The organism is Sphingobium sp. FG125 (assembly GCF_057809795.1).
This window is the reverse complement of sequence record NZ_JBMDKQ010000023.1, coordinates 1-56333: the sequence shown is the minus strand read 5'-3', so window position 1 is coordinate 56333 and position 56333 is coordinate 1. Positions and strand designations below refer to the sequence as shown.

The following is a 56333-nucleotide window of genomic DNA, read 5'->3' as shown; positions in this document are numbered from 1 at the left end:
CCTTGCGCCCATTTGGAGATATAGTCCTGCTCCATGGCGCACAGCGTCAACAAAGCAATCTCCGTTCCGGCCAGCTTTTCGGCCAGACGATCCCGCGACGGCGATGGCGGCACATCGGACAGCATCGCCTTGATATTCTTCATCAGGCGCAATTTGGGTCCGGTGTCGGCAATCGCGACGCGCTCATGCGACAGCAGGAACTTGGCGATGGTCCACCCCTGCCCTTCTTCGCCCACGAGATTGTCGACCGGAACCCGGACATTATCGAGGAAAAGCTGGTTCGTATGATGCTGACCGTCGATGGTGACGATCGGCCTGACCTCAATGCCCGGACTGTTCATGTCGATCAACAGCATGGAAATCCCGCGCTGGGCCTTGACTTCACGATCCGTGCGCACAAGGCAGTGCATCATGTCGGCCCAGTGCGCCTCGGTCGTCCACATCTTCGTGCCATTGACGATATAATGATCCCCATCGCGCACCGCGCTGGTTTTCAAGGAGGCAAGGTCGGACCCGGAATTGGGTTCCGAATAGCCCTGGCACCACCAGGTATCGCTCGACAAGATGCCGGGCAGATATTTTTCGCACTGTTCTTGCGTGCCAAATTCCTGCAACACCGGACCGATCATGTTAACCCCATAGGGAATGATCATCGGTGCATTGTTAAGAGAAGATTCCTGAAGAAAGATCAGCTGCTGGTCGATCGTCCAGCCTGCGCCGCCATGTTCGACTGGCCAACCGGCAGCGAACCAGCCCTTATCATGCAGGATTTTCTGCCAACGGACATAATCCTCCTTGTGGATTTCAAGACCGAGTGCGCCCTTGTTGGCGATATCCGCAGGAAGATGGGCGCGAACGAACGCGCCAACTTCGGCGCGGAACGGGGTTTCCTGGACGACATTGACGCCCAGACCGGCATAGCGCGCACGGTGCAGGTCCACGCTTCCCAGTTCGGCCCGGATGGCGGCCAGACGGCGCATATAATGGCTGACGTCCAGTTCATCGCTAACACCCATGCCGCCATGCATCTGCACGGCTTCGTGTCCGATCTTGCGCCCGGCCTCATCGACCAGGGCCTTTGCCGCAGATGCCAGCGCAGACCTGTCTGATCGCCCGGCGTCGAATGCGTCAATCGCCAGTTCGGTCAGGACCCGTGCTTCCTCGGCGGTTGCATGCATGTCCGCCGCACGATGCTGCAATGCCTGAAAGGTGCCGAGGGGAACCCCGAATTGCTTGCGCGTCCCCAGATAGGTGTAGGTCGCAGCGTTGAGCGCGACAATGATCCCCGTCGCTTCGGCGGCAAGCGCGATCACGCCCCGCTCGACCGCTTCGACAATCCCGTCAGGACCGCACAGGCGGCGGGCGGCGACATTCGTGAATTCGATGGTACCCGCCGATGCGCCGTCGATCATGCGGAAGCTGTCGATGACCATCCCCTCCGCCTTGGCATCGACGAGGAAAGCACCCGCTTCACCGTCCAGCGTCGCGGTGACGACGAACTGATGGGCCAGATCGGCATGGCGGACGGCCAGCTTGCGTCCGGTCAGGCGAATGCCATCAGCGACCGCCACGGCCTTGCTGCCGGGAAGCGCGAAGGGGTCATACCCTTCCTCATGCGCGAAGGCCGTGATCGCTTCACCCGCGATCAGCCCGGACAAATCCTCGCCCGCGCCGTGCAGGATCGCGCCGCACAGCGCGCTGGCCAGCACCGGCTCGACGACCAGCTTGCGTCCGACTTCTTCCATGACCACGGCAATGTCGCGCATACTGCCGCCAAAGCCGCCCGCCTCTTCGGCAACGGTCGCACCAAGAATACCCTGCTCGGCAAGGTGCGGCCAGAGTGCCAGCCGATCCGGCTCCTCTGCCGAAAGCCGCCGCCGCCGCTCCTCGAAATCATTTTCGACATCGAGAAGCTTGCCCAGCATGTCGCCGAACATCTGCTGCGTTTCTGTTCTAGCGAACGTCATCTCAATCCTTTTCGTCAGGCTTTGTACGCCCGCGCCTCACCCGTCACTCGAACAGCGTTCCATCGGCGAATATGCCGCCGATCGCCCGGACAAACCGCGCAGCATCCGCGCCGTTGATGACGCGATGATCGTAACTCAGCGAAAGCGGCAGGCATTTCCGCCAGATAATAGCGCCGTCATCGCCAGGGGCTGGCCGAAGCTGAATAGCGGTCGCACCCAGGATCGCGACGTCGGGCGCATTGATGATGGGGGTGAACGCCGTACCTCCGATATGTCCGAGCGAGGTCAGCGACATCGAACTGCCCGACATCTCCGCCATCGACAGGCCCTTGGTCCGCGCCTTTTCCGCGATCGCCGCTATGGCGGCGGCGATATCAGCGAGGGTCATCGTGTCGACGCCCCTCAACACCGGCACGAACAAACCGCCCGGCGTATCGACCGCCACGCCGATGTTCACATATTTCTTGAGAATGATCGACTGGCCATCATCGCTCAACGATGCGTTGAACTGCGGGAAATCAGCCAGCACCCGGCCAAGCGCCCTGACCAGCAGGGCAACCGGGCTGACTTTTGCGCCCGGATTTGCCCTGTTCCAGTCTGCACGCCTGGTTTCGGCCTCGGTCACATCCACTTCATCATGATGCGTGACATGCGGTATAGCCAACCAGTTACGGCCAAGGAACTTCCCCGTCAGTTTCTGAACGGGAGTGAGTTTCTTGACCTCCACTTCCCCGAATTCGGAGAAATCGGCAACCGGCCAGGCCGGGAGCGACGTGATCAGGCTTTCAAGGCTCATGGCTATTCGATTATACCCAGCACTGTCCCAACGTCATAGGTCTCGCCGGGCTGCATGATGATGCGCAAAGTCCCCGACGCGGGGGCCTCGACCTCATTGGTCGACTTGTCGCTCTCCAACGAAAAGAGCGGCTCACCCTCGACGGCCTGGCCGCCATCGGGCACCAGCCATTCGGACAATTGGCCCTCGCTCATCGAAAAGCCCAGTTTGGGAAGCAGAATCTCGGTAGCCATTTAACTATCCTTTCCAGTCACGAGTGCGCGAACCGCAGCTTCGATGCCCGCTGCGGAAGGAACGAAGGCGGTTTCGAGCGGCTTTGAATAGGGCACCGGAGCAAATGCGCCGCCAAGACGCCGGACCGGTGCTTTCAACGTGCCGAAGAAACGATCGCTCAGATCCGCAGCGATCTCGGCACCAACGCCAAACTCCTTCACGGCCTCATGGACGATCAGCGCGCGACCGGTCTTTTCCACCGAAGCGTAAACCGTTTCCTTGTCCCATGGCGCGATCGTCCGCAAATCGACGACCTCGACCGAGACGCCGCTTTCAGCGAGTGCCGCGGCGGCGGCCATCGCCGGTGCAACCATGGTCGCATAGGTGACGATCGTCAGATCGCTGCCCTCCTGCACGACCTTAGCCTTCCCCAGCGGGATGACTTCCTTGGTGAAAGGGCTGCTGTTCCAGTAGGTCGGCAGATTTTCGATGAAGATGACCGGATCCTCATCCTCGATCGCACTACGCAACAAGCCGTATGCGTCGGTCGGATTGGATGGCGCCACCACCTTGATGCCGGGCGTATGGGCGAACCAGGCTTCCAAATAATCGCTGTGCTGACCGCCGTTAGACATGCCAGCGCCCGTCATCGTGCGGATGACGATGGGAACATGGGTCTGTCCGCCTGACATGAAGCGCAGTTTGGCAGCATGATTGATGATCATGTCCATTGCAATGGTGGTGAAGTTCATCAGCATGATTTCGGCGACGACGCGATGTCCCCGCAGGGATGCGCCGATTGCCGTGCCGATGATCGCCTGCTCCGAAATCGGGGTGGATTTGACACGATCGTCGCCGAACGCGGTCGACAGGCCCTTGGTCGCACCGGCCACGCCGCCTTCTTCCCGATCGGCGACATCCTCGCCAAGCACTAGCAGTGTCGGATCGGCGGCGAGCGCATCGTAGAGCGCCAGATTGACGGCCGAAATATTGTTCATGGTCTGCGTTGTCATTATCTTGATCCCTCAGGCCAGTTCGTGGGCGAAGACATCGCGCTTCAATTCAGAAACGTCGGGCCATTCGGCCTCGAATGCCGCCTTTACCGCCTCTTCGATGCGGGCCTTGATATCCGCATCGATGGCGTCGAGTGCTTCCTCACTCGCCGCCTCGTCAGTCAGAACTCGCTTGCGCAAGGTGACGAACGGATCATTCTGCTTCGCCGTTGCTATTTCCTCTTTGGGAATATAGCCCGCAGCGTCGCCGATCAGATGGCCGTTGAAGCGGAAGGTCAGCGCCTCGATCAGCGTGGGCCCCTCGCCCGCCCGCGCGCGATCGACCGCGATCTTCGCCGCGCCATACATCTCGTCCACATCGTTGCCGTTGACCGTCACGCCCGCCATGCCATAGCCAGCGGCGCGCTTCGACAATTGATCGACAGCCGTCGAATTGGCGAAGCTGGTATGTTCGGCATAGCGATTATTCTGGCAGATGAAGATGACCGGCAGCTTCCACAAGGCGGCCAGGTTCAGCGATTCATGGAACGCGCCGATATTGGCGGCACCATCGCCGAAATTGGCGACGGCCACATGGCCCTTACCCTCAAGCTTGGCGGACCAGCCAAGGCCGGTCGCGATCGGCATCGATGATCCAACGACGCCCGTTGTCACCATGCAGCCACTCTCCGGGTGGGTCAGATGCATAGTCCCGCCCTTGCCCTTGCAACTGCCGGTGATGCGGCCTGCAAGTTCCGCCCATAGCGGACCAAGCGGAAAGCCTTTGGCGAGCATGTCATGCGTGCCGCGATAGATTGTGCAAATCGTATCGCCGTCGTTGAGATTGACCGAAAGCGCCGAAGGAATGATTTCCTGCCCGGCGGGAGAATAATAGGGCGTCATCAGCAGGCCCGCTTTCATCGCCTTGATGACGCGCATGTCATTATAGCGGATGAGCGCGGCCTTCTTGTAGATTTCGAGGAGCGTGCCAGCGTCCAATATTGGTAGGTTTGACATCCTGTCCTCCTGGATTATCGTTTGTTCGCAAACAGATCACGGCCGATTATCTGCTTCATCACTTCAGCAGCACCGCCGGCGATCCGTGCGATCCGCGCATCGATGAATGCGCGCGCGATGGGATATTCGGTCATATAGCCATAGCCGCCAAAAAATTGCAGGCATTCATTGACCACCTTGTTGTGGAGATCGGTGACAAGCAATTTGGCCTTGGCCGCATCGACCGGGCTGAGTTCGCCCTTGAGATGCGTTTCGATGCACCAGTCGGTGAACACGCGCAAGGCAGTGGTTTCCGCCGACAATTGCGCGAGCACGAATTGGGTATTCTGGAAATCGGCGATCGTGTGCCCGAACGCCTTGCGTTCGGCGGTATAGTCGACCGTCCACTGGATCGCTGCCTCGCAGACGCAAATGCTGCGGATGGCCTGGGTCAGCCGCTCCTGCGACAATTTCGTCATCAGCATCGCAAAGCCGCGCCCCTCGTCGCCCAGGCGGTTGGCAACAGGCACGCGCATATCGGCGAAGAACAGCTCGGACGTGTCCTGCGCTTTCAGACCGATCTTCTCCAGATTGCGCCCGCGTTCAAAACCCGCATTGTCGGCCGGCGACAGGATGATGCTGACGCCTTTTGCGCCCGCTTCGGGATCGGTCTTGCACGCAACCAGCGCAAAATCGCAGTTCTGGCCGTTGGAAATATAGGTTTTCTGTCCATTGATCAGATAGTCATCGCCATCGCGAACGGCGCGGGTGCGGATGGCTTTCAGGTCGCTCCCGGCATTGGGTTCGGTCATGGCCACCGCACCGATCGCCTCGCCCGTCACCATCTTGGGCAACCAGGTCTGCTTCAGCTCTTCCGAGCCCCAGGCCAGAATATAGGGCGCGACCATTTCGGAATGGACCATGAAGCCTGGACCGGACATGCCAGCCTTTGCCAGTTCCTCAATCACGACGACATTATAGAGCCAGTCCGCGCCGATCCCGCCATAATTTTCGGGAATGTCGCAACAGAGCATGCCCGCCTCGCCAGCCTTGAGCCAGACGTCGCGCGGGACGCGCTGCTGCTTTTCCCACGCATCGTGGAAAGGCACCATTTCGGTTTCGACGAAGCTCCGCACGGTATCACGGAACATCTCATGGTCGGACGAAAATAATGTGCGCTTCATCAGGCGAGCCCCAAAATGGAAATACAGGCGATGCCCTGATAAGGTACACCGCCCAGATTATGCGTCAGGCCCATGGAGGGCGAGGACAGTTGCCTCTCCCCGGTGCGGCCAAGAAGCTGGCTGTAGACCTCATAGGTCATCCGCAGGCCGGTGGCGCCGATCGGATGGCCGAAACATTTGAGCCCGCCGTCGATCTGACACGGCACCTGGCCGGCGGCGTCGTAGAAGCCATCAAGGATGTCGTTGACCGCCTTGCCTTCCTCCGAAATGAACAGATCCTCCATTGTCACCAGTTCGGTGATCGAAAAACAGTCATGCACTTCGATCAGGTTCAACTGGGTGCGCGGATCGGTGATCCCCGCTTCCTTGTAGGCGCGGGTCGCGGCGCTGCGCGTGTTGCGCACATGGCTGCCGTCCCACGTGTTCATCTGGGATTCGACGCCGGAACTGATCGCCAGCTGGATCGCCTTGATCGTCACCAGATCCTTCTTGCCCAGCGCGCGTGCGATCTCCGGCGTCGTCACGATCGCACAGGCCGCGCCATCGGACACGCCGCAACAATCGAACAGCCCCAGCGGATCGGAAATCATCGGCGCGTTGATGATCGTTTCCATCGGCACCGCCTTGCGCAGATGCGCCTTGGGGCTGTGCACACCATTCTGGTGGCTCTTCCACGACACATGCGCCATACCGCGCTTCAAATCTTCTTTCGACATGCCATGTTTGGCGCGATAGCCCGCTGCCAACTGGGCGAACCCGGCCGGTGACGATCCCATCGGCATCCACATATCGTTGAAGGTACCCTTGAAGGGTATGGGCAGCCCGCCATAGCCCGTGTCCTTGAGCTTTTCCGCTCCAATGGCGACGGCGATGTCGACCGCACCCGATGCGACCGCGTAGGCCGCGCCACGCAAAGCCTCCGTCCCGGTCGCGCACATATTCTCAACGCGCGTGAAGGGAATGCCATCAAGGCGCAGCGCCGTGGAGGCGGGAATGGGCGAATTGCCGACATTCACATTGTCCAGTGCGCTACCATACCAGCCTGCCTCGATCTGCGACCGCTCGATCCCGGCGTCGGCCAGCGCCTCGTCGAACGCTTCGCGCATCAAGGCAGATGAATCGGTATCCCAACGCTCGCCGAATTGCGCACAACCCATGCCCAGGATCGCTACTTTGTCCTTGATGCCTGTCGCCATGATTATGCTCCCGCCGCGCCAGTGGGCGCAGCTTTCCAGAAATAGCGGTTGTAGCCGCGAGCGCGGTCGCGCTCCTTGATCCGATACGTCAGCTTGAGCGGCGTCCCGACTTCCAGCCCTTCCGGCCCGACATCGACCACCTCCATCAGGATGCGCGCGCCGTTGTTGAACTGCACGAAGCCGACATAGAGTGGCGGGGCAGGGTGGAAGGAAAGCCAGTCAGCAGTGTAGGTGAACACCTGCGACGGCTCATCGACCAGCGAATAATCCTCGAACTGGCTAGCAGGCGCATTACAGCCTGGATTGACGCAATATTCGAGTTGAGGAAACTGGATCGTGGCGCATTGCCCGCATTTGCCCGCCACCAGCGCGTCGATTTGCCCGCCCGAACGATATTGCTCCGTCAGCGCCGTCTTGGCCACCTTTTCCGACCGCATGCCCCATTCCAGATCGATGCCGTCGTAGAAGGAGAGCATACGCAAATAACTGTCTGTCGCGATGCCATTGGCGATTGCACCGCTCACGCCGGTACGCGGCTGCGCGTTGCCAATGGCCGCAGTTACCTCAAACACCAGCGCATCAGCACCCTGTCCAAAACCGACCAGGAGAATCCTGTCGCCCGTAGCCGCCGTTTCCAGCACATGGGCAAGCATCAGCAGAGCATGGGCCGCGCCCGCATATCCGACACCATCTGACAAGCCGTCCGCTGGCTTCCCCGCGAAACCGATCTTCTTGGCCACCGCATCGGCAGCACCGCGCTGTAGCGACGGCATGACGAAATGCGTCAGATCATTCGCAGCGATGCCGGCTTTCGACAATGCCTGAGCAATGGCCTGCGGCGCAAGCTTGGCATAGCCTTCGTCACGAACCCAGCGTTCTTCCCAGAAATAGTCATAGCGCTCACGCGCCGCGCGGAAGTGATCGACAAACGGGGCTGTCACGCTGGCCGCGCCCAGCAACCTTGCCACCACATCGTCGCCCGCGCCCAGCAGGAACGCTGCGGCACCCGCGCCATAGCTTAGTTCCTGCGTGCTGGCAGGCTTTGCAACCGGTGCGTCACTGGCGATAAACAGGGCCTCTTCGCCCACCTTCAACGCTTGCAGCAGCCCGGACGTGCCGGCACGCTGCGAATAGCCTGTATCACTGCTTGCGATGGCCGTCGGCAAGCCAAGCGCGCTCGCCACAAGCGCGCCATGCTGGAGATCCGCATAAGGCAGGCTGGTCGATGCCAGATACACTGCCTCGATCGCATCGGAGGGCCGGCCGTTGAAACAGTCGCGGGCCGCTTCCACCGCCATGGTGACGGCGTCCTCGTCCCAGCTGGTGAAGGCACGCGCGCCTTTGGCCTGACCGCGCAGATTGGGCGCCATCCACTTGTGCGCGTCCGCAATGAGCGACCGGTCGATCCGTAGACGCGGGACATAGCCGCCAAACCGTTTAATGCCAAAATCTGCCATCGGAACTCCACTCGCGTGTTTTGCGACCTGTCAATCTTGCGCGCCGGTCTGCACTGCACTCATGTACCCGACGCGGACGGAAATCTTGCTGGTCGCTTTTCGATGAAGGCACGGACGCCTTCTTCAAAGTCGGCGGTGCCGACCGCCTGCACGATCGCATCGCGTTCCGCCTTGAGCTGCGCGGAAACAGATTGCTGGCCGCCGGAACCGAGCAATGCCTTTGCCTGCCGAACCGCCCCAGCGGGTGCGCGTGCGAACCGTTTCGCCTGCGCCTCCCCTTCCGATGCCAGTTCGGCGGCGGCCACGATGCGCGACGCCAGGCCAATCCGGAACGCTTCCTCTGCACCGACGCGCGCGGCAGTCAGGATCAGTTCGGCAGCACGCCGCTCACCGACGACACGCGGCAGAAGCAGACTAACCCCACCGTCAGGCGGCAGGCCGACCCGTTGATGCGAGAACAGGAAAGTGACCGTTTCATCGGCGATCAGATAATCCGCGCCCAGCGCAAACATTAGACCCGCGCCCGCGACTGCACCCTGGCAGACGGCAACAATGGGAACCTCGATCGACAGATATGCCTCGACCATCCCCCGAACGGCATCAAGCCGCGAGGTGAAGTCAGCACGGCGTGCCTCCACCGGCTGCTCGATGGCGCGCGCGAAACTCCGCACGTCGCCACCGGCCGAAAAATGCGCGCCCTCCCCCCGCACTAGCAACACCCGAACGGACGGGTCGCCGGAAATCGAGGAAAAGAGTTCGGTCAGGCCCGGCACAGCTTCCTGCGGTATCGCATTGCCATGCGCAGGCCGGTTGAAGGACAGCGTCAGAACGCCGCCCGCCCGCTCGACCAGATAGGGTGCGCTCTCGCTCATTGAGATCAGAAGGGGTCCCAAGTGAAGACATGCGAGGAAATGTCGAGCGGGTAGAAGCTCGGCTTCATCGCAGGCAGCGCGTGGCTGACGATCGTTTCAGGCGTCCAGCCGTCGGACGTCTGCGCCGTGCGGATCGGGCGTGGCTGGCTGAACAGGATGGTCTCATTCATGCGCGAGGAGAATATCTGACCACTGACATCAGCCGCGCCGTCGCTGATCAGGCCGACCGCAAGCGGTGCGATCTTGTCCGGCGTCATCCGCTTGGCGATTTCGAGGCGCTTGCGATTGGCTTCGTCGTTGGCCGGAATCGTGCCGACCATGCGCGTGAAAGCGAACGGCGCGATGCAGTTGGACCGGACATTGAAACGCTGCATGTCGATAGCGATCGACTTGGACAGGCCTGCGACGCCCAGCTTGGCGGCCGAATAATTGGCCTGGCCCATGTTGCCGATGAGACCGCTGGTCGATGTCATATGGACGAACGCGCCGCTGCCCTGCTCCTTGAAATAAGGGGCCGCAGCGCGCGAGACGTAGAAATAGCCGTCGAGATTGACCGCGCGAACCAGATCCCAATCTTCCTTGGTCATCTTGTGGAAGATGACGTCGCGCAGGATGCCGGCATTGTTGACGACAGCGTCGATCTTGCCGAACGCCTTGATCGCGTCCTGGATGATCTCTTCGGCGGATTCCCATGTCGCAATTGAATGGAAGCTCGGCGCGGCGATACCGCCGGCGGCAGTGATTTCATCGACAGTGCGTTGGGCAGGGGTGGTATCCGCTCCGCCACCGGCAGCAGCGCCGCCAAGGTCGTTCACGAGCACGCTGGCACCGCAAGCGGCCGCAAGCTTGGCGATTTCAGCCCCAACGCCATTGCCGGCACCGGTTACGATGACAACCTTGCCTGCAAGAATTCCCGACTGACTCATGCTTCATCCCATCCTTCTAATTTATGGTATCGACTACAGCGTTAGCAATTAGTGTCAATATACTAATTCTATGCCGCGCCTCCAATCGTTGCGCTTCCGCGATCCAGCACCACCAGATCGCGTTCTACCGAACGGCATCGGAAGCGAACGGCGCCTCCTTCCAGGAAAAATTCAACGCGGATCGTTTCGCCCGGGAAAACCGGCTTGCTGAAACGCACCTCCATCGCCTTCAACCGCGCAGGATCGCCATCACACAAGCGGCTGATGATCGCGCGTGCGGCCAGCCCCATGGTGCAGAGGCCATGAAGGATCGGTCGATCGAAACCCGCCTTGCGGGCGACCGAAGGGCTGGCATGGATCGGGTTCAGGTCGCCGCTCAAGCGATAGATCAGCGCGATTTGCGGCAAAGTGGGAATGTCCAGCACATCGTCGGGATCGCCATCAGGGATCGCCGCCAGACCGGGGCCAATGTCGCCAAATCCACCCTGCCCACCGTCGCCGCGCAGAAATAATGTCTGCGTGACGGTCGCGCACAACAATTCGCTGTCCCTGTCATAAAGGCGCTTCTGCATCTTCATGATCGCGCCCTTGTCGGCACCTTTATCTTCGATGCTCAGGATCGAATAGTCACCGCGCATGCGGCCCTCGGCGGGAATGGTAGAGTGGATTTCGAACGCCTGTTCAGCGTGCAGCACCTTGACCCAATCGATGCCCAATTCCGGCCGATCTATCCAGAAGCCGGGATGCGCAATCGTATTGCACATGGCCGGCACGGCCTTGAGGCCTTTTTCATAGACGAACGCCAATTGCGTTTCATCTGTAGGGTCGCTTCCGTAACCCAGCCCCAATGCATAGAGGATGGTTTCCGGTGCCGAATAATCGTGATGCTTATCGTCGAGCTTGAAACGTTGTAATATGTCCAAATTCACGATGCCCGGCTCCCCTGAATCGAATAATGTTGACTCGCTTAGCCCATTTAGGATTTAGGTACAAGAAGGCTGGAAAGCTGCGATCTGTCGGGATGACGGAACGGCACCGACCTTATCATCACGGCCGGATAGGTAGGCGTTGGATATGAGCGATACGGCTTCATCGACTCGGACATAGCCCATAATGCTGGAAATGGATCACCCATGAGCGACGTTATCGACGATAGAAGGATCGAGGAGCGCGCTGCGCAGCATGGGCTGGCGTCGCGCGTGGAGTGCGCGCAGGCGATCCGGTCATTGCTCGATAATTTTTCTTGTTCGATGGCTGACGATGCGCAGCTGGATGAGGCGGCCGCACGCATTCGCATGGTATCGGAACTGCTGGCTGGACAACCCAGCCGACCGGCCCATGTGCGCTTCATCGAAGGCATGTTGACCGGCTTGGGCGAACTGAGCGAGCTTGGCCCATTCACTGGCAGGCTTCATCCTCTGCCTCCTCCTTTCAAACTAGTCCTCAATGGCGACCGGGCGGAAGCCTATGCCACTTACAGCCACCCGCACCAGGGGCCGCCCGGACTTCTCCAAGGGGGGTTCATTGCGGCCACGTTCGACGAATTGCTGGGCATCGTTCAGGCAGGCGTCCTGAGGATGACGGTCGACCTTCAGATCGCCTATCGAGCGCCAACGCCGCTTTATAAAGAGCTTCGCTATACGACATGGCTAGACCGGATCGACGGACGCAAAGCCTATGCGAAGGGGACATTGCATGATGGTGATCGGCTGTGCGCCGAGGCCAGCGGCGTGTTCGTGGAGCCACGGCAACGACCCTTTTGATAAAAAGAATAGAGATTCAGTCACCAACGCATGTGACGGTGAGAGGATAAGAGAATGTCGACGCACACAACCTATTGTCGCAACTGTGCCGCTGCTTGCGGCCTGAAGGTCACGCACGAGGACGGCGTCATTCAGGACATCAGGGGCGATCGCGATCATCCGGTCTCGCAGGGCTATTTCTGCATCAAAGGTGCAGCGACCAAGGACTTTCACAATGGCGAAGACCGGTTGCTGGGCAGTCGGCGACGCAATGCGGATGGAACGTTCGAAGACATCGACGCCGAAACGGCGATGGATGAGATTCACGAAAAGTTAAGCGCGATTATTGCCCAACACGGAATTGAGTCCGTCGCGCTTTACTACGGTACCGGGTCCAACTGCAATGTGCTCAGTGTGCCTGCGGCGAAGGCGTGGATGGACGCCATCGGTTCGCCCTATCTTTTCTCAAGCATGACCGTGGACCAGTCAGCCAAATGGGTTACCGCCGGTCGCATGGGGGTGTATCTGGCTGGCAAACATAAATTGCCTGAAGCCGATGTGCTGATGATCGTTGGCACCAATCCGGCAGCGTCGCACGCCTGCTACGGCATGCCTTCGCCTAACCCGATCAAGCACATGCGAGACGCGCGCAAGGCAGGGACGACGTTCATCGTGGTCGATCCCCGCAAGACCGAACTGGCGCGCTCCGCCGATCTCCATCTGCCCGTGCGACCGGGCCAAGACGCAGCGCTGTTTGCCGGATTGATCCGCATCGTTCTGGAAGAGGGCCTTGAGGACAAGGCCTTCTGCGCGCGTTTCACGACCTCGCTTGAGCGCCTGCGAGCAGCCGTTGCGCCGTTCACGCCTGATCATGTAGCCGCGCGTACCGGCATCGACGTCGACACGCTGTACAAGGCCGCGCGGATTTTCGCTGGCGCGCCCCGCAAGTCGGCGCTGACGGGCACGGGATCGGCCATGGGGCTCAACTCCAACCTGGCCGAACAAATGATAGAGGCGCTCACCGCGATCTGCGGCGGCTATCGTCGGGCGGGAGATATTATCCACAACACCGGCTATTATGGCGGAACGCCAGCGCAGGAAGCGGTGCTGCCGCCGAACCGGACCTGGGAAAATGGCCCCAAGCTGCGTACCGTTGATATCGGTCCGATCGGCGGCGAATATCCGACCTCACGTCTGCCCCAGGAGATAGTGGGCAATGAGAAAGGGCGAATTCGCGCGCTGATTCATTTGGGTGGCAATCTGGTCAAGGCGCTGCCTGAGCCGAATCGGACGATCCCGATGATCGAGCAGCTCGATTTGCTCGTCTCGATCGATGTGCGGGACAATGTGACGAGCCGCATGGCGGATTATCTGATCGCGACCAGCGGCCATTATGAACATCATGATTTCAACCTGGCGCTGGAATACATGCTGCCGACTACCTTTGCGCAAATTGCCGAGCCATTCCTGACGAAACCCGCAGGCGTGATCGAAGACTGGGAGTTTTTTCGGGGCATGGCCCATCGCATGGGCAAGACATTGCACATGCGTCGACCATTTTATGGAATGGCACATCGCGACATACCTGGGCCGGAACTGGAAATTACGGACCAGACCACGGGCGAGGACCTCATACGCTGGCTCGCCGACGGCGGTCGCAGCAATTATGATGAACTCAGGGCCAATCCGGGCGGTGTCCATTTCCCGGAGGCTGAGGCGGTTGTCCAAGTCGCGAACGACGACGATAGCGCCCGGCTCGACCTGTGCCCATCCGATGTAGAAGATGAGCTTCGGGGCGTGTATGAGGCGCAGGACGATCTGGCCGACTATCCGTTTCGGGTCATATCGCGGCGGCTTATCGAGGTGATGAACAGCGCCTACACGCAAGCGAGCCAGACCCGTCGCCGCTTCCCGACCAACCCGATCTACATGAATGTGGAGGACATGACCCGACTCGACGTGGCAGAAGGTGGCACAGTCAGGCTGACAGGCCGAACGGGCGGGGTCGTTATAGGTCGCGTTCGCAAGGATACGGGTCTACAACGGGGCGTTATCGCCATGTGTCATGGTTGGGGGAACCCGGAACTGCCTGGTGAGCAGGATCCTGACGTATTTTCCGGTCGGCTCGTGTCACTCGACCAGGACCTAGAATCCATCAATTTCATGCCCAGACAAAGTTCGGTGCCCGTGCAAGCGCAACGGCACGATGCCTAACAAGACCGCAGCAGACACTATTAAGGAGTATTTATGAAGATCGGAATTATCGGCGCCGGCAATATCGGCGCCACCCTTGCCCGCAAACTCGTCGATGCGGGCCATGACGTCAAGATCGCCAATTCCAAGGGGCCGGATACGTTGGCTGACATCGCCAAGGACACTGGCGCTGAGGCGGTGACGAAGGAAGATGCGGTCAAGAATGTCGACACGGTCATCCTGTCCATACCATTTCTCAGCTATCAGACGTTGACCAGCCTGCTCAGCGGCGTCCCGTCCGATGTCATCGTGATCGACACATCCAATTACTATCCCTTCCGCGATGGCATTCTCGACGGCCTCGATAATGGCACGCCCGAAAGCGTCTGGGTCGGCGAACAGATCGGTCGGCCGGTCGTCAAGGCGTGGAATGCCGTCTTGGCAGCGACACTTGCGGAACGCGGCAAGCCGAAAGGTGCTGAAGGTCGGATCGCTCTGCCGGTCGCCGGCGACGATGCTCATGGTAAGGCTGTGGCGATGGAATTGGTCGAGGCTACGGGTTTCGACGCCCTGGACGCTGGCTCCCTGGCCGATTCTTGGCGGCAGCAGCCTGGCACGCCTGCCTATTGCACCGAACTGGCGATCGACGAACTCAAGCCCGCGCTTCTCGCCGCCGACAGGCAGCGAGCGCCTGTAAATCGCGAAACGCTGATAAAGGGCTTTATGGAGAATTACGGTAAACTTTCGCACGATGATACGGTCGCAATGAATCGCGCCGGTACTGCCTGAGAAAAAGCTGCGGATCGGCTGGCAGGCCGATCCGCAGCAAATGTTCAGCGTGCGTTGCAGTTCCCGGAGATAGAGGATGAAGTTCGGAATTAGCTGCAGCCAGATTCTTGGCCACACTCCGACTGCCGGTGACATCCTGTCGATGGCCAGAGAAGCCGAAAAGATCGGATATCACTCGATCATGTTGGGCGATCATATCCTGACGCCGAACTGTTTCGATGACTCCAACTATCCGGCCGGCACATTCGACGCCGCAACACCCTGGTATGAACCGTTCGTCCTGCTCTCTGCGCTCGCGGGCGCGACGACAACGATCCGGCTGGGCACGGGCATCGCGGTGATACCTTATCGTCCCCCCATTCAACAGGCACAGGCGATCGCGACGCTCGACTTCATAAGCGAAGGGCGTTTTTACTATGGCGCCGGGATCGGATGGATGCGCGAGGAATTTGATGCGCTCGGGGTTTCCTTCGACGAACGCGGTCGGCGCAGCGACGAATATCTCGAACTCATCACGCTGCTGCTATCGGGACGACCCGAAGGATATAAGGGCCAGTTTGTCGATTTTCCCGGTGGGCGTCTCAATCCGCTTCCCCATCAAAAGCCCTACCCGCCCATCATCATCGGCGGAGAATCGCCGCCCGCTATCCGGCGTATCGCGGGATATGGCGACGGATTTTATATCAACTGGAAAAGCCTGCCCGAACTCGACTTGTTCATCACTGCTCTGACCGATCAAATGGAGCGCAACGGGCGCGCCGTTTCAAGCCTCTACAAACAGCTCGCGACCACCGATGTCGCCTTCATCCGTGCAGCAAAGGATATGCTGCCCGACTATGCGGCGCGGGGCGTGGACGAGATCATCTTCAGCCCCGTGTGCGATTCTCCCGCTGAAGGGATGGAGGCGATCAAGGCATTCGCCGACGAGTTTTTCTGACCCTAAGGCAAGACATCCACAAGCCTGTCACACACGCAGATGAACGCTCGATCAATATGTGGCGTTCGTGACGCCGCCATCGATCACCAAGCTCTGCCCGGTGATATAGTTCGACTGCTGGCTACAGAACATCGCCGCGATGGCGCCGAAGTCGATCTCCGACCCGAAGCGCCCGACCGGAATGCCGATCGTCTTGATCGCTTCCTGCAGTTCCGCTTCCAGGCTTATCCCCTTTTCCTCCGCGCGTTTGCCGTAGATTTCGCGGATCCCGTCCGTGTCGTGCATCGCAGGCAGAAGAGAATTGATCGTCACGCCATGCGGGGCGATCACCTTGGCGACCGCCACCGTATAGTTGACCAACGCGGCCCGCGGCGCGCCGGACAAGATGCGCCAGGGATGAGGAAATTTCACCGCAGCGGTGGCGATATTGAGAATGCGGCCCCATCCCCGATCGCACATGCCATCGACGATGGTGCGGATAAACTCGACGGGTGAGATGAAGGTCATGTCCAGGTTCGCACGCCAGTCCGCGTCCGAAATCTGTCGGAAATCCTCGATATAGGGCGGTGGCGAACAGGTGCCGACGAAAATGTCCGGCTCAGGGCAGAGCTCCAATATACGCTCGCGTCCTTCCACTGTCGCGTGATCCGCAACGATCGCCCGCACCTGCGCGCCGGTCGTGCTGCGAATTTTCTCGCAGGCTGTTTGCAGCCGTGCCTGATTACGCGCAGAAATGAAAAGGTTAACCCCCTCGCCACCCAAGGCCATGGCGGTGCCAAATCCGAGTCCCGCGCTACCGCCATTGATGATGGCGTTACGCCCCCTGATCCCAAGGTCCATCGTTCCTGATCCTTTCCGCCTGCTCGATTATCTCTGCATCTGCACCCGCTTCCAGTATGACGCCGGTTTGTTCGGTCAGGCCATTTGTAGATGCGTTAAAGTTGCAAGCCACCATCGACGGCCAGCGACTGCCCCGTGATATATTTCCCCTTCTCAGACAGCAGGAAGGTGACGGCGTCCGCGACATCCTGCGCAGTACCAAACGCCTTCATCGGCAGCATCCTGCGAATACCGTCCACCCATTCCTCGATCCCCGGCTTTGAAATCAACTCGCCACCCAGGCCCGCATTGATGAACCCCGGCGCGACACAGTTGGAGCGGATGCCGAAACGCCCTTCTTCCAAAGCGATGCCACGGAACAGCATTTCGATAGCCGCCTTGGGCGCTGCCGAACAGATGTCGCGCAGTGGCACTTTTTCAACGGCGGCCGTGATGACGGCCACCAGGGCACCGCCACCACCCGCCTTCAGATGTGGCAGCGTCGCCCAGACGAGGTTGAAGGCGGCCTGGACGTCATTGTCGAAAACCTGCTTCCATTCGGCTGGCGTGATCGTGTTCAGGAACTTCATCGGAATGTGCGGGCCGGCGGCGTAGACGACCGAATGAACCCGACCGAAGCGCGCCGCTGCCGCGTCCACGAACGCCTTCATGGCATCGGCATCGGTATGATCGACGGACATGGCCAGTGCGTCCCGACCAGCGGCCTCGACCTTAGCGACGACCGCATCGGCGGCTTCCTGGCGTGACCGATATGTGAAGGCGACATTCGCGCCGGCAATGGCCAGTCCTTCGCAGATCGCAGAGCCAATGCCCCCACTGCCGCCAGCGACGATCGCCACGCCGTCTGTAAACATCCTCTCCATCTACGTTCCTTCTTTTCCTCTTGTAGGCGCAACCCATATGGTGCACCCCTCCAAAATCAGAATTAGTTCGCGCATACTATACTGAGGAAATCAAATGCCCAACCCCGAAATTATCATCACCGAAAGCGAAAGTGTGATTCACGTCGCTTTCAACCGGCCGGAAAAATACAACGCCATCAGCATGGACATGCTCGACGGCCTGCGCGACGCGACGGCGCGGCTGCGCGATCGCGATGACCTGCGCGCGATGCTGTTAACGGCCAATGGCAAATATTTCTCCGCCGGCATCGACCTCAACGGCGGCCTCGCGCCCGATGCGTCGATCAAAAGCCCCAAGGCTTTCCGCAGCTGGTATCGCCAGGGCTCAGGCAGTCTGCATGGCCTCGGCGACGAATGGGAAGCGATTGAGAAGCCGATCGTCGTCGCCTTTCAGGGACCGTGCCTCGGCGGCGCGCTGGAATTGTCGCTCTGCGCCGATTTCCGCCTCGCCAGCACCGGTGCTCGCTTCGGCCTACCGGAAATCAGCTTTGGCGCATTGCCCGGATCGGGCGGCACAAGCCGCCTCGTCCGGCTGGCTGGGCCACATTGGGCGCGCTGGCTGGTACTCGCCAATCGGCAGGTCGATGCGGATCGGGCGCTGGCCATCGGTCTGGTTCACGATGTCGTCCCGCAGGAAGAACTGGCCGACAACGCCCTCGCCTTCTGCCGCTCGCTGGCGGCCCTCCCGCCCGAAGCATTCGGCGCGGGCAAGCTGGCGATCGAACTGGCGACCGATCTGGATCGCGCCCAGGCACGCAATGTCGAACGCCTGGCCGTCAGCGGACTGTTCCAAGGGGCCGAACTGCATGATCTGATGCGGGCCATGCAGGAAAAGCTGGCTTCCAAAAAGGGCTGAGGCAGGAACCTCAGAGCTTTTCGATAAAGCTTCGCCACTGCGCGGTCAGGTCAGCGCGGTGATCGGGCGCAGCAATGGCGATCAACGCGGCGGCACGCTCTGAATGGGTGCCGCCGCGCAGGTCTGCCAGGCCAAATTCGGTCACTACGATATCGACATCCATCCGGCCTAGCGACACCGGCCCCGCCCCTGCATTGGGCGCGACGATCCGGCTGATAGTGCCCTTGGCGGCGGTGGCTGCCAGCGCAACGATCCGCAGCCCGTCGGCCAGTTTAGCACCCCGCGCGAAATCGCTCGCGCCGCCCGGACCCGACATGAAACCCTTCGGCCCGACTTCGGCGTATACCTGGCCGAACAGGTCCACTTCAGTCGCCGAATTGATGGCAATGAAATCGCGAATGGCCCTGATGGCCAAGCCATCATGCGTGAGTGCTACAGGTGCGAACCGGTAAGCCGGACCGGTGATCGCCTGATAGAGCCGCTCTGAACCGATTGCGACGCCGGCCATCACCGCCGCGCCGGGCGCAAGCGCCCCCGCCTCCTCCAGATCGACCACGGCATCGCCGATCAAACCGGAATGCACGCGCAGATTGCGCCGCCCCGTCAAGGCGCGAAATACAGCGCCCGGCACCTTTCCCAACCCGGTCTGCAACGTCGCACCATCGGGAACCAGCGGCGCTATATACCCTGCAATCGCGTCGGAAACGGCATCGCTGCCGCTGTCGGGCATACCCAGAAGCGGCTGAGACGACTCGACTGTCGCCGTGATGCTCGTCAGCGGAATGCGCGCCTCGCCGCGCGTGCGCGGCATCAGTGGATTGATATGCGCGAGACGCACGGGGATCGATGGCCAGAGTTCCGCCAGGAAATCAACGGTCGAGCCGAAGCTGCACATCCCGTCCTCGTCAGGCGGCGAGAGCATCATCAAAGCCGCATCAGGGGGAGCATATCGCAACCGCTGCCGGATGTCGGCATAGCAAAGCGGGAGAAATGTTACCGCGTCCCCCGCCGCCTTGAGCTCCGGCGTGAGGAAAAACGTCTCCGTCTTACAGGACGGATTGGCCAGATAGGTTCGGCGATTGAGGGCGGGAACGAAGATACCGGTGAACGTCATGGCACCCAGCGCTTCGCCGGCGCGATCCAGCGCATCTGCGAACAGCAACGACTCGGCCGAGCAGCCTGACACAATCGTTCGTCCGCCGACGGGAAGGCGCGCTACGAGAGCATCGACATCTGCTTCGATCGACATAATTGGCAAGCCCTCCGCGCAGTCGCGACCGGAACTGCAATTGGAATATTTACAAGCGGGCCGGTTGCTGTCAATCAGCATCTAGTATGTAGAGCCTAGAGGATATCCGAGAGAATGGCGGGTTTGTATTTCGACCAGTTCACGGTCGGCCAGACATTTCAGCACGAGATACGTCGGACGGTGACGGACATGGACAATATGCTGTTCTCGTCACTGACCTATAATCCCGCGCCCATTCATATCGATCACGCCTATGCGGCGGGAACCGAGTTCGGCAAGCCTTTGATGAACTCCATATTCACGCTGGGCCTCGTGATCGGTCTGTCCATACAGGACACAACGCTCGGCACGACCGTCGGCAATCTGGGCATGAGCGAAACCAAATTTCCAAATCCCGTTTTCTCCGGCGATACCATCCGCGCGGAAACGCGCGTCGATGCCCTGCGACCGAGCGCATCCCGACCCGGCCAGGGCATCGTCACGTTCGAGCATGTCGGTTTCAACCAGCGCGACGAGATCGTCTGCTCGACCAAGCGCAACGCGCTCATGATGGGAAGCCCGGCATGAGGTTGCGTTCCATGCTTTTCGTACCCGGCGACAGTGAACGAAAGTTCGCCAAGGGATCGTCTGCGGGCGCCGATGCGCTGATCCTGGATCTGGAGGACGCAGTCGCTCCGTCGATGAAGGACGCTGCGCGCGCGCATGTGTCTTCCCTGCTGGATGATCGCGCCGAACGATCCTGGCGCTTTTTCGTGCGCGTCAATCCATTCGATACCGACATGACCTTTGATGACATGGCAGCAGTCGTTAAGCCTGGGCTGGACGGGTTGCTAATCCCCAAGGCGAATTCCGCGCAAGATCTCGTGCGGATCGGTACCGAGCTGGATCGGCTGGAAAGCCAGGCCGGCATGGCAGCAGGAACGGTCAAACTGGCCGTCGTCGCAACGGAAACCGCGCAGGCCATGTTCAATCTTGGCAGCTATGCGCCCGCTCATCCGCGCCTGGTCGCCATGACATGGGGGGCGGAAGATCTGGCGGCGGCCATCGGCGCGACCGACAATAAGGAAGAGGATGGCAGCTGGACCTTCCCCTACCAGGTTGCGCGCGCCCAATGCCTGTTCGCGGCCACCGCAGCGGAGGTGCTGCCCCTCGACACGCTCTATGCTGATTTTCGCGATCCGCAGGGGCTGGAAAAAGACTGTCGCCGCGCCCGCCGCGACGGTTTCGTCGGGCGTATAGCCATCCATCCTGATCAGGTGGACGTCATCAACCGGGCCTTTTCGCCATCGCCTGAACAGATCGCAGAAGCGCAGGCGATCGTCGATGCCTTTGCTGCGTCTCCGGACGCAGGCACATTAGGCATCAACGGAAAAATGTACGACATCCCTCATCTCAAGGCCGCACGCCGAACGCTGGCAGGAGTAAAATAATGTCCTCACCCCGCCCCCTCCCCACCCAGGAAGAACGCGATGTCATCCGCGAAGGCGTGCGCGCCGTCGTGACGCGGTTTGACGACGAATATTGGCTCGCCCGCGACGAGGACGGTGTCTTTCCGTTCGAGTTCCACAAGGCGATGGCCGATGGCGGATGGCTGGGCATAACCATGCCCGAAGAATTTGGCGGGGCGGGGCTGGGCGTTACCGAAGCAGCCGTGATGATGAACGAAGTGGCCAATCATGGCGGCGGGATGACCGCGGCATCGGCCATCCATGTCAATCTGTTCGGTCCCCATCCCATCGTCGTGAAGGGGACACCGGAACAGAAAGCCCGTTGGGTCCCGCGTTTGATTTCGGGTGAGGATCAGGTCGCGTTCGGCGTGACCGAGCCGGACGCGGGCCTTAACACGACGCGGATCAAGACGTTCGCCGAAAAGGTGCCCGGCGGCTATGTCGTGCACGGACAAAAGGTCTGGACATCGACCGCACAGGTGGCCAGCAAGATATTGTTGCTGACACGCACCACCAAGTTTGAGGATTGCGCACGACCGACAGACGGCATCACGATCTTCTACACCGATCTGGACAGGACCAAGATCGACGTTCACAAAATCCCGAAGATGGGCCGCAAGGCGGTGGATTCCAACGCGATCTTCATCGATGGCCTGTTCATTCCCGAGGAAGACAGGATCGGCGAGGAAGGCAAGGGCTTTTCCTATCTGCTCCACAGTCTGAACCCTGAACGAATCTTGCTGGCGGCAGAAGCGATTGGCCTGGGGCAGGACGCCCTGCGCCGCGCGTCGAAATATGCCCGTGAACGCATCGTGTTCGATCGCCCGATCGGGCAGAATCAGGGGATACAACATCCGCTGGCGGAGCGCTGGATGTACCTCGAAAGCGCATGGCAGATGACGATGAAGGGCGCTGAACTATATGACAGCGGCCTGCCATGTGGCGCAGAGGCCAATAGTGCCAAATTCCTGGGCGCACGCGCCGGCCATGACGCCTGTTGGCAAGCGGTGGCGACGCATGGCGGGTTCGGCTATGCGAAGGAATATCATGTCGAACGGCTCTATCGCGAAGTCGCCATTGCGCGCATTGCGCCAATCACCGAGCAGTTGATCATGTGCTTCATCGCGGAAAAGGTGCTGGATCTCCCGAAAAGCTACTGAATCCGCTATTGGATCGAGCTGCAAGCAAAAGAGCGCGCGTGGCACACGGCCCCGGCGCTCTTTTGTTTACCCCGCTACCGTCAGGATTATGAAATTATCTGGGGCGGGAACATGGGAAGAATGGTGCGCTTTTCAAACTGCCAGCCATCCGACGTCCTGACATAGCTGTCTTCATAGCGGATATAATGGCGGACATGGCCACTGCTGCGCGTATTGGCTTCGACCAGCGCGAACACGGCCCCAGTCGCCCGGCTTTCATCCCAATCGAGGATCACATGGTTCATCATCAGATGCACCACATGCAACACATCGGCCTTTAGTTCCGCGCCATAGACCGCAATCGCCTCGCGACCGGCGTAGATGCCCATGCCCGCGGGGCTTTCGTCGAGCACCCCATCGGGGGTGAACAGACCGGCCCATGCGTCGATCTGCCAGAGGTCGATATGATAGGCATATCGGTTGACCAGTTCCTGCAAGGCAAATCTGTCATCTGCATTCAGCATATTTGCTCCTCTCGGCATGACGGCATCGTCGATGATGATTCGCCCCCGATGCCTGACTACCCGCGCGTACACTTGACACCACGGAGGAGCATAATATGTAGTATGTCAGTACTAGACCTGTCAAATGGCCATTCCAATGCCGGGAGATATGCGCGATATAGCCAGGTGTTCCGCCAAGCGTTGCCCAGTGAACAGAGATATTCGTTCATGGCGAGCAAGCGGCAGCCGAACGGCCGGCAGGTCCGATCAACAGACCGGTTTCTAAGGAGCAGTAGATGCAGAAGTTTAAGAGAGGCCATGCGGAATATCGTGGGATCGTCGATGCGCCAATCGACGACGTCTGGGAACTGCTGACCGACTGGGCCAATTTTGAACGCTGGTGGATAAAGCCCGAAGATGGCGGTCGCCCCGGTCCAAATATCGCCAGCGTCGAACTGCTGGGCGCGCCTGATGAAGTACCCCGGACCCGCATCGTGCGCCACGTCACCGGCTCGGCTGTCGATGAAAAGCTCTGGATGCAGGACGATGCCACCAAGCGTATCGTTTATGACATGGTTTTTCGCCCGAACCCCGGCGGCGCAGAATTGCGCAACGAGTTCAGAAACTATCTGGCCACGACCATGCTCGACAGCCTGCCCACCGGCGAAACCTTGATGACGTTCAAGTCGGAATTCGACGTGATCGAGGAAGCCGACCTGAACCTTATGATCTCGCTGATAGAAAGAACCTATTCGGACGCAATCCTGAACGGGTTCAGGCAATATTTCGCGAGGCAAAAGGCACAGACCGTTCCGGCCTGATTGCGCCGAAACAACGCTATGACGCTGCTTGCTGGAAGGCGCGAAAGGCAACGTCCAATAGCGCGTGGCCTAACATGCAACGGCCCTGACTTTGTCGTCGAAAGCCTGCGCAGCTACTTGGCTCCGTTGGCTTTCGCCCCCCTCGCCTCAGCCGGACGGGAGGGCAAAGATGCACATTTTTTTCGGCATTTAGCCGTCAAACCTGTCGATGTGGTCTGCGTCATCGGGGAGGCCGGGTTTGAAACGATCATCAACGGATGTTTCGGCTCCTGCAAGCCGACGGCCGCGACGTTGGCCTGATAGACGTAAGGATTATTCGCATGTCGGTAGATTATGACATTGTCGTCGTTGGGGGAGGTGGCGCAGGCTTGTCGGCCGCCTACCACGCCGCCAGGAACGGCGCCTCTGTGATGCTGGTAGAGGCCGGCCCGACGCTAGGTGGCGCTACCGCACTTGCCGGCGGCGTCGTCTATGCGGCAGGAACGAGCGTCCAGCGGGCGGCTGGCATCGTCGATTCCGCTGAAGATATGTTCCAGTATATGATGACTCTCAACCAATGGTCGATCAAGCCCGCCTTGGCGAAGAGGCTCTGTGACAACGGTGCCCATATTATCGATTGGCTGATCGAACTGGGCAATGAATTTCCTCCTGATCTGGTGATTGAATCGGGTGTTGGTGGGCGCCCGCGGGGTCATCAGTCGGTCGATGCAGGTTTCGGCATCGCAAGATCGCTGATAAACGCGATCGGCGCGCAGGGGGTCGAGGTCGCTCTCGGCTCGCGTGTGTCCGACCTGTTGGTCGAGGATGGCAGGGTGGTGGGAATCCGGTCCGGCGATATCGACTTACGCGCCCATGCGGTCATCGTCACGACTGGTGGATTTGCCAATAATCCCGAGATGGTCAAGCGGCTCTGGCCGACGGCGGCAGCGCATGGCGGTCGGCTGACCTCCTTCTATGCCGAAGCGCCCTACAATGTTGGCGACGGCATCCTTCTTGCCGAGCGGGCGGGTGCCAACATAATGGGGATCGATAACGGACTGTTGGTCATGTCGCCCAATTTCAAGCCGGACATGTCCTATGCTCTTCCTGAGTGGGCGATGGTGGTCAACCGGGACGGCAAGCGTTTCGTTCCTGAAGATGCCTCATACGCCGTATGCGGCTATCTGGTAAACGAGCAGCCGGAAATGCGCTGCTTTGCCATTTTCGATGAAGAGGCCTTGCTGGACGCCTGTGCCGACGACAGCGTTTTCAAAGTCTATATCAACGATCCGGGTAACGACAGCTGGCGTGTCGACGTGATCCGCGATCAGGTTGCAAAAGGCCGGGTCAAGGTCGCGGACACGATCGCCGAACTGGCGAAGAGATCCGATATAGATCCGATCACTCTTGAACTGACCGTCAATCGCTACAACGATCTTATGGACCGGGGCGAAGACGTGGATTTCTTCAAGGAGACCGCCAAATATCTGCCTATCCGCACCGGCCCCTTCTATGCTGTTGAAATCCGTGCGACTGCCATGGTTTCGTGCCATGCGGGGATTGAAATAGACGCCGATGGGCATGTGCTGGACGGCCATGGCCGCGTGATTCAGGGGCTTTACGCGGGCGGAGAGGTGCTGGGCTGTACGCTGGGTCGTCGCTATATTGGCGGTGGCATCGGCATTGCGAACGCGCTGACTTTCGGTCGCATCGCGGGAGAGACAGCTGCCGCAGAATGCGCGCAGATGCACCAGAACATAAGCTGACGCCTATCTGTTTCAATGGAATGCCCGTCCATCGACCAACCCATGCCGCTTGCCCGTCAGGGCAAGCGGCATAAATATTACATGAAAAGCACACGGTTGAGGCTCACCAGGAATTCCGCGCTGGGATCGCGAGCGCCAGTTCCCGTCATGCGCTCGACGACGGCTTCGTAGCCAAGATCGCGGCGCTTGGGCAAACGTTCCTTTACCGCTGAGGCTAGTGCCGCTGGCATTTCCTGCCGCGTCAGATCCGTGCAATAGCAGGGCGACCCCGGCTGCTGCCGCCAGGAGTCGGCCAGTGTGCCAGCATATACCGCGTCAAAACCGCTATCCTCGACCAGCGCCATTCCCACCGTACGGCTGCGATCATCATCGGCAGACACGGGAATGGCAAGACGATCGGGATCGCCCGCGGGCTTGGCTTTGTTGGCGAATGAATCGGACCCTATCGCATTCCACGCCTTCGCGACGGGGCGGCCCAGCTGCTCGACGACCCACAAGCTCTCCACCTGGCCCGCCTCGATAGCATTCATGCCGCTGTCGCGAGCCGGATAATAGTTTGACGTGTCGATGACGACCGTTTCAGCGGGCAGCGCCGCGATCAGTGGCGCTACATCGGCAATACGCAGCAGCGGGATCGACAGGATCACGACATCGACATCCGCCACAGCCTCGGCGGCCTCGACCGCGCGCGCGCCATTGGCCAACATCTCGGCGTCGATCGACTTGGGACCACGTGAGTTCGCCACCTTCACCTCATGTCCCGCCGCGCTGAGTACCAGCACGAGGGTCTTGCCTATGTGGCCGGTGCCAAGAATGCCAATTTTCATGAATCATCTCCCAGTTTTGATAAGTGTCCCGGATGTTGACGGACCGGCTACTCTGCGGGAATTGCCAAAGCATCCAGAGTTTGTCGAAGCCCCTCCAAGGCGTCATCACTCAGGTCGCAAGCCGACCTGATCTTGTCGGTGACGCCAATGATTTCGCTATCAAGCGACCGGGCATAGGGCGTCAGGTCCACCAGAACGCGACGCTCATCCTCTGGATCACGCGTACGTGTAACAATGCCCGCCGCACCCAGCCGCTTGAGGATGGGCGTAATCGTCCCCGCATCCATGTCCAGCCGATCGCCTAGCGTTCCCACAGAAGCCGGCGAAGCCTCCAGCAAGGACAACACCACCAGATATTGGGGGAATGTGAGCCCAAGCGGCGTCAGAAAGGGCGTATGCATGCGCACCATTCTGTTGGCCGCCCGATAGAGCGAAAAAGACAATTGCGTACCAAGCGACATAAGATAAACCATTTCTCTTGCCCGCTATTATATAGTGCACTATGTAATATGAGTTTATATGTCAAGCCGTCGGCCTTGAGATTGTGGCGACGATGGCTCACCGGTTGTCGATCGAAAAAATATCGTATATGGGTCCTATAATCTATATGAGAGGAACATCATGCCTGCCATCGGTCTCACCCTTGATCGCACCACACATATGCTGTCCGCTGAAGAGCTTGCAGATTTGGCGTTGAAGATCGAACGGCTCGGCTTCGACAGCGTCTGGCTGCTCGATTCGTTCGGTCGTGATCCTTACATGGCGTGCGCCTATATGTTGTCGAAGACATCGACCCTAAAAGTGGCTACTGGCGTTGCGACCGCCTATAGTCGCGATGCAATGGGCGCCCAGCAGACGCGAGAAGCCTTATCCGAATTCTATCCTGGCCGATTTCTCATGGGTATCGGTGCATCCAACCCAATCGTGATTGCCAAACGCAAGGGCGAGTGGGTTGCCCCACTGCCGAAAATGACGTCCTATCTGGAAGATATGGCAGAAGTCCAGTTGATCAGCCCGAAGCCGGAACAGCTGGCCCCTGTCATTCTTGCAGCCCACGCGCCCGGCCTGCAAAAGCTGGCGGTCAAACATGCGCAAGGCATGGTAACGTGGATGATGCCTGCCGGCATCATCACTGAAGCGAGAGAGCGCGTAGGCCCCAACTTCAACATCACCGCGCAGATATTATGTGTGCTGACCACCGATGCTGAAAAGGCGCGCGCCGTCGCCCGCGCCTATCTGGCCATGTATATCGCCCTGCCCTATTACCAAGCGGCCTTCGCCAAATGCGGATTCGAGGAATCCGACTGGAGCAACGGCAACAGCGACCGGTTGATCGACGCCCTGACTGCCTGGGGTAGCAATGACCAAATCCTCGCCCGCGTTGAGGAATTTGCCGGCGCCGGTGCCGACCGTGTGGTGCTCAATGTGGTGCGTGAAGACGAAACCCAGCGCGCCGACGGAAAGCCACCGGTCATTATCGGGGACTGGGTTGGTATTGAAGACCTGGCCGCCATTCTTGCCACCAACTAGGGCTTTTGCAGCCTAGACGGAGGCCATGCTGGCAGCAGCGTAATGACCTGTGAGAAAGGAGGCGCAGCGAAGCCGCCGCTGCAGCCTTCGATTGGGAGAAATAATGCCGCATTCCCGTCTCTTCGACACGCTTCCTATGGCGCGCGGCCCGGCCCTGAAGAACCGCCTGATGCTGGCTCCGCTCACCAACCAGCAGAGCCACATCGACGGTAGTCTGTCCGAGGAAGAGGTCCGCTGGCTCGCGATGCGTGCAAAGGGCGGCTTCGCGCTGGTAATGACAGCTGCCGCCCCGGTTCAGCCTGTCGGACAGGGCTATCCCGGCCAGCTTGGCGTCTTCGCTGACGGACATATCGAAGGGCTGACCCGCTTCGCGGCCTCCGTCAGAGACAATGGAGCCGTTTCGGCCGTACAATTATACCATGGAGGCGAACGCGCTGATCCTGACTTGGTGGGAACGCCTGTTGCCGCGTCCGACAGCAAGCGCAACGGGGCCAGGGGTCTTAGCCTTGTCGAAGTCGAAGCCTTGCGGGACGACTTCATAAGTGCGGCCTTACGCGCCGACGCTGCCGGCTGTGACGGCGTACAGATACACGGAGCGCATGGTTATATTCTCGCGCAGTTCTTTTCACCTACGATCAATCAAAGGGACGATCGCTATGGTGGTAGCTTCGAAAACCGCGCCCGTCTCCTCCTGGAAGTCATAGACGGGATCCGCCGCCAGTGCCGTCCCGACTTCCAGATCGGACTTCGCCTTTCACCCGAACGTTTCGGGATGAGGCTCGCCGAAGTCCGTGAACTTGCAGCGAGCATCATGCAGGCGGGACAGATCGATTATCTCGACATGTCACTATGGGATGTTGCGAAGGAGCCTCATGAGGAGGAATTTCAGGGCCGCAGCCTGCTGAGCTATTTCACCGAGTTGCCGCGTGGAAATGTACGCCTCGGCGCGGCCGGCAAGATCATGGATGCAGCGACCGCTGTGAACCTGATCGATGCAGGTTGCGATTTCGTGACGATCGGTCGCGCGGGCATACTGCGCCACGACTTCCCCATGCGCGTACATCAGGATTCGGCATTTCTGTCACCGCCACAACCCGTCGACGTCGAGCATCTGCGAATGGAAGGGGCGACCGACCCGTTCATCGCCTATCTGCGCACGTTCCCGGGATTTGTTGCCGAACAGGAACAGGCGAGCAGCTGAACTGCGCTCGTGAACCGGTGCAGCGCCGTTTCGATCACGATAGTAGCCTCATCAAGCAGGAGAGTTAACATGACACAAGAATCGCCATTTACCCGTGACCGCAATCTGTTCGCGGTCCGCTGGTCGGTGGATCCGGCCCGCCGCGAGGAGTTTCTTCAGATTTTTGAAAATGTATGCGAACAGGCTAAGCCCTATTATTATCGTGGCTGTGTTTTCGCATTTCAGGGTTGGGCGCGCGATCCGAACGAATTCGTCGTGTTCGCATCGTGGGACGATGACGTCGCGGCGGAATTGCGCCTAGTTCCGGAGTTTCAGGAATTTAACCGCCAGCTTTTGGATTGCTGCAGCGGACCTGTGTTGATGGAACAGTTCAGCGGAATGGACATCGATCGTCATATCTTCGACGATTTCCCGGCCGGAAAATCAACGGCGCACAAATTCGGCGACAAGAACGCTTTCATCGTCCGTTAAATCGGCGCTCGGTGCCGCCCGCTTGCTGCGGCGGCACCGATATTATCTCCGTCCTGCGCGCGCCAGCAAAGAGTGCAACCACCAGCCTTGTTCAGCCCTGCGCGCCCCCATCGGGCGAAGCAAACAGGCTGATCAGTTCGAATTTTTGAATTTTTCCCGATGCCGTGCGTGGAAACTCGCTCACGATCTGCCACAGCTTGGGAACCTTGTGTCGCGCGATCCGATCGAGCAGGAACGCGCGAATATCCTCGATCTCGACTGTCACCCCCGGATCGCATCTGATCGCAACCGCGACCTCTTCACCCCAGCGCTCGTGCGGTACGCCGACGACCGCGCATTCGGCGATCCCCGGATAGTCGCCCAGCCGATCTTCGATTTCGCGGGGGTAGATGTTCTCGCCCCCGCGAATGATCATCTCCTTGAGCCGCCCGGTTACGCGAACATAGCCCAGATCGTCCAGCGTGCCGAGATCGCCCGTCCGCAGAAAGCCGTCATCGTCGAACGCAGCGGCGGTAGCGGCAGGATTGTCGAAATAGCCGCGCGTCATATAAGGGCTGCGTATCCGGATTTCGCCGATCTCGCCAAGTCCCAGCGTTGCGCCGGTGGCAACATCGGAAATTTTCAGTTCGGTGTAAGGATAAGGCTTTCCAACCGTGCCGGCGATGACTTCGACCGGATCTCCGCGCAACGATTTGCACATGACACCGCCCGCTTCGGTCTGGCCGAACATGATCTGGACATCGGCATTGAAGCGCGCGCCCAAACGGCGAACGAATTCGGGTGATATCGTTGTGGCACCCGTCTGGATGACTTCAAGGGATGACAGGTCGGTCTTGTCGAAATCCGGATGCTCCATGATAGCGAGTGCCATAGTTGGAACGCAAGGAAACCAGACAATCCGCTCCTGTTCGATCAGCCGCAACACGTCTCCGGCGTCGAAGGCGCGCAATATGATATGGGTGCTAAGCCGCGATATGCACCCCAGGACAGTGCTGACCGATCCCCCGATGTGGAAGAAAGGCATGACCCCCAACCACGGCAGGCCGTCGTCCAGCAGGTAGAGTTCCGATCCCAGCAACGCATTGTTCACGATACCGCGGTGATGCAACTTCACCGCCTTGGGTAGGCCGGTCGTACCCGACGTATAGAGGATAAGCGCTGTGTCATCAGGCGTGACCTCAACATCGACGCGGACTTCCGGCGCGTCCGCGATGTGGTCCTCCCAGTCGCGCGTTAGCAATATGGTACGCAAATGCGGCAGCGACGATCGAATCCCCTCGATGGCATCGACCAGGGAAAAGCCACGATATTCCGTATCCGCGATCAGACCGACAGCCTGACTCTGTCGAAGCAACGCCTCGACTTCGCCCAGACGCAACGCCGGATTGAGGGTGACGAGAACAAGGCCCGCCTGCGCCGCCGCCATCTGATACACTATCCATGGCCCGCTGTTGGAGCCCCAGATGGCGACATGCTCACGCGGCTTGAAATGGGTGAGGAGCGTTCGCGCTAGCCGCTCGGAATCGGCTTGCAGTTGCTGATAGGTCCATGCGCGGTCCCCATCCTTTATGGCAATTCGACCAGGCGCGCTGTCGGCCGCGCGCTTTAGAAGTTGCCCAACCGTCCAATCCTGGATCCTCGATCCCTCCTGGACCAGAGAATGTACGTCAGCCATCTGATTTCCTCATCTCACATTCGGCTATCATGCCAATATGTGCCCCTCTATGGATACTATATCCTATCACAATCGCCATTTCAGGCAACCATAAGCTGAAGCCCGCATCCCGCGATCTCTCGCCGAATTGCAATCAGGCGAACGGCTCGACACCAATTGACACGCCATCAGTAGGTCCTATAACCTATAGCCAGATTTGTGGGGAGGGCCAGAGGCTTTTACGTACGGCTGATCATGCATGGTTCAGCGGGCTGCGTACAGTGCGTTGATCGTCCTCTCGATCGGCCCCATAAGCTGGACGATGCGATTGGCCGTCGAGTTGATGCACCTTACTCCAAAGTCTGACACGAAAAAATGAGGCATCCGTTCTTGCGGTACGCCGAAACCCGCAACGGAGTTTGATGATGGATTTCGCTTTGAGTGAGCGCGGGCAGGAGTGGCTGCTCCGGGTCCAGAATTTTTTGGGGGAGCATGTCTATCCCAACGAGGCTGTCTACGAAGAACAGCTGGGTGACGACACCAATGATCCATGGCGCGTTCCGCCCCTGATGCTGGAATTGCAGCAAAAGGCCCGCGATGCCGGCCTTTGGAACATGCATATGCACGATACGCGCCACGGGCCGGGCCTGAGCAACCTCGACTATGCGCCGATCGCAGAGGCGCTGGGCCGGGTCCACTGGGCGTCGGAAGTGTTCAACTGCAACGCGCCAGACAGCGGCAATATGGACGTGCTCTCGCTCTATGGCAGTCCCGAGCAGCAGGAAAAATGGCTAAAGCCCATGCTGGCGGGCGAGATCAAGTCAAGTTTCGCGATGACCGAGCCGGCGGTTGCCTCTTCCGATGCGACGAATGTGGAGACCCGGATCGAGCGCGACGGTGACCATTATGTCATCAACGGTCGCAAATGGTGGATCACCAACGCCTATAATCCGCGCACCAAGATCTTCATCGTCATGGGCAAGACCGATCCCACTGCGCCCCGTCATCTGCAACAGACGCAAATACTTGTCGAGCCAACCACCCCCGGCGTGACGCTCGTCCGGTCGCTGCCCATCTTTGGCTATCACGACCGTCCGCACGGTCACGCCGAAATCCTTTTTGAAAATGTCCGTGTCCCGGCGGGAAATGTGATCTTGGGCGAGGGACGCGGGTTCGAGATCGCACAGGGACGGCTGGGGCCGGGTCGCATTCACCATGCCATGCGCATCATCGGCGTGTCCGAACGCCTGCTGGAAAAATTATGTTTGCGCCTTACCTCGCGCGTCGCCTTCGGCAAGCGCCTGTCGGACGAAAGCGTGTGGAAGGAGCGGATCGCCCGCGCCCGCATCAATATCGAAATGAGCCGCCTGCTCGTTTACAAGACCGCATGGCTGATGGACACGGTCGGCGTGCAGCAGGCCAGGAACGAGATTTCCCAGATCAAGGTGATCGTGCCTGAACTCGCGCAACATTTGTGCGACGTCGTCCAGCAGGCTCATGGCGCGGCGGGAATGTGCGACGATTTCGGCCTGGCTTATACCTTCGCGCGACTGCGCGTCATGCGTATCGGCGATGGCCCCGACGAGGTGCACAACCGCGTCATCGCGCGCAACGAACTGGCAAAATACAAGACCACCAAACCCAGCGAGGTAGCACATCATGGCTGACCGGCAGGAACTGCTCACCGGAACCGAAGCGCCGCCCGAACATCTGGCGCTCGATCGGCTGAAGCTTGCTGCGTACCTCGCGCCGCGCGTGGATGGGCTGGGTGGCGATTTTGCGATCGAGAAATTCAAGGGCGGTCAGTCGAATCCGACCTACAAGCTGGTGGGGCAGGACAAAAGCTATGTCCTGCGTCGCAAGCCGCCCGGCCAGTTATTGGCATCGGCGCACGCGATCGACCGTGAATATCAGGTCACAAAAGCGCTGGCCGACGCGGGCTTTCCCGTCCCCCGCCCTGCGCTCTATTGCGAGGATGAGTCCGTCATCGGTTCGGCCTTCTACATTACCGAATTTATCGACGGACGCGTATTCTGGAACGCTGATTTGCCAGGCGTGGCGAAAGCGGATCGCACCGCCATCTACGATTCGATGAACGCCTATATCGCCGACCTTCACGCGCTCGACTATAAGGCGCTCGGCCTGGAGACGTTCGGCAAGACAACCGGGTTTACCGCCCGCAACCTCAAACGCTGGTGCACAATCTACGAACAGTCCAAACTGGTCGAGGTGCCGGACATAGACTGGCTGATGCAGGCGTTGCACGATCGCCTTCCCGAGCAGGAGCCGACTACGATCCTGCATGGCGACTTCGGCCTGTATAACGCCATGGTGCACCCGACCGAACCGAAGATCTTGTCGGCGCTGGATTGGGAAATGTCGACGCTCGGCAATCCCTATATAGACTTGGCGCACAACAGCCGCGCCTGGTGGGAACCGCTCGGCTTTGCCGAAGGTAGCGCGACGTCGCTTGTGGGAAAAGATCTCGATGCTTTGGGCATCCCTACGCTGGACGCCTATATCGAAAGCTATTGTCGACGCGTCGGCATCGCCGCGATCCCGCATCTCAGCTTCTATCTGGCGTTCGTGCAATTCCGTTATGCCGTGATGATTCAGGGCATATTGAAACGCGCCAGCACGGGCACGAGCATAAATCAGCGGGTCAGCCACACGCAGGATCGTGTCGCCACGATTGCCGCACTCGCCCGCAAAACCCTCACTGAATCGCTATAGGTCCGGTCATGAAACAATATTTCGATTTCAGCGGCAAGGTCGCGCTGGTGACCGGCGGAAGCCGCGGTCTGGGGGCGGCGATATCGCGCGCCTTTGCCGAACAGGGTGCCGACGTGATCATCGCCAGCCGCAACGCAGAAAATTGCGAACAACTGGCAGCTGAAATTGCAGCCGAGTTCGGCGTCCGCGCCCTTGGCATAGGCGCGCATCTGGGCCGGTGGGACGATATCGACCGGCTGGCCGAGACCGCCTATGCCCATTTCGGCAAGATAGACATATTGGTCAACAATGCCGGCATGTCGCCGCTGTCCGATGGGTCGATCGGTACGCCCGAAGCCTTGTTCGACAAGGTCGTCGGCGTCAATTTCAAGGGACCATTTCGCATGACAGCGCTCGTCGCAAGCCGGATGGTGGAAGGCGATGGCGGCAGCATCATCAATATTTCCTCGATCGGGTCGATACGGCCTCAACCCGAATATGCGCCCTATTCCGGCGCCAAGGCCGCTTTGAACGCCATCACGACCGCGCACGCATTTGAATATGCGCCCAAAGTCCGGGTCAACGCGATCCTGCCGGGCAGCTTCCGCACCGACATTGCCAAGGCCTGGTCGCCCGACAAGGAAAAGAACATCAAGTCGGCGATCAAACGCTATGGCGAACCTGAGGAAATCATATCGACGGTACTCTACCTCGCGTCCGATCATTCAAGCTTCACGACCGGCGCGCTCATTCAGGTCGACGGGGGCCGCCCCTGAGCTGATCGGAGGCTGACCTGACCGAAGGCAGAGGCACATGGCCGCGCGTCATGATCCTCTGCCGGTCACCTATCGGTCTCTGGCCTGGATGTCCGCTTCCGCGCGCGCCTTTGCCGTCTCCAGATAGGCCATGACCTTTTCCCGCGGTACGGAAGGTCGGAATATCGACAGGCCTCCATCCACTGCCAGATGGGTGCCGGTCACAAAGGCGGATTCGTCGGACCCCAGATAGGTCGATGCGTAAGCGATATCGACCGGCTTGCCCGCCCTTGGCAGTGGCTGGGAGCCCGACGCCATTTCGTCCAGATAGGCTGGCATCAGATCCGCAACATCCTTGCTGGCACCGATCAACTGGCCCCACATAGGTGTGGCGTAAAATCCCGGAACGATGGCATTCACCCGTATATTGTCGGCGGCGAGTTCAAAAGCCGCCCAACGTGTCAGGTAGAGCACGGCCCCTTTGCACACGACATAAACCATGCTGGCGGCCGGCGAAAAATTTTCAGACGCCGCCGAAGCAAGCAGGACGATGGAGCCGCCGCCGCGCCTGTTCATGGGACCTATGGCATGTTTGATGCCCAAGACATGGCTGCGCAGCAACGTCGATTGACCGTCATCCCAGGCTTCGCTCGTCAGATCGACGATTTTCGCCTTATGATCCACCGACGCGGCTGCATGGACGAGGATGTCGAGACCGCCGAACCGCTCTTCGGCCATAGCCATCGTTGCGGCAATGGCATCCTCGCTGCGAATGTCGCACCGGCTGAACGCGACCGATTCGGGGAACTGCGCCTCCAGAACAGCCCCTTTATCCACCTGGATGTCCGCGACGACGACCTTTGCCCCCTCGGCAACATACAAGTCTACGATTCCGCGTGCGATGCCCGATACGCCGCCCGTGATGACAGCCACTTTCCCAGATAGACGTCCCATCCCACACCCCTTCCCTTCTCGCATACTCATCTTCAGGCGGTAGTCACTTGGACCGCCAGCCACCATCCACTCGCAGGGTGGTTCCCGTAATGAAGCTGGCCGCGTCTGACGCAAGGAAGAGGACCGGCCCGGCGATCTCCTCCGGCTCTGCAAACCGCCCCATCGGGGTTACGGACCGCACGAAATCGTCAACCTCCGAGGCACCACCCATCACATCGAAGATGTTGGTCCGAACACCGCCCGGTGCCACCGCATTGACGCGAATGCCGCGCTGTGCGACTTCGCAGGCGAGCTGGTTGACCAGTCCGGCCACCCCATATTTCGATGCGGTATAGGCAACGCCCCCCGCCAGGCCGCCCATGCTGGCGACCGAGGACGTCAGGACAATATTGCCCCGCGTCCGGGCAAGATGGGGGATGGCCGCGCGCGCGCCAAAGAAGCTGCCCGACAGATTGACCTCGATATTGCGGTGCCACAAGCTGTCGGACATTTCGTCGCAGGCTGTACCCGCATCGATGACGGCGGCGTTCCCGAAATAGACGTCGAGCCGACCGAACAAGGATATCGCCTGGTCGATCATGGTATCGACTTCCGCCCGGACACTCACATCAACTTGCCAGGCCTCCGCCGTTGCCCCCGATGCACGGATGAGATCGACCGTCTCCTGCGCTTTATCCCCGACGATGTCGGCAACCACGACCGCAGCGCCCTCGCGGGCGAAGGCCGATGCTGTGGCCCGTCCGATGCCCGATCCCGCGCCGGTGACAATGACGACCTTATCGATGAAACGACGATCCGACATGGCTTGGCACTCCTTCATAATGGCCACAAAACAATAAACTGATATGGTCTGTTTGCGTCTCAACGCTGGCTAGTGCGCCCGATGGATGCCACACTACAACTGGCTGCTTGAGGGCATGGCGTCGATGGAACGCTAGACCATGGCTAAGGCGATAGGTGCACCTATCTTGGCCAAACCTGCGATCTCAAATCCCCTCGCATCTATGTTAGTATACAGTATCTATCGACTACACTTTGCTCAGCGAGTTCGCAAGAACGGGATGAGCAGCGTGGGGAGATGGGGCATGTTTCAGGCAGCCAGCATTTCGGACCGCACCCGCCAGCTTGCTCGCGCCGGGCGCGCGACATTCATCGACATAAATCAGTATATAGTGCCTAATGATTTGAAGTTGTCTCTGTCACCATGTATGAGATGGAATATGGCCCCGCCGCGATGCCTTTGCCCTGACCGAACGGATAAGCTGGGCGGTCGTGGGATCGGATTCGCCCGGTTGGGCGATGGAACATGCATTGGCGACGATCTCTCGTCCGGTTGCGCGCGCGTTATGATGGTGAAGGAATAAATATGAACGCATATATAGTTTCAGCCGTGCGAACCGCAGGTGGCAGGCGTAATGGGCGCTTGTCGGGGCGTCACCCTGTCGAACTGGCAGCAGAGGTCCTGAACGCCGCCGTTGAACAGGCTGGCGTTCCTCCCGAAGCAATTGAGGACGTCATATTGGGGTGCGTCACACAATATGGTGAGCAGTCGCGGCAGATCGCGCGCTTTGCCGTGCTGGCGTCCAACCTCCCCCAGTCCGTGCCTTCGATCACCATCGATCGACAATGCGGATCATCGCAACAAGCGATGCAGTTCGCGGCGCAAGCGATCATGTCCGGCACGCAGGATATCGTCATCGCGGCGGGCGTCGAGAGTATGAGCCGTGTCCCTCTCGGCTCAGCGACCAACAGCGCGCAGGGGGCTACTCCCATGGTGCAGTCGATCCGCGATCGCTTTTCAGTCAATGATTTCAGCCAATTCGCAGGCGCGGAAATGATCGCGAAAAAATGGGGCTTCACGCGCGAGGATCTCGATACGTTCGGCCTTGAAAGCCATCGCCGGGCGATGGCCGCGACCAATTCCGGCGCGTTCGATGCTGAAATTGTACCTATCGCGATCACGCTCGCGGATGGGACGACAGACTTGCACTTCAAAGACGAAGGCATCCGCTGGGATGTGTCTGCGGAAGGTATGTCGAGCGTCAAGTCAGTAGTCGACGGCGGCCTTATAACGGCGGCCACATCGTCCCAGATCACTGACGGCGCCGCCGCTGTCGTCATCGTGTCGGAAAAGGCTCTGAAAGAATATGGACTGACCCCTATTGCGCGGATCGCCAGTTTCATCGTGACCGCAGGAGACCCGGTCATCATGCTGGAGGAACCCCTCTATGCAACGGATAAGGCGCTAAAACGCGCAGGCATGGCAATCAGCGATATCGATCTATTCGAAGTGAACGAGGCGTTCGCGCCCGTGCCGCTTGCTTGGCTGAAGCATACCGGCGTCGACCCTCTGAAAATGAACGTCAATGGCGGCGCGATCGCGCTGGGGCATCCGGTTGGGGCGTCAGGCGCAAAATTGATGGCAACACTGGTACATGGTCTTCGGGCAAAGGGCCTTAAATATGGGCTTCAGACCATGTGCGAAGGCGGCGGGCAAGCTAACGTAACGATTGTGGAGGCGCTGTAGCTTATAATTGCTGGCTTCACCAAGTATAAGAACCCGCAGACGAGGCGAGTGATCGATCCGGCAGTTTCTTGGTCAGCTTATACCAACGTGCGATGATTGTGACTCATCTCCCCACCCCGGCGGGCAGGGTTGGTTGGAAGTGGCTCCAGTCAAGGGGAGGGGGAGCGAGGCGAAGCCGAGCGCCCACGCTGGCGGTAGCACACCCCAACCCAACCTCCCCCATAAGGGGGAAGAGTGTTAGGGGGCACGATCATTGCAACTTGGTATTATAGTGTTTGCACTCATGTCGGCCGATGATCCGATTGCGCCGCGATTTCAACAAGCGCCAGGGATGTGGCCTCTGCTCATCAAGGTTGACCGACGAACCATGCATGGTAGGGTATTGGTTTTAGCAACTAAACTACTAAGGGGAACGCAATTTTGGGCGAAGAATCTACTCCCGACCGTATCCTGTCCACCGCGCTCAGGCTTTTCAATAGCAGTGGCGTGGATCGCGTTCCCATATATAAAATTGCGTCCAGCCTGAGTATCAGCCCTGGTAATTTGACCTATCACTTTGCAAAAAAGCAGGACATCATTTATGCATTGATAGATCGGCTTGAGCAGGATGCTGCCGACGTATTGGCAAGTCCGCGCAATCCTGGAGCCAAGCAACTCGCTGAATATATAGTCAATCTATTCAGCCTGATGTGGCGCTATCATTTCTTCTTCGAGTCACTGACCTATTTTACTGCCACAGATCCCCATCTGGCAGAAAGCTATCATCGAATAATGACAACTGCGATCAAGGGATCGATTCATAGAATAGAGCAGGCGATCAGTTGCGGAGACATTGCACCGCTTGTGGCTCCCAACAGTCCTCAAATTCTGGGAGAAAATATGTGGGCAGTCTGGGTGAACCGCCTTGGCGCAGCACGATCAGGTACTGACGAGGATAGTGACGGGCTGGATGCGATATATGATTGTTGCATCCATCACATTAGCCTGATCCAACCCTACGCAAGTGCAACCTATGTTGTGCGGCTACACAACGCCGTCAGAAACCTCTTAAATGTTGAGGAACCGTCAAAATCTTTAGTTGGGTGAAAAGCTGTTCATTTACGTATTCAAATCGTCAAAAATTGGATATTTTTATAGCATGTCATTTTCTATCTACGCATCGTAGAAGGCTGAACGAAATTAGGTAGATCGTCAAATTGTCGACGGATTTTATATTCGCAGTGATTGTTCCAAGGGCTTTCGCCATAGATTTTACTTGGATATGTTTGATTTTATCTTGAAGCCTCATCAACACCCTGATCTGGATGGCATCGATAATAGTCCACCATTTCAGCAATCGCGGCTCGTACGGTATAATCCGGGTGGAAACCGATTTCACGAATCGCTCGCGCGCCGTCGACATTAGGCGGAAAGGCGGATCCGGGAGGTGCCTTCATATCGCGGCTGATATCACAATCGGGCGCAAGGTCTCGAATGATCGCGATAATTTCGTCTTCAGTGAAAGACCGTTCTGTTGGTGTGTTGAACAGCCAGTGTTCTGACGGCGGCGCGAGCGTCGCATCCACGCAGAATTTAGCCTGATCCTTGTTGTAGATCATTTGGATGCCCGTTTTGGCCCATGAAGGGAAAACGGAGGGGCGCCCGACAGCAGCATTGTAAATGATCCGGTTGTAATTGGCACCCCAACTGCCGGTCAACTTGCCAAGACCGAAGGCAAAGGCGACACGAACGCAGGTGGCATCAAGACCTCTCTCGCGATAAATGGCGGTCATGAGTTCGCTGTAATATTTGCTGGTACCATATGTCGTGGTCGGGGCGAACCGGTAATTTTCATCGACAGGCCTGCCATCATAGTCAGGCAGTGTCCCGACAGCTGCGATTGAACTGCTCCAGCATACGCGCTTCACCCCTTGCGCGAGTGCCACCTCAAAGATGTTTGCCGTACCCCGGCAATTCACGTCGAGCGCTTTAATAGGAAAATTGACCGACTCAGGTCCAAGATAACCGGCGAGATGGAGGATATGGGTTATTCCCCTGTCTTTGACGATATCCGTCAACAGATCGACATCCAAGATGTCACCGGCCACGACATCCGCGTCTGGCACGATCGCGGTCAACATCGGCGCTTCATCATTTCGATCGAGAACGGTGACGTCGTGCCCGCGCCGCGTAAATTCGGCAACCGCATACATGCCGATATTTCCGGTGCCGCCGGTAACCAAGATTTGTCCCATTCCGTCCACCTATGCTGGCTGTTCCCAGACGTTCTCCATCAGATTGCGCCAAGGTAAACCGTCGGACAGGGTTGGGCACCGAGCTACAACCGCTGCCCCTGCTCACTACCGCGGGTCGAATGACATCCAGAGTTTTTGTAATCCATAAGGCGTGTATCCTTCAAGCGGGACACAACTGTCACCGCCCCGGCTGAACCGGAAATTTTTCATCCGTTGCGTCAGGGCCTGAAACGCCAGGCGCAACTCGCCCCGCGCAAGCTGATTACCGATGCACAGATGGATGCCCGCACCGAACGCCAGATGGCTATTAGCATTTTTCCGTTGGAGGTCGACATCCGCCGGACAGCCGAACTGTGCAGGGTCGCGGTTCGCCGCGCCGAAACGCAATTCGACGATCGAGCCGGTAGGGATAGTGACGTTGCCAAATTGGACATCGGCCAAGGCCGTACGCCACAGACATTGCAGCGGCGTAGCGGTGCGCAGTGCTTCTTCGACCAGGGTCGCGATCTTCGCCGGGTCAGCGTGGATCGCGTCGGCAAGCTCTGGGCGCTCAATCAAAATGCGCATGCCCGAAGCAAGTGTCGTGGTCGTCGTCTCGTTACCAGCGACAAGAATCTGAAATACGATGCTGTGGAGTTCCTGATCGTTCAGTCGACGGCCGTCTGTGTCCATATTGACCAGCCGACTGATCAACATATCGTCCGGTTCGGCACGTACCCGTTCGATCTGGACCGCCATATATTGTTGCAGTTCGATCAGCACCTTCGCCAGTTCCAACTGGCGCTCGGGCGTAAGCGGACCTGTCGTTTCGACCGCCGCGTTTGACCAGTGCTTGAACATCACCCGGTCTTCGCGCCGGACTCCCAATTGATCGGCGATGACAAACATCGGCAAGGGAATGGCAAAATCTTCGAGAAAATCGATCTCGTCGCGATCCAAAATGCCATCGATCAGGTCGGCGATCATTGCGTTGATCGCAGGCTCCAGCCCTTTCACCTTTGCAGAGGTGAATACCTTGTCGACCAGAGTGCGGTAAGTGCGGTGCTCTGGCTGATCGTTGGACACGAGCGTATCCATCGGCAACCAGCCGTCCTTCTCAAACATGGCATTCGCCTCCTGCGACCAGCGATCGCCAAGAAAGGGCGTCTTGTTACTGAGTATCGAAGGGCTCAACAACGCTTTGCGGACATCCTCATACCGAGTCAGGACATAATGCCCCGTCTTCGGATCATGGAACACCGGCTGCTCCTCTCGCAGCGTGTCGTAAAATGGAAATGGACACTTTTGAATTTCGGGGTCCGCGAAACTCTGTAGCGATGTCAGCGTCATAGCCTAAAACTCTCCTAACCATCGACATTTTCCGGGCTTCATTGAGCCATGCCAGCGGAACCATGAAGCCAATTGCATCCAACTCGCCGTACGAGTCAATAAATAGTTTGAGCGATCACTCTCTTTTTTTGCTATCAAGGCGCGATGTGATAGGCCCGCATGAGCTTTAGCCTTCGGTTCGCTGGGCAATGCATTATCATGAACCTTAGGCTTCAGTTCGCTGGGCGATGCATTATGAGGTGGCAATGGCAGGATCAACGGCAGTAATATTGCGGCGAGAAGAACGGCTTAAGCGTCGGCAGACGCAGATTCTGGATGCAGCGCGCGCATGCGTTCGAGCGGACGGGTTTCATGCGGCAAGCATGAGCCGAATATGTGCCGAAGCATCGATGAGTGTCGGCCACGTCTATAAATATTTCGCGACCAAGGAAGCGATCATGATCGCGCTGGTCGAGCGAGATTTTGAGGACTTCATGGCGCACGTGACGAGACTGCGCAGCGCCGGAAAGCCAGACATCGAACTGGTAATCAATGAGTTTTTGAACGATATCCTGTGGTTTCTTGATTATGATCGCGCTGCCCTCGCTTTGGAAACATTAGCGGAGTCGGCGCGCAATCCCAAATTTGCAGCCCTCGTGGCTCGCGTTGATCGCCTGTTTCGCGATGAGTTCAGAAAGATCGTTGGCCCTCTGCTGGAAGGTTTCACGGCGGTTGAAATAGACATCCGTATCGACATGCTCTTGGTCATTACGCGCGCTTTCGCCATCCATATAGGCACGCATCCGTCCAGCGATCCGCATTTCATGGCTGGTTGCGAACTCGTACTGCGCGGTATCCTCGCGCCAAAGCAATAGGCGTTAATCCACCGTGCCAGAGCCACGCTTGGCGTGATGTATCCGGATAAAGCGTGAGCGCGAAGCTCCAGCAGATTCGCCAGTCGCTCCCGCCTCCCCTTGCCTAGTATTTAGTATTTGTGTACCATGCACACTCTATAAACGCGCACGGCAGGTTATCGTTGGTCGAACATAGCGCCAATATCGAACTATGTTTCGCGCTCTGCCGGGCGGCGAACAGCATGGCGCTCATGCGCAAGCCCTGTCTAGAACCGCGATGCCTTACATTCCCCCGATGTCTCGTGATGCCGGAGCTTTTAAGGGGTGCGCCTCTTTCCGTGGGATCGATCGGCGCTCGCCTCGGCATGGATACCGGCACGATTAGGCCGCTGCTGAAGCGCCTGGCGGCTGCGGGGTTGGTGACGCGGACCCGTAATCGGGCAGACGAACGTCGCGTGCTCGTGGATGTGGCGCCGCCAGGCCGCGCCTTGGAAGTTAAAGCGCGTAGTGTGACTGGCAAAATAAGGGCTGCACGTCAGCTTGGTGCGCAGGAACTAGAGAATCTCCGTAATACGTTGGAAAGCGTTACATTTCCGGCGACCTGAGCAAGCACAATATTATTTGTTAAACAGCGGCGAAGTTCGCACAGGAAAGGATTTCTGGAATGGCGGGGAACTTGGAGGGCGCTCCATGTTGATCAGCGCCGCCTGATACTGACATCGGCGATGGCACTTCACAGGAGCTTCCAAGGTACAGCCCCATTGCCAATTTTACAGGGCATGTAAGGATCTGACAAGCACGTCGGACAGATAACATAAGGAGGGGATTAAAATGATGACCATATCCAAATCTACGTTTTTCTGCGGCACCTCTATGGCTCTTGTCGGTTTGGCGATTGCCGCGCCGGCCCAGGGCCAACAGACGCCCGCCGATCCGATGCAAGCGCAGCCGACCAATAGTGCTGCGCCTGCCGGGCAGGTAGGCGAAATCGTCGTGACCGCACAGCGTCGGTCCCAGCGGTTGCAGGATGTTCCGATCGCGATCACGGCCATTTCGCCCCAAAGCGCAACGCAGCTCGGCCTGCGCAACCTTCGCGACATCCAGTTGGCGATGCCAGGCACTGACCTTGCAGCCGCGACCGGCTTCACGATGCTTTTCATCCGCGGCATTGGCGTTCCCTTCACCACGCCTGGCCTTGAACCGCCGGTCGCGATCTATCTCGACGGCGCATATCTGCCGCGTGCCGGCGGCCTCAATTCGCTTCTGGACATGGTAGATCCCGGCCAGATCGAAGTTCTGCGTGGGCCGCAGGGGACATTATACGGGCGCAATGCGACGGGCGGCGTACTTCTGCTCAACAGCGCGAACCCGACTGACAAATTCGAGGGCCGTGTGATGGCGGAATATGGCCGCTTCGATCACAGGCAGATTGACGGAATGCTGAATGTGCCGGTTTCCGACACCTTCAGCATTCGTGTCGCCGGTCGACTGAGGAAAGAGGACGGCTATATTACCAATTATGATGGTACGAAGCTGGGCCAGCAGAATAATTACACCTTGCGCGCGCGCGCAAGGTGGACGCCGACCGATAACCTTGAAATATATGGCGGAGTCGAGTGGCAAAGGAGCCGCGCGTTCGAGTTCATCGATCAACTCGGTAATGGCGCGCCGATATGCTATGTCTGCCAGACGACCGGTCAAACCAAATCCAGCTTCTATGAGGCCGGGGAAAACGCGCCTACGCCCTATTATAATCGACTGTTTAAAGCTGATCTTCGTGCGAAACTCAGCCTGGGCAGCGTCGACCTCTCAAGCTTGACGACCTACTTCAATAATATCAGCGTCCAGCGAGCCGACAATGACTTCACGCAAGCGCCGGTCTTTTTCTTCAATGTGCTGAGAAATGGCGGAAAGGCCTTTGCGCAGGAATTTCAGCTGACATCCAATTTCGATGGGCCGTTTTCGTTCATCTCCGGTGTCAATTATCTTCACGACAAGCCTCATCTGGACATCCAGCTGGACGGTTCGGCCTATGATTTTTCCGTTGCTGCAACGGGCTCTTACCCGGCGAGCTTCAACAGCCTGACGACAGATTCCATCTCCGCTTTCCTCGAAGGAACGTATGAGATTACGGATCAGATCAAGGTGATTGCTGGTGGGCGCTACACCCATGACAAGCGGCGGATATCCGTAACCAATGGACCGGGCTTCCAGTTGTTCGGCGCGCCGGCGGCCTACACCAGGTCAGCCTCGTTCGAGGCCTTCACGCCGCGCTTCGTCCTTGCCTGGGACAACGGCCCCGTGAACATATATTACAGCTATACGCGCGCCTTCAAGGCAGGCGGATTTTCCTCCGCCGCGCCGTTTCCCGGAACGCCCGTCGACCCGGAAAAAATGTTCAATCACGAAGTCGGCGTAAAAACATCGTCATTCGGTGGCAGGCTGCGGACCGCGCTGTCGGCCTTCTATTATAAGAATAAGGGGCTACAGACGCAGATCCTTGATGCCACCGGATCCGGGACCGTCACACAGAATGCAGGTGCGACCGAAGGCTATGGCGTAGAGTTCGAAATCAACGGCGATCCAGTACGCGGTGTACAGCTCGGCGCGTCGCTCGGCTATCTGCATGCCGACTATCTCCGCTACCCGAATGCCTCGCAGGTGTGTTTCGATCCGACCGGCACCTCCAATCCTACGGCACCAGGCGCAACATTATATCCTTGCTCGATGGACCTGTCGGGAACACGAGTGCCGCACGCACCGAGGGTAACTGCGTCGCTGAACGCCCGCTACAGCTTCGACATTGGCGGCTGGGAAGCCAGTCTTTCCGGCATTGCCCAATATCGCTCACGCTTCCTGTTCTGGCCAGGCGCTGGCGGACAACTGGGTCATGATCAGCAGAAGGGATACACCGTCGCCAACATCTCTGGCTATGTAAGCCCCCCCGGCACGGGCATCCGGCTTGGGCTATATGCCGACAATGTATTCGGCACGAAATATACGCTCATCAGGACGACAAGCCAGCCCTATGGAACATATTTCAGCGCAGCTAAGCCTGTCACATATGGAATGCGCGTAGAATATAATTTCTAAAGAGCGGGTGTCCGACTGTCAGCAAAGTGGCTGACAGAGTTGGGAAAAGATCGGCGGGCCCTGCCCGCCGATCTTGTCCGACTCTCAGATCAGATGTTCCATACCCATGGCGGTGAGGACCCCGTTCTGGATGGGCGCAACGGCTTCATTTATCGCGGCAACGCCGAAATCCAGACCGTCTGGCATGACGACCGTGCGCAGGGGGCGCCGCTCAGTCGCTTCGACCAAATGTGCGATCGCATCGGCAACGAGTTGCGGGCGTGGCGGATTGGCGGGATCGTGCGACTGGTCGGAACCGGCCTTGATCTGGCCAGGGATCGCCGCGACGTCACCATAGGATGCGAGCACGCCCGTGTCCGACGGCTCAGGGCTGGACGAAATGAGATTGCTGGGGAACGGGCCCGGCTCCACGATGACTGAATCGATCCCGAAGGGGGACAATTCGTAGCGATAGGTTTCGGCCAGGGCTTCGAGCGCAAACTTGCTCGCGGAATAGATGCCGAAGAAGGGGATGGTAAACCGCCCCATCAACGACGTGACCTGAATCAGAAGTCCGCTGCCAGCGGCGCGCATATGCGGCAACACGGCACGATCGGTACGGATGGCACCAAAGAAATTGACCGCGAACAGCCTTTCGACGTCGGCCATCGTATAGGCTTCGGTCACCCCGATCGGCATCAGCCCGGCATTGTTGACCAGCGCATCGATCTTGCCATGCTGCGCGATGATGCTGTCGATCGCCGACTGGACCGATGCGTCCTCGGTGACATCCATCTCCAGCACCTGCAGCGGATTGCCTTCCGCCTTTGCGGCCTCGATCAGTTCGTCGCGGATCTGGCTGTTGCGCCCGTCGACGTCGCGCATGGTCGCGATGACGGTATGTCCACGCCGGGCCAGTTCCAGCACGGTGAGTTTCCCGAACCCGCTGCTTGCGCCGGTCACGACAATTATTTTCTTGCTCATTCCAGATCCCATCGACTCGTTTGTAGGTGACGTAGACATAGACAGACCTGTCTATCTATGCAAATATAAAATCGACAAGGCGCTCTGGTCATGCTTCGACATCGTTCAGGGCCAGGTGGAAAATGGAGCCGCGGCATGCAGGAAACGATCAATCTCGACGATCAGGCTTTCGCCGCACTCCCTCCGCGAGAGCGCATCCTGAGAACCGCGTCGGATTTATTCTACCGGTTCAGCGTCCATACCGTCGGCATTGATCGGATCATCGCCGAAAGCGGCGTTGCCAAGATGACCTTCTACAAGCACTTCCCCTCCAAGTCCCGATTGGTGGCGGATTATCTCCGGCACAAAAACATTGTCTGGCTAGAAATGCTCGCGAACGCGACCGACCGGCCCGAACTGAAACCGGTCGAGCGCGTCCTGGCGATCTTTGACGCACTTGGCGGATCGTTCCAGACGGCACCCTTTCGTGGATGCCCATTCGTAAGGGGCCTGGCGGAATTTGGCCCGGACGCCGACTCTCCAGAGGTGCAGGCGACGATCGCCGCCTATTTCCAAAGCCTACACGACCTGGTCGCTGACCTCATCGCGCCAATGGCATTGAGTGAGCCGGATAAGACGGTGTTGCAGATATTGTCGCTCATTCAGGGGGCGATCGTCATGGCGCAAACGACGTCCGACTCACAAATAGCGCAAGCCAACCGCGAGGCCGCCGCCGTGTTGCTCCGGGCCGGCGCGATTACGCAACTCCCGGAGAATATATGCTAAGGCTACGCTGTCATTGTGTCAGACATGGTAATCCGGTTTTTCACGCTCGGGCGCTCCTGCATCTTGTCATACCACGTCACTAGCGCGTCGCATTCCGCGGGCACGGCCACGTCAAGCAAACCTGCAAAGATCAGGCCCGCGATAACGGCTATGTCCGCCATGGAAAATGCATTTCCGGCAACGAATGGCTGATTGCGCAATATGGTGTTGAAGTAGCGCATACCACGAAGAGCCTTGTCCCGCTGATACAGGCCCCACTCCTCGTTCTGATATCGTTCGACATCCGGCCCCAGGCCAGGAGTGGCATGGTGGAAGTAGATGCTGATGGCATCGAGCATTTCCAGTTCGGCGCGCTTCGTCATCATGTGGATCAGGCCCTGCTCCAGGGGCGTCGTTCCGGTCAGCGTGGGATGGCCGTCCAGAGTATCCAGATACTGGGTGATGGCCGTGCATTCGCCGATGAACGTGCCGTCGTCGAGTTCGAGGACCGGCAAGGTGCCGGAATAATTTTTTGCCAGGAATTCTGGCGTCTTATGCTCGCCTTTGAGAAGATCGACCGGCACGAACCGGACCCGCGACTGCATGTTCTTCTCGGCCAGAGCGATGCGCACCCGCGCGGGATAAGGCCCCATAGCCATATCGTGAATCTTCATGACAATTCGTCTACCTGCCAGTTGATAGTTTCAGTATGGCTATCATGATCGCCACGTCAACGACTATCTGTTGATTGACAGGCAAGGGGGGAGCTCCGAGGATATTGCGATGAGTATGAACACCAGGGAGGCGATCCTGAATGCCGCCACGCGATCGGCGCAGGCACATGGCTATGGCGGACTGAATTTTCGCGATCTTGCAAAGGAGGTTGGGATCAAGGCGGCAAGCATCCACTATTATTTTCCCAGCAAGGCCGATCTCGGCGCAGCGGTGGCAAGGCGCTATAGGGAGAATGCGGCAACTGCCCTTGAAGCGCTGTCCGACGAAACGCCGGACCCGATAGCTTGTCTTCGCTGCTATCCCGACACTTTCCGAACGGCGCTTGAGAACGACAACCGCATGTGTCTCGGCAGTTTCATGGCAGCCGAATATGATGATTTGCCCGACGCTGTGGCAAAGGAGGTGCAAGCCTTTGCCGACGTCAATATCGCGTGGATCGGGCGCCAACTTTCTGCGGCTTCCCTTATTGCCGCCGAGGAGTGTGAGCGGAGGGCGCAGGCTATCTTTGCCGCCATTTGTGGTGCGCAACTCTTGGCGAGAAGCCGTTCAGATATCTCGATTTACGATTCGGCAATCGGAAGCTATCGCGAGGCGGGCCTCTTGCCTGGCTAGATGGCGGCGCGTGTCTTCGTCTGCAACAGCGACACGCTGATTGATACCCTGACCGCCTAAGGTAGCAACGAGAAAATTTTCGCCGGCGTCGAGGAATTCGCTTGTACCGAAGCCGACCGTGTCATGCATAATGTTGTGCGTGAGGAAGAAACCCAGCGCTTCGATCGAGATGCTCCCGTCATCATCTGCGGCTGGCAAGGCATCGATGACCTTGCTGCAATCCTTCCAGGGACGTAGCATATCGCCAGGCTTTGGATATCTTGGCGGCGTGCGGCGGCGGCCATGCGGCCGCCGCCTTTCCCGATTAGGTAACGGCGCTTAAGGCATAGAAGGCGCGCGACCTATTGGGTACCTGGCACCGACCTAAGCTGGTTCCATGACGCGCTCTCTTGTTGCACTCTCTCCGGCCACGCGCCCAAAGGTAAGGGCATTGGCGACCCCGATGCCACCGCCGATATACCGGCGTCCTAAAGTACATCCCAGAACCTCGCCACCCGCGTAGAGTCCCGGAATCACGTCACCACTACCGTCCAGGACATGGCCATCATTGTCGATTTCCAGACCCGCGTGGCACGAAACTATCGAAGAAGCGCGTATCTCCACAGCGTAGAAGGGGCCGGTGCGAATGGGATAGAATTTTGCCGATTTCTTGAAGAAATCGCTATCCTCCCCCTGATCCACGAGTTGATTGTAGCGCTCGACCGAAATTTCCAAATTTACCGGATCAATGTCCGATCTTTTCGCGAGCTCCGCGATCGTGTCGGCCACCTTGACCCTTCCCTTGGCAACCTGATCACGAATGACGCTGACGCGCCAGCTGTCCGATCCGGGATCGTTGATATAAAGTTTGAATACGCTGTCGTCGGCACAGGCTTCGACAAGGGCCAACTCGTCGAAGATCCCAAAACAACGCATCTCTGGCTGTTCGTTGACCAGATAACCGCATACCGCATAGGAGGCATTTTCCGATATGAACCGTTTCCCGTCACGGTTCACAACCATCGCCCATTCCGGTAAGGTATAGGACAAATCCGGCAGGAAGTTCGGCGAAGGCACCAGCAGACCATTGTCAATTCCGGTGATGTTCGCGCCAACGCGCTCGGCGAGCAGGATGCCGTCACCCATATTGTAGGGCGAGTCGGCGTAAAAAGACGTGAGACGCGTGCCGTGAGACGCCGCCGTCGGCCAGAGCCGCTTGATCATTGCGGGGCTGTTGGCGAAGCCTCCAGTCGTAATGATGGTTGCATGGGCGCGCAGATCGACCTCGCCGGAACGAATGCCAACGACACGGCCATCTTCGATCAGCAGGTCCGAAACGCGCGAACCCAGCGCAACTTCAACGCCCAGCGCACCGACGGCATTGATCAGCGACTGTACAATGCCATAACCGCTGCCAAGGGCCTGATGCCCGCGCGCGCATCCGCCTACGCCTGATTCCATGACCAGTTCCGGCGGAAATTCATTGCCCAGTTCAATGAGCCAGTCGATAATGTAAGCGCCGGCTTCCGACAGGCGCTTCGCCAGGGCCGGTTTTATCGACCACTGGTTGAGCGTCATCATATATTGATACATGTCTTCGGCGGAATCTAAGATCCCGGCATCCGCCTGGACGCTGGTTCCTGCTGCATAGACGACGCCGCTCGACAAGGCGGTCGCCCCGCCCAGTTTCGACGAAGCCTCAACGAGCATGACCGAAGCGCCCAATTTGGCGGCGTGATAGGCAGCCGACAGTCCGGCACCACCCCCGCCAATCACGATAATATCATAATCTACCTGCATCGCACTCTTCCCAAAAAAAAGTTCGCAACTCTCAGGCGGCCGATTTTTGCTTCGCAAAGTGCTGATTAAAGCCCTTGAAGATCATCTCGTAGACAGCTTCCACGACCATGCGGACATAATCGACATTACCCGGCTCAACGACGTCGAACACCGACGAAATATGCATTTTCGTCCTGCCATCGGGAAGCGCATCGAATGCCCACGTCGCGATGTAGTTGCGAACACCCTCAATGAACCCGTCGGTGCCATTGTAGAACAGGCGGCGGGCGACGGCATCCTCGTGGATCAATGTTTCGCGGTTGACGATCGGCAGGCCGCCCTCCTCGGTGTTCGACCGTTCGATCACCTTGGTGCGCGGGACGCTGCCCTTCTCGCCTTCGAGATAGCATTTGTTGACCTTCATGCCAGCTTCCTCAACCTCGTTGCCCCACCAGTCCATCACGCCCCAGTCGGTCGCCAGCGCCCAAAGCGCATCCACATCAGCATCGATAATTCCTTCGCGTGATCCCGTGCCGCGTTGAACAATGGTCATGATCAGTCTCCTTGAGTTTCGGTCTCTATCGTGTTCAGGCGAACGTCTGCGCGACCTTGTGCAGTGTTTCCAATGTCTGCCATTGTGTGTCGGCAGCTACCGATGGCAGCTGAAGCAGGACGCGATTGAAACCCATCGCGTGCAGTTCCTCAACCCGCCGCTTGAGGCGATCCGGATCACCGTCGAACATGCCCAGATGGTGAGTGATGACCGTGTGATCGAGTTCTTCGAACGTGCGGCCGTTGCTCGTCATATATTCGCGAAGGGCGGCCACGGCAGCGGGCATGGCATCATTCTGGTCGACCGGAATCCACCCGTTGCCATATTCGGCAATGCGGGGGAAGGCGAATTTGGTGTAAGCGCCGATCAGGACAGGCAATTTGCCGCCCTTAACGGGTTTTGGTCCACACCACATTGGCGGAAAATTGACCATGTCACCGTGGAATTCGGCGATTTCGTTGCCCCATATCTCCCGCATCGCCAGAACACTTTCGCGCACCCACTTCCAACGGTCTTCGAATGCTATGCCATAATCGGCCATCTCTTCGGCGCTCCATCCGGCGCCCGCACCCAAAATAAAGCGCCCGCCTGAAAAATAATCGAGCGTTGCGATCCTGGTCGCCAGACTGATCGGATGGTGTTCAGTGATGATCGAGATGGAGGTGCCCAGTTTCAGCGTCTTCGTCACAGCCGCCACGGCCATGTGCGATAGCAGCGGATCGTACATTTCCTTGAAGCTCTCCGGGATTTCCTTGTAGCTACGACGCTCGGACTTCAGACCGGCCGGTATATGGGAATGTTCACCGAACCACAGCGATTCAAAGCCGTTTGCTTCAGCCCACTGGCCCAGAACCGGTGGCGAGATGGTATCCTTGGTGCATGCGGTGGCTAGACCAATATCGGGACCATTACTGCTCATGTGTGTCTCCATTGAATCTTAAAATGTTTTGGCCGTGGGTCAGGACAGGCCCACTTCGCGGCGTAATCGAAAAACAAGGTCATCCTGATCCCGGCGCGGCCTGACGAGGGCAAGGGAATCCATGCCTGTTCCCTCGGGCACCTCCAACGCCAGGTGCTGGTCGGGCACCGCTGTTCGCGACGCGATCTTCCAGACACCGTACCGCCGCTCGAATATATCGACATAGCGCCCGAACGACAGAATATCGACCGGCCGATCGCCCGCGATAGCGAGGCCGGCGGCCTTGGCGAATGCCGCGGTGCCCACCGCCGAATAGCGAAGACATACCGTTACCCGTGATTCCACCAGCGCGCGGTCCGGCCCGGCGAATTCGATCAGGATATTGCTGACATTGTGCGAAGCATTCAGGATATCGCGATGCCGCTCGCGCATCCATTCGACCAGCCCGGCCACATCACCTTCATAAAAGACATGATTGTCCACAGCCCCGTCGTGGAACAGCGACGGAATGGCCTCAAGGTCGCTGCGATCGGCGGCACGGCAGAATTTATGTACGATGTCTGCTATCGCGAAGCGCGCTTCTATCTCCGCCAGCCGCCGATCGAGGTCACTCATGGCCTTCCCCTATCCCGCCAGCAAGGGAGCAAAACGGTCATAATAGCTGGAAAAACGGTTGCGGATCACTTCGTCCGTGGTTCCGAATTTCTCGGCCGAATAGGAATGACCACCATGTTTGTTGCGTGGATTGCGTTCGGACCAGTCAAGCATCCCCTGCTTGCTTTTCTCCGTTAGTGGCAAATCAAAGGCTTCGTAGATGCGGCTTACAACCGCCTCATCGTTCGAGGTGATGTCGGAAAAAGGGATGTCTAGGATCTGGAGGTCGGGATCATCGTCACGCCAGCTCAAATGGTCGTCGGCGGACTGGCCATAATAGGTCGTCAGTGCCGCGCCCCCGTTTAAATCGGGCTCCACGTCCGCGTACAGCCGGTGCCAATTATGCGCGATCACTGCGATGGATGGCACGCATTTGATCGGATCGCGATGGGTAACGATGAAGCGGGGATTGTCGAAAATCCGGTTCAGCTGCCTTTCCAGCCCGAAATGGATCGGCGTCTTCAAAAGCCAGGGCTTCTTGCGATCGTTCGGATTCTGCCACTGTAGATATTGCAGCTGCATTTTCAGATAATCATAGGCCGGTGCCGGATCGGCCTGCAGCAGCCATGAAAAATAGGATGGCGAGCCAAAGACCATCATTGCACCCGTTCGGAAAGCATATTCAAAAAGCTGCATTTCCTCCTCGGCCTCGTCTGTAAATACCGGATGGCCCGTGATCATGTCCGGCGATACTTCGTAAAGCCATTTTTCATAGGCCCGCGTTTCCGCGATCCGCTGCTCCCGACCGCCATCGGTCGCGCCGGGAATGCGCGCGAACATGTGGCCCTTCCAATATTCGACCAGTTGGAAATCTCCCGATGCCCCAAGCAGCCGCTGCAATTTCGTGCTGCCTGTGCGGGGCATGGACGTGATGATGATCGGTGCGTCGATGACTTCGTCGAGAATTTCGGGATGCTCGGTAAGATCCTTCTGGAACCATAGCCGATTCACGAGCAGGCGCAGGATATTTTCGCGCAGATGCACTACGCGATCAGGGCGCACGTCCACATCGGCATTGATCCCGTTCACGAGCATTTCGAGTCCCTCGCGGAAATCATCGGGTCCAAAGTCGGACAGGCCGGTTCGGTCCTGAGCGATTTGCAGCAGTTCCTGTGCATCGAGCACCTTCATCACCATTCTCTCCCTCGATACCTGCGGCTGATGTCCGTCAGGTACTATTCTGATAGCGATATCTGTTAAACGGACCTGGAGTGAGCCTTCGTCAAAGCTTCGAAATGACCTCGTCGCCAAACCGCTTGATCGTATCGAGTTTCGTCTGGAGCGGAACATCCGGCGTCGGGAACAGGACGATGCAATAATCGGTCACACCGATATCCTCGAACTTCCGGTACGCGCCAAGGTCGGGGCGCTCCTGCTCGGCAGTGCGAACATTATATTGCCGGGCGTGGACCTGAAAGTCCTTGTTATCGGTACCATAGGACCGGCGAAGCTCGTGCAGTTCGGCAATCATGGCCTTCATGGGTTCATAGTCCATGTTCACCACGGTCCAGCCATCGCCCATCTTGGCAGCACGGCGTAAGGCCGGCTTCGAATGGCCGCCAATGACGATGGGCACCGGCTGGGTCGGCGCCGGATTTATCTTGATTGGCCCGAACTTGTTGTGTTTGCCCTCATAGGCGAAGAAATCGCCGGTCATCAGCCCCTTCAAAATGTCGATAGATTCATCCAAAAGCTCACCGCGCTTGCTCCAGTCCAGCCCGTTATAAGAAAAGTCCTCTTCCCAGGGACCGATGCCGGCGCCATAGATGAAGCGATTGTCCGAAACGACCGCGAGAGAGCATATCTGCTTTGCAAGCAGGATCGGCGCACGCGATGCCGACTTCATCACATTGGGAAAGAAGCGCAGCTTGCTGGTCCTCGCCGCCATCCAGGCGAAGGCGACCATCGGCTCGATAAAGGCCGTGTTCTCGATATATTTTCGGATCGCGTCGGTTTCATTATATGGATAGATGGAATCTGTCTTGTCAGGATAGAACACACTGTCCGGTGCGGAGAAGGCATCAAACCCGGCTTCCTCAGCGGCAGCGCCCATCTCCAGCCAGTCCTGATACTGACCCATTGTCTCTGATAGACTAAAACGCACTTTCTGATCCTCCTCAAACTCATTTGCTATGCTGTTGCAGATCGAACGCGGCACCTTGCCCAATTACCCGAAAACAGTGCGCGACACATGATATCAGTCTCGCTCAGTCACCACCCCTGCCCGAATGGCGCGAAGGCAGAGGCTGTGCATCGCAGGCTTTTGATCCGCCAGCCCGATGCGGTGCGAACAAACTCATCCTCATAGAAGGCCGTCGTCCACATCGCGCCCATGTCGCGCCGGTTAAGCGCCACGACCACATGCCATCGTCCTTTCGCGCTATCGCCATCCACTTCGATGTGGGGGTTGCCGAGTAAATGATAGGAATAGGGGTATAGTGTGGCGTCGTTGAACCGCTCAGTGACCGCAGCCGATCCGATCAATGGTGGAGCACCAGTCGGCACGATATGAAAAATTGCGTCCTCGGTAAAAAGCCCGCCAATTTCCTCGCCAGTGTGCGGTGCTTCGGCGCTGCTGTCGGCAAGTTCAGTGTAACGCGCCTTGAGGCGAATTATGTCCTGAATGTCCTCAAGTCGCTGGAGACGTTCAACAATGGTCAAATTGACACCTGTATCTTCGACTTTGTCATCAGCCATTTCGGTCACTCGATCGAATTTTCGAATCGATTCGACCTGCTGCGCGGGGCCTGCGCGCCAGTGCGCTCCTGATGCTACCGATGCCGATCATGCCCATCTCCATTCGGTATCCTCTGCTCAATCATTATTGCTTTACACCGGAGTTTAGTCTTTAGTACCTTGATCAGCAATAGCCCACCTAAAAGTGTGAAGCCCACTAAAAGGTAAGTATGAATGACACGGGACTGGGACTGCACCGACCCGAAACGGCAACTCGTCTGGGCCGCTGCCACACGAGACGCCATGCGGTTGCTGGAGGGAAAGTGGAAGATCGTTATCATTTGCCAGTTGTTCGGCGCCAAAGCACCCGTTCGATTTTCCGAATTGGAGCGGCGGATTGAAGGCGTGAATCAGAAGATGTTGATCCAGCAGCTCAAGCAGCTTGAAAAGGACGGCATCATCGCTCGCACGGTCTACCCCCAAGTGCCGCCTAGGGTTGAATATTCGCTGACCGAAATGGGCAAAGCCCTGGGCCCGTCCATGGCAGAACTTACGGAATGGGCTTTCAAATTGCGCGAAACGATGGGCTCGTTCGAACATAATGCATGAAGGATATTTTCGTCATGCCGCTGTTCATTAAGGTTGCGATAGACCGGTCAATGCCTGGGCAGCCGATCAGGGCGTTGAACGTAAAGAAATTCAACTGACAAATCACGAGTTACGGGCTGAACGCCCGGACAGTCGAAGAGGATCTTGGAATGCCAAGCCAGTATAATCATCTGATGGACGATGACATCCGCCGTTTGGCGCAAGGTCCACTGTCGGAACTGATCGCT

Annotated in this window: 56 protein-coding genes (1 of these 56 running past the window's edge); 24 read left to right on the top strand and 32 right to left on the bottom strand. The window is 58.4% G+C overall.

The genetic code is table 11. The annotated features are described in order from the left end of the window. From ACODSR_RS18095 to ACODSR_RS18045, 11 genes are all read right to left on the bottom strand, one after another. A protein-coding gene (locus ACODSR_RS18095; protein WP_489078003.1) for an acyl-CoA dehydrogenase family protein crosses the window boundary here: on the bottom strand, window positions 1-1967 show its 5' portion. The gene continues 274 nt to the left of window position 1, outside the view; the window shows 1967 of its 2241 coding nt (coding positions 1-1967); its start codon is at window positions 1965-1967; its stop codon lies beyond the left edge, outside the window. Window positions 1968-2010: 43 nt separating this feature from the next. After that, window positions 2011-2763 carry a 2-oxo acid dehydrogenase subunit E2 gene (locus tag ACODSR_RS18090; RefSeq protein WP_489078002.1) on the bottom strand — a complete coding sequence of 251 codons (753 nt, stop codon included), beginning with the start codon at window positions 2761-2763 and terminating at the stop codon, window positions 2011-2013. Between the two features lie 2 nt (window positions 2764-2765). Beyond that, window positions 2766-2996, bottom strand: coding sequence for a biotin/lipoyl-containing protein (locus ACODSR_RS18085; protein WP_224551141.1), 231 nt, complete (start codon window positions 2994-2996; stop codon window positions 2766-2768). Next, window positions 2997-3989 carry an alpha-ketoacid dehydrogenase subunit beta gene (locus ACODSR_RS18080; RefSeq protein WP_489078001.1) on the bottom strand — a complete coding sequence of 331 codons (993 nt, stop codon included), beginning with the start codon at window positions 3987-3989 and terminating at the stop codon, window positions 2997-2999. 12 nt (window positions 3990-4001) lie between these two features. Further along, entirely contained in the window at window positions 4002-4985 is a 984-nt protein-coding gene (locus tag ACODSR_RS18075; protein WP_489078000.1) for a thiamine pyrophosphate-dependent dehydrogenase E1 component subunit alpha, read from the bottom strand. A gap of 14 nt (window positions 4986-4999) precedes the next feature. Beyond that, window positions 5000-6148, bottom strand: coding sequence for an acyl-CoA dehydrogenase family protein (locus ACODSR_RS18070; RefSeq protein WP_489077999.1), 1149 nt, complete (start codon window positions 6146-6148; stop codon window positions 5000-5002). Then, window positions 6148-7344, bottom strand: coding sequence for an acetyl-CoA acetyltransferase (locus ACODSR_RS18065; RefSeq protein WP_224551137.1), 1197 nt, complete (start codon window positions 7342-7344; stop codon window positions 6148-6150). Before ACODSR_RS18065 ends, ACODSR_RS18070 begins: the two co-directional genes overlap by 1 nt. Window positions 7345-7346: 2 nt before the next feature. Further along, window positions 7347-8801 carry a 3-oxoacyl-[acyl-carrier-protein] synthase III C-terminal domain-containing protein gene (locus ACODSR_RS18060; protein WP_489077998.1) on the bottom strand — a complete coding sequence of 485 codons (1455 nt, stop codon included), beginning with the start codon at window positions 8799-8801 and terminating at the stop codon, window positions 7347-7349. Between the two features lie 59 nt (window positions 8802-8860). Beyond that, complete coding sequence (locus ACODSR_RS18055) at window positions 8861-9673, bottom strand: enoyl-CoA hydratase/isomerase family protein (protein ID WP_489077997.1); 813 nt, start codon at window positions 9671-9673, stop codon at window positions 8861-8863. 5 nt (window positions 9674-9678) lie between these two features. After that, window positions 9679-10599: an SDR family NAD(P)-dependent oxidoreductase gene (locus ACODSR_RS18050; protein ID WP_224551134.1), complete on the bottom strand. Its 921-nt coding sequence runs from the start codon at window positions 10597-10599 to the stop codon at window positions 9679-9681. Window positions 10600-10667: 68 nt separating this feature from the next. Continuing rightward, window positions 10668-11528 (bottom strand): MaoC family dehydratase, encoded by an 861-nt coding sequence (locus ACODSR_RS18045; RefSeq protein WP_489077996.1) that lies wholly within the window; start codon window positions 11526-11528, stop codon window positions 10668-10670. A 204-nt stretch (window positions 11529-11732) separates the two neighbouring features. On the opposite strand from ACODSR_RS18045, the gene ACODSR_RS18040 reads away from it, so the two are divergent. The 4 genes from ACODSR_RS18040 to ACODSR_RS18025 all read left to right on the top strand — a co-directional run bounded on the left by ACODSR_RS18040 (window position 11733) and on the right by ACODSR_RS18025 (window position 16260). After that, window positions 11733-12362, top strand: a complete 630-nt coding sequence (locus ACODSR_RS18040; RefSeq protein WP_489077995.1) for a PaaI family thioesterase — start codon at window positions 11733-11735, stop codon at window positions 12360-12362. Between the two features lie 54 nt (window positions 12363-12416). Next, a complete protein-coding gene (locus tag ACODSR_RS18035; RefSeq protein ID WP_489077994.1) occupies window positions 12417-14555 on the top strand; it encodes a molybdopterin-containing oxidoreductase family protein in 2139 nt (712 codons plus the stop codon). 33 nt (window positions 14556-14588) lie between these two features. Continuing rightward, entirely contained in the window at window positions 14589-15323 is a 735-nt protein-coding gene (locus ACODSR_RS18030; protein WP_489077993.1) for an NADPH-dependent F420 reductase, read from the top strand. Between the two features lie 76 nt (window positions 15324-15399). Continuing rightward, window positions 15400-16260 carry an LLM class F420-dependent oxidoreductase gene (locus ACODSR_RS18025; protein ID WP_489077992.1) on the top strand — a complete coding sequence of 287 codons (861 nt, stop codon included), beginning with the start codon at window positions 15400-15402 and terminating at the stop codon, window positions 16258-16260. Window positions 16261-16311: 51 nt separating this feature from the next. On the opposite strand, the gene ACODSR_RS18020 is transcribed toward ACODSR_RS18025, so the two are convergent. Together ACODSR_RS18020 and ACODSR_RS18015 are read right to left on the bottom strand one after the other, a co-directional pair. After that, complete coding sequence (locus ACODSR_RS18020) at window positions 16312-17100, bottom strand: SDR family oxidoreductase (protein ID WP_489077991.1); 789 nt, start codon at window positions 17098-17100, stop codon at window positions 16312-16314. A gap of 95 nt (window positions 17101-17195) precedes the next feature. Next, window positions 17196-17963 (bottom strand): SDR family NAD(P)-dependent oxidoreductase, encoded by a 768-nt coding sequence (locus ACODSR_RS18015; protein WP_489077990.1) that lies wholly within the window; start codon window positions 17961-17963, stop codon window positions 17196-17198. 94 nt (window positions 17964-18057) lie between these two features. Between ACODSR_RS18015 and ACODSR_RS18010 the strand changes: the two genes are divergently transcribed. Further along, a complete protein-coding gene (locus ACODSR_RS18010) occupies window positions 18058-18858 on the top strand; it encodes an enoyl-CoA hydratase/isomerase family protein (RefSeq protein ID WP_489077989.1) in 801 nt (266 codons plus the stop codon). Window positions 18859-18868: 10 nt separating this feature from the next. Here the strand turns inward: ACODSR_RS18010 and ACODSR_RS18005 are convergent, their stop codons facing one another. Continuing rightward, window positions 18869-20188, bottom strand: coding sequence for an acetyl-CoA hydrolase/transferase family protein (locus tag ACODSR_RS18005; protein ID WP_489077988.1), 1320 nt, complete (start codon window positions 20186-20188; stop codon window positions 18869-18871). Between the two features lie 33 nt (window positions 20189-20221). Between ACODSR_RS18005 and ACODSR_RS18000 the strand changes: the two genes are divergently transcribed. From ACODSR_RS18000 to ACODSR_RS17990, 3 genes are read left to right on the top strand one after another with little or no spacing between them, the layout of a single operon-like run. Then, a complete protein-coding gene (locus ACODSR_RS18000) occupies window positions 20222-20674 on the top strand; it encodes a MaoC family dehydratase (protein WP_489077987.1) in 453 nt (150 codons plus the stop codon). Window positions 20675-20685: 11 nt separating this feature from the next. Next, complete coding sequence (locus ACODSR_RS17995) at window positions 20686-21537, top strand: HpcH/HpaI aldolase/citrate lyase family protein (RefSeq protein ID WP_489077986.1); 852 nt, start codon at window positions 20686-20688, stop codon at window positions 21535-21537. After that, complete coding sequence (locus ACODSR_RS17990; protein ID WP_489008436.1) at window positions 21537-22715, top strand: acyl-CoA dehydrogenase family protein; 1179 nt, start codon at window positions 21537-21539, stop codon at window positions 22713-22715. Before ACODSR_RS17995 ends, ACODSR_RS17990 begins: the two co-directional genes overlap by 1 nt. Before the next feature lie 86 nt (window positions 22716-22801). On the opposite strand, the gene ACODSR_RS17985 is transcribed toward ACODSR_RS17990, so the two are convergent. Further along, complete coding sequence (locus ACODSR_RS17985) at window positions 22802-23218, bottom strand: nuclear transport factor 2 family protein (RefSeq protein WP_489077985.1); 417 nt, start codon at window positions 23216-23218, stop codon at window positions 22802-22804. A 275-nt stretch (window positions 23219-23493) separates the two neighbouring features. On the opposite strand from ACODSR_RS17985, the gene ACODSR_RS17980 reads away from it, so the two are divergent. Then, entirely contained in the window at window positions 23494-24018 is a 525-nt protein-coding gene (locus ACODSR_RS17980; protein WP_224551121.1) for an SRPBCC family protein, read from the top strand. Between the two features lie 320 nt (window positions 24019-24338). After that, entirely contained in the window at window positions 24339-25763 is a 1425-nt protein-coding gene (locus ACODSR_RS17975) for an FAD-dependent oxidoreductase (RefSeq protein WP_489077984.1), read from the top strand. Window positions 25764-25840: 77 nt separating this feature from the next. On the opposite strand, the gene ACODSR_RS17970 is transcribed toward ACODSR_RS17975, so the two are convergent. Both ACODSR_RS17970 and ACODSR_RS17965 read right to left on the bottom strand, forming a co-directional pair. Then, window positions 25841-26590, bottom strand: coding sequence for an NADPH-dependent F420 reductase (locus ACODSR_RS17970; protein ID WP_489008438.1), 750 nt, complete (start codon window positions 26588-26590; stop codon window positions 25841-25843). A 47-nt stretch (window positions 26591-26637) separates the two neighbouring features. Further along, window positions 26638-27063: a MarR family winged helix-turn-helix transcriptional regulator gene (locus ACODSR_RS17965; protein ID WP_489077983.1), complete on the bottom strand. Its 426-nt coding sequence runs from the start codon at window positions 27061-27063 to the stop codon at window positions 26638-26640. Window positions 27064-27211: 148 nt separating this feature from the next. Here ACODSR_RS17965 and ACODSR_RS17960 point away from each other — a divergent pair, with 148 nt between their 5' ends. From ACODSR_RS17960 to ACODSR_RS17950, 3 genes are all read left to right on the top strand, one after another. After that, the gene (locus tag ACODSR_RS17960) at window positions 27212-28120 is read left to right on the top strand and encodes an LLM class flavin-dependent oxidoreductase (protein WP_489077982.1); all 909 of its coding nucleotides are present in this window, start codon (window positions 27212-27214) and stop codon (window positions 28118-28120) included. 103 nt (window positions 28121-28223) lie between these two features. Continuing rightward, on the top strand, window positions 28224-29321 hold the full coding sequence (locus ACODSR_RS17955; protein ID WP_489077981.1) for an NADH:flavin oxidoreductase: 1098 nt from the start codon (window positions 28224-28226) through the stop codon (window positions 29319-29321). A gap of 69 nt (window positions 29322-29390) precedes the next feature. Continuing rightward, on the top strand, window positions 29391-29792 hold the full coding sequence (locus tag ACODSR_RS17950) for a putative quinol monooxygenase (protein WP_489077980.1): 402 nt from the start codon (window positions 29391-29393) through the stop codon (window positions 29790-29792). A gap of 91 nt (window positions 29793-29883) precedes the next feature. On the opposite strand, the gene ACODSR_RS17945 is transcribed toward ACODSR_RS17950, so the two are convergent. Continuing rightward, window positions 29884-31467, bottom strand: a complete 1584-nt coding sequence (locus ACODSR_RS17945; RefSeq protein ID WP_489077979.1) for a class I adenylate-forming enzyme family protein — start codon at window positions 31465-31467, stop codon at window positions 29884-29886. A 404-nt stretch (window positions 31468-31871) separates the two neighbouring features. Between ACODSR_RS17945 and ACODSR_RS17940 the strand changes: the two genes are divergently transcribed. From ACODSR_RS17940 to ACODSR_RS17930, 3 genes are read left to right on the top strand one after another with little or no spacing between them, the layout of a single operon-like run. Beyond that, window positions 31872-33113 (top strand): acyl-CoA dehydrogenase family protein, encoded by a 1242-nt coding sequence (locus ACODSR_RS17940; RefSeq protein ID WP_489077978.1) that lies wholly within the window; start codon window positions 31872-31874, stop codon window positions 33111-33113. Further along, window positions 33106-34179 carry a phosphotransferase family protein gene (locus ACODSR_RS17935; RefSeq protein ID WP_489077977.1) on the top strand — a complete coding sequence of 358 codons (1074 nt, stop codon included), beginning with the start codon at window positions 33106-33108 and terminating at the stop codon, window positions 34177-34179. Before ACODSR_RS17940 ends, ACODSR_RS17935 begins: the two co-directional genes overlap by 8 nt. Before the next feature lie 8 nt (window positions 34180-34187). Continuing rightward, window positions 34188-34934: an SDR family NAD(P)-dependent oxidoreductase gene (locus tag ACODSR_RS17930; protein ID WP_489008443.1), complete on the top strand. Its 747-nt coding sequence runs from the start codon at window positions 34188-34190 to the stop codon at window positions 34932-34934. A gap of 69 nt (window positions 34935-35003) precedes the next feature. Here ACODSR_RS17930 and ACODSR_RS17925 read toward each other — a convergent pair whose 3' ends face one another. Continuing rightward, entirely contained in the window at window positions 35004-35933 is a 930-nt protein-coding gene (locus ACODSR_RS17925; RefSeq protein ID WP_489077976.1) for an SDR family NAD(P)-dependent oxidoreductase, read from the bottom strand. After that, complete coding sequence (locus tag ACODSR_RS17920) at window positions 35911-36669, bottom strand: SDR family NAD(P)-dependent oxidoreductase (protein ID WP_489077975.1); 759 nt, start codon at window positions 36667-36669, stop codon at window positions 35911-35913. The genes ACODSR_RS17925 and ACODSR_RS17920 overlap by 23 nt, the downstream gene beginning before the upstream one ends. A gap of 564 nt (window positions 36670-37233) precedes the next feature. Here ACODSR_RS17920 and ACODSR_RS17915 point away from each other — a divergent pair. Together ACODSR_RS17915 and ACODSR_RS17910 are read left to right on the top strand one after the other, a co-directional pair. Then, the gene (locus ACODSR_RS17915) at window positions 37234-38394 is read left to right on the top strand and encodes an acetyl-CoA C-acetyltransferase (RefSeq protein WP_489008458.1); all 1161 of its coding nucleotides are present in this window, start codon (window positions 37234-37236) and stop codon (window positions 38392-38394) included. Between the two features lie 420 nt (window positions 38395-38814). Next, entirely contained in the window at window positions 38815-39480 is a 666-nt protein-coding gene (locus tag ACODSR_RS17910) for a TetR/AcrR family transcriptional regulator (protein WP_489077974.1), read from the top strand. 185 nt (window positions 39481-39665) lie between these two features. Here the strand turns inward: ACODSR_RS17910 and ACODSR_RS17905 are convergent, their stop codons facing one another. Both ACODSR_RS17905 and ACODSR_RS17900 read right to left on the bottom strand, forming a co-directional pair. Beyond that, complete coding sequence (locus ACODSR_RS17905) at window positions 39666-40628, bottom strand: NAD-dependent epimerase/dehydratase family protein (RefSeq protein ID WP_489077973.1); 963 nt, start codon at window positions 40626-40628, stop codon at window positions 39666-39668. A 105-nt stretch (window positions 40629-40733) separates the two neighbouring features. Further along, entirely contained in the window at window positions 40734-41957 is a 1224-nt protein-coding gene (locus ACODSR_RS17900) for a cytochrome P450 (protein ID WP_489077972.1), read from the bottom strand. A gap of 245 nt (window positions 41958-42202) precedes the next feature. Between ACODSR_RS17900 and ACODSR_RS17895 the strand changes: the two genes are divergently transcribed. From ACODSR_RS17895 to ACODSR_RS17885, 3 genes are all read left to right on the top strand, one after another. Next, a complete protein-coding gene (locus tag ACODSR_RS17895) occupies window positions 42203-42811 on the top strand; it encodes a TetR/AcrR family transcriptional regulator (RefSeq protein ID WP_489077971.1) in 609 nt (202 codons plus the stop codon). A gap of 221 nt (window positions 42812-43032) precedes the next feature. Continuing rightward, window positions 43033-43395: a MarR family winged helix-turn-helix transcriptional regulator gene (locus ACODSR_RS17890; protein ID WP_489077970.1), complete on the top strand. Its 363-nt coding sequence runs from the start codon at window positions 43033-43035 to the stop codon at window positions 43393-43395. Window positions 43396-43621: 226 nt separating this feature from the next. Then, on the top strand, window positions 43622-45883 hold the full coding sequence (locus ACODSR_RS17885) for a TonB-dependent receptor (protein WP_489077969.1): 2262 nt from the start codon (window positions 43622-43624) through the stop codon (window positions 45881-45883). Between the two features lie 84 nt (window positions 45884-45967). Here the strand turns inward: ACODSR_RS17885 and ACODSR_RS17880 are convergent, their stop codons facing one another. After that, window positions 45968-46846 (bottom strand): SDR family oxidoreductase, encoded by an 879-nt coding sequence (locus ACODSR_RS17880; protein WP_489077968.1) that lies wholly within the window; start codon window positions 46844-46846, stop codon window positions 45968-45970. A 135-nt stretch (window positions 46847-46981) separates the two neighbouring features. Between ACODSR_RS17880 and ACODSR_RS17875 the strand changes: the two genes are divergently transcribed. After that, window positions 46982-47611: a TetR/AcrR family transcriptional regulator gene (locus ACODSR_RS17875; RefSeq protein WP_489077967.1), complete on the top strand. Its 630-nt coding sequence runs from the start codon at window positions 46982-46984 to the stop codon at window positions 47609-47611. A gap of 2 nt (window positions 47612-47613) precedes the next feature. Here ACODSR_RS17875 and ACODSR_RS17870 read toward each other — a convergent pair whose 3' ends face one another. Then, window positions 47614-48264, bottom strand: coding sequence for a glutathione S-transferase (locus ACODSR_RS17870; RefSeq protein ID WP_489077966.1), 651 nt, complete (start codon window positions 48262-48264; stop codon window positions 47614-47616). Window positions 48265-48373: 109 nt separating this feature from the next. Between ACODSR_RS17870 and ACODSR_RS17865 the strand changes: the two genes are divergently transcribed. Beyond that, on the top strand, window positions 48374-48937 hold the full coding sequence (locus ACODSR_RS17865) for a TetR/AcrR family transcriptional regulator (protein ID WP_489077965.1): 564 nt from the start codon (window positions 48374-48376) through the stop codon (window positions 48935-48937). A 363-nt stretch (window positions 48938-49300) separates the two neighbouring features. Here the strand turns inward: ACODSR_RS17865 and ACODSR_RS17860 are convergent, their stop codons facing one another. Genes ACODSR_RS17860 through ACODSR_RS17830 form a run of 7 tightly spaced genes read right to left on the bottom strand, consistent with a single transcriptional unit; the run spans window position 49301 to window position 55518 of the window. Continuing rightward, a complete protein-coding gene (locus ACODSR_RS17860; RefSeq protein ID WP_489077964.1) occupies window positions 49301-50716 on the bottom strand; it encodes an FAD-dependent oxidoreductase in 1416 nt (471 codons plus the stop codon). Window positions 50717-50747: 31 nt separating this feature from the next. Further along, a complete protein-coding gene (locus ACODSR_RS17855) occupies window positions 50748-51248 on the bottom strand; it encodes an SRPBCC family protein (RefSeq protein ID WP_489077963.1) in 501 nt (166 codons plus the stop codon). A 34-nt stretch (window positions 51249-51282) separates the two neighbouring features. After that, a complete protein-coding gene (locus tag ACODSR_RS17850; RefSeq protein ID WP_489077962.1) occupies window positions 51283-52167 on the bottom strand; it encodes a TIGR03619 family F420-dependent LLM class oxidoreductase in 885 nt (294 codons plus the stop codon). Window positions 52168-52206: 39 nt separating this feature from the next. Next, window positions 52207-52782 carry a nuclear transport factor 2 family protein gene (locus ACODSR_RS17845; RefSeq protein ID WP_489077961.1) on the bottom strand — a complete coding sequence of 192 codons (576 nt, stop codon included), beginning with the start codon at window positions 52780-52782 and terminating at the stop codon, window positions 52207-52209. A 9-nt stretch (window positions 52783-52791) separates the two neighbouring features. After that, window positions 52792-54072 carry a sulfotransferase family protein gene (locus ACODSR_RS17840; protein ID WP_489077960.1) on the bottom strand — a complete coding sequence of 427 codons (1281 nt, stop codon included), beginning with the start codon at window positions 54070-54072 and terminating at the stop codon, window positions 52792-52794. After that, a complete protein-coding gene (locus ACODSR_RS17835) occupies window positions 54044-54979 on the bottom strand; it encodes a TIGR03619 family F420-dependent LLM class oxidoreductase (RefSeq protein WP_489077959.1) in 936 nt (311 codons plus the stop codon). Before ACODSR_RS17835 ends, ACODSR_RS17840 begins: the two co-directional genes overlap by 29 nt. A 53-nt stretch (window positions 54980-55032) precedes the next feature. Further along, window positions 55033-55518, bottom strand: a complete 486-nt coding sequence (locus ACODSR_RS17830; protein ID WP_489008830.1) for a nuclear transport factor 2 family protein — start codon at window positions 55516-55518, stop codon at window positions 55033-55035. Between the two features lie 213 nt (window positions 55519-55731). Between ACODSR_RS17830 and ACODSR_RS17825 the strand changes: the two genes are divergently transcribed. Beyond that, the gene (locus tag ACODSR_RS17825; protein WP_224551326.1) at window positions 55732-56106 is read left to right on the top strand and encodes a winged helix-turn-helix transcriptional regulator; all 375 of its coding nucleotides are present in this window, start codon (window positions 55732-55734) and stop codon (window positions 56104-56106) included. 47 nt (window positions 56107-56153) lie between these two features. On the opposite strand, the gene ACODSR_RS17820 is transcribed toward ACODSR_RS17825, so the two are convergent. Continuing rightward, window positions 56154-56333: hypothetical protein (locus tag ACODSR_RS17820; RefSeq protein WP_489077958.1), on the bottom strand; the 180-nt coding region annotated here is incomplete at its 5' end.

What these genes read in the sequence shown, in the direction of transcription:
- ACODSR_RS18060 (WP_489077998.1), bottom strand. Translation starts at nt 8,801, where the DNA reads ATGGCAGATTTTGGCATTAAACGGTTTGGCGGCTATGTCCCGCGTCTA.
- ACODSR_RS17875 (WP_489077967.1), top strand. Translation starts at nt 46,982, where the DNA reads ATGCAGGAAACGATCAATCTCGACGATCAGGCTTTCGCCGCACTCCCT.
- ACODSR_RS18065 (WP_224551137.1), bottom strand. Translation starts at nt 7,344, where the DNA reads ATGGCGACAGGCATCAAGGACAAAGTAGCGATCCTGGGCATGGGTTGT.
- ACODSR_RS17995 (WP_489077986.1), top strand. Translation starts at nt 20,686, where the DNA reads ATGCTTTTCGTACCCGGCGACAGTGAACGAAAGTTCGCCAAGGGATCG.
- ACODSR_RS17945 (WP_489077979.1), bottom strand. Translation starts at nt 31,467, where the DNA reads ATGGCTGACGTACATTCTCTGGTCCAGGAGGGATCGAGGATCCAGGAT.
- ACODSR_RS17970 (WP_489008438.1), bottom strand. Translation starts at nt 26,590, where the DNA reads ATGAAAATTGGCATTCTTGGCACCGGCCACATAGGCAAGACCCTCGTG.
- ACODSR_RS17890 (WP_489077970.1), top strand. Translation starts at nt 43,033, where the DNA reads ATGGCGCTCATGCGCAAGCCCTGTCTAGAACCGCGATGCCTTACATTC.
- ACODSR_RS17940 (WP_489077978.1), top strand. Translation starts at nt 31,872, where the DNA reads ATGGATTTCGCTTTGAGTGAGCGCGGGCAGGAGTGGCTGCTCCGGGTC.
- ACODSR_RS18050 (WP_224551134.1), bottom strand. Translation starts at nt 10,599, where the DNA reads ATGAGTCAGTCGGGAATTCTTGCAGGCAAGGTTGTCATCGTAACCGGT.
- ACODSR_RS17885 (WP_489077969.1), top strand. Translation starts at nt 43,622, where the DNA reads ATGATGACCATATCCAAATCTACGTTTTTCTGCGGCACCTCTATGGCT.
- ACODSR_RS18080 (WP_489078001.1), bottom strand. Translation starts at nt 3,989, where the DNA reads ATGACAACGCAGACCATGAACAATATTTCGGCCGTCAATCTGGCGCTC.
- ACODSR_RS18090 (WP_489078002.1), bottom strand. Translation starts at nt 2,763, where the DNA reads ATGAGCCTTGAAAGCCTGATCACGTCGCTCCCGGCCTGGCCGGTTGCC.
- ACODSR_RS17925 (WP_489077976.1), bottom strand. Translation starts at nt 35,933, where the DNA reads ATGGTGGCTGGCGGTCCAAGTGACTACCGCCTGAAGATGAGTATGCGA.
- ACODSR_RS17935 (WP_489077977.1), top strand. Translation starts at nt 33,106, where the DNA reads ATGGCTGACCGGCAGGAACTGCTCACCGGAACCGAAGCGCCGCCCGAA.
- ACODSR_RS18000 (WP_489077987.1), top strand. Translation starts at nt 20,222, where the DNA reads ATGGCGGGTTTGTATTTCGACCAGTTCACGGTCGGCCAGACATTTCAG.
- ACODSR_RS18075 (WP_489078000.1), bottom strand. Translation starts at nt 4,985, where the DNA reads ATGTCAAACCTACCAATATTGGACGCTGGCACGCTCCTCGAAATCTAC.
- ACODSR_RS18025 (WP_489077992.1), top strand. Translation starts at nt 15,400, where the DNA reads ATGAAGTTCGGAATTAGCTGCAGCCAGATTCTTGGCCACACTCCGACT.
- ACODSR_RS18010 (WP_489077989.1), top strand. Translation starts at nt 18,058, where the DNA reads ATGCCCAACCCCGAAATTATCATCACCGAAAGCGAAAGTGTGATTCAC.
- ACODSR_RS17900 (WP_489077972.1), bottom strand. Translation starts at nt 41,957, where the DNA reads ATGACGCTGACATCGCTACAGAGTTTCGCGGACCCCGAAATTCAAAAG.
- ACODSR_RS17895 (WP_489077971.1), top strand. Translation starts at nt 42,203, where the DNA reads ATGGCAGGATCAACGGCAGTAATATTGCGGCGAGAAGAACGGCTTAAG.
- ACODSR_RS17965 (WP_489077983.1), bottom strand. Translation starts at nt 27,063, where the DNA reads ATGGTTTATCTTATGTCGCTTGGTACGCAATTGTCTTTTTCGCTCTAT.
- ACODSR_RS18055 (WP_489077997.1), bottom strand. Translation starts at nt 9,673, where the DNA reads ATGAGCGAGAGCGCACCCTATCTGGTCGAGCGGGCGGGCGGCGTTCTG.
- ACODSR_RS17990 (WP_489008436.1), top strand. Translation starts at nt 21,537, where the DNA reads ATGTCCTCACCCCGCCCCCTCCCCACCCAGGAAGAACGCGATGTCATC.
- ACODSR_RS18070 (WP_489077999.1), bottom strand. Translation starts at nt 6,148, where the DNA reads ATGAAGCGCACATTATTTTCGTCCGACCATGAGATGTTCCGTGATACC.
- ACODSR_RS18040 (WP_489077995.1), top strand. Translation starts at nt 11,733, where the DNA reads ATGAGCGACGTTATCGACGATAGAAGGATCGAGGAGCGCGCTGCGCAG.
- ACODSR_RS18005 (WP_489077988.1), bottom strand. Translation starts at nt 20,188, where the DNA reads ATGCTGATTGACAGCAACCGGCCCGCTTGTAAATATTCCAATTGCAGT.
- ACODSR_RS17985 (WP_489077985.1), bottom strand. Translation starts at nt 23,218, where the DNA reads ATGCTGAATGCAGATGACAGATTTGCCTTGCAGGAACTGGTCAACCGA.
- ACODSR_RS17975 (WP_489077984.1), top strand. Translation starts at nt 24,339, where the DNA reads ATGTCGGTAGATTATGACATTGTCGTCGTTGGGGGAGGTGGCGCAGGC.
- ACODSR_RS18035 (WP_489077994.1), top strand. Translation starts at nt 12,417, where the DNA reads ATGTCGACGCACACAACCTATTGTCGCAACTGTGCCGCTGCTTGCGGC.
- ACODSR_RS17830 (WP_489008830.1), bottom strand. Translation starts at nt 55,518, where the DNA reads ATGGCTGATGACAAAGTCGAAGATACAGGTGTCAATTTGACCATTGTT.
- ACODSR_RS17960 (WP_489077982.1), top strand. Translation starts at nt 27,212, where the DNA reads ATGCCTGCCATCGGTCTCACCCTTGATCGCACCACACATATGCTGTCC.
- ACODSR_RS17860 (WP_489077964.1), bottom strand. Translation starts at nt 50,716, where the DNA reads ATGCAGGTAGATTATGATATTATCGTGATTGGCGGGGGTGGTGCCGGA.
- ACODSR_RS17915 (WP_489008458.1), top strand. Translation starts at nt 37,234, where the DNA reads ATGAACGCATATATAGTTTCAGCCGTGCGAACCGCAGGTGGCAGGCGT.
- ACODSR_RS17825 (WP_224551326.1), top strand. Translation starts at nt 55,732, where the DNA reads ATGACACGGGACTGGGACTGCACCGACCCGAAACGGCAACTCGTCTGG.
- ACODSR_RS17880 (WP_489077968.1), bottom strand. Translation starts at nt 46,846, where the DNA reads ATGAGCAAGAAAATAATTGTCGTGACCGGCGCAAGCAGCGGGTTCGGG.
- ACODSR_RS18030 (WP_489077993.1), top strand. Translation starts at nt 14,589, where the DNA reads ATGAAGATCGGAATTATCGGCGCCGGCAATATCGGCGCCACCCTTGCC.
- ACODSR_RS17950 (WP_489077980.1), top strand. Translation starts at nt 29,391, where the DNA reads ATGACACAAGAATCGCCATTTACCCGTGACCGCAATCTGTTCGCGGTC.
- ACODSR_RS17930 (WP_489008443.1), top strand. Translation starts at nt 34,188, where the DNA reads ATGAAACAATATTTCGATTTCAGCGGCAAGGTCGCGCTGGTGACCGGC.
- ACODSR_RS17955 (WP_489077981.1), top strand. Translation starts at nt 28,224, where the DNA reads ATGCCGCATTCCCGTCTCTTCGACACGCTTCCTATGGCGCGCGGCCCG.
- ACODSR_RS17870 (WP_489077966.1), bottom strand. Translation starts at nt 48,264, where the DNA reads ATGAAGATTCACGATATGGCTATGGGGCCTTATCCCGCGCGGGTGCGC.
- ACODSR_RS18085 (WP_224551141.1), bottom strand. Translation starts at nt 2,996, where the DNA reads ATGGCTACCGAGATTCTGCTTCCCAAACTGGGCTTTTCGATGAGCGAG.
- ACODSR_RS17855 (WP_489077963.1), bottom strand. Translation starts at nt 51,248, where the DNA reads ATGACCATTGTTCAACGCGGCACGGGATCACGCGAAGGAATTATCGAT.
- ACODSR_RS17905 (WP_489077973.1), bottom strand. Translation starts at nt 40,628, where the DNA reads ATGGGACAAATCTTGGTTACCGGCGGCACCGGAAATATCGGCATGTAT.
- ACODSR_RS17845 (WP_489077961.1), bottom strand. Translation starts at nt 52,782, where the DNA reads ATGAGTGACCTCGATCGGCGGCTGGCGGAGATAGAAGCGCGCTTCGCG.
- ACODSR_RS17865 (WP_489077965.1), top strand. Translation starts at nt 48,374, where the DNA reads ATGAGTATGAACACCAGGGAGGCGATCCTGAATGCCGCCACGCGATCG.
- ACODSR_RS18020 (WP_489077991.1), bottom strand. Translation starts at nt 17,100, where the DNA reads ATGGACCTTGGGATCAGGGGGCGTAACGCCATCATCAATGGCGGTAGC.
- ACODSR_RS17980 (WP_224551121.1), top strand. Translation starts at nt 23,494, where the DNA reads ATGCAGAAGTTTAAGAGAGGCCATGCGGAATATCGTGGGATCGTCGAT.
- ACODSR_RS17920 (WP_489077975.1), bottom strand. Translation starts at nt 36,669, where the DNA reads ATGTCGGATCGTCGTTTCATCGATAAGGTCGTCATTGTCACCGGCGCG.
- ACODSR_RS18015 (WP_489077990.1), bottom strand. Translation starts at nt 17,963, where the DNA reads ATGGAGAGGATGTTTACAGACGGCGTGGCGATCGTCGCTGGCGGCAGT.
- ACODSR_RS17850 (WP_489077962.1), bottom strand. Translation starts at nt 52,167, where the DNA reads ATGAGCAGTAATGGTCCCGATATTGGTCTAGCCACCGCATGCACCAAG.